The organism is Dactylosporangium sp. NPDC051541 (assembly GCF_044454505.1).
Taxonomy (GTDB): domain Bacteria; phylum Actinomycetota; class Actinomycetes; order Mycobacteriales; family Micromonosporaceae; genus Dactylosporangium.
In genome coordinates, this window is record NZ_JBITDU010000029.1 from 1 (window position 1) to 57,136 (window position 57,136).

At 72.2% G+C, this 57,136-nt stretch carries 51 protein-coding genes and 2 pseudogenes (1 of these 53 cut by a window edge); 17 read left to right on the forward strand and 36 right to left on the reverse strand.

The window, feature by feature from the left end:
• The 5 genes from ACIA8L_RS53735 to ACIA8L_RS53755 form a co-directional block, all read right to left on the reverse strand.
• On the reverse strand, positions 1–184 hold a 184-nt coding region (locus ACIA8L_RS53735), incomplete at its 3' end, for a hypothetical protein (RefSeq protein WP_395917637.1).
• Positions 181–792: a DUF4865 family protein gene (locus ACIA8L_RS53740; RefSeq protein WP_395917638.1), complete on the reverse strand. Its 612-nt coding sequence runs from the start codon at positions 790–792 to the stop codon at positions 181–183. The genes ACIA8L_RS53740 and ACIA8L_RS53735, both read right to left, overlap by 4 nt.
• 10 nt (positions 793–802) lie before the next feature.
• Complete coding sequence (locus tag ACIA8L_RS53745; RefSeq protein WP_395917639.1) at positions 803–1,195, reverse strand: cupin domain-containing protein; 393 nt, start codon at positions 1,193–1,195, stop codon at positions 803–805.
• Positions 1,192–1,794 (reverse strand): TetR family transcriptional regulator C-terminal domain-containing protein, encoded by a 603-nt coding sequence (locus tag ACIA8L_RS53750; protein WP_395917640.1) that lies wholly within the window; start codon positions 1,792–1,794, stop codon positions 1,192–1,194. The genes ACIA8L_RS53745 and ACIA8L_RS53750 overlap by 4 nt, the downstream gene beginning before the upstream one ends.
• Entirely contained in the window at positions 1,791–2,858 is a 1,068-nt protein-coding gene (locus tag ACIA8L_RS53755) for an NAD(P)-dependent alcohol dehydrogenase (protein WP_395917641.1), read from the reverse strand. Before ACIA8L_RS53755 ends, ACIA8L_RS53750 begins: the two co-directional genes overlap by 4 nt.
• A gap of 23 nt (positions 2,859–2,881) precedes the next feature.
• On the opposite strand from ACIA8L_RS53755, the gene ACIA8L_RS53760 reads away from it, so the two are divergent.
• Entirely contained in the window at positions 2,882–3,898 is a 1,017-nt protein-coding gene (locus tag ACIA8L_RS53760; protein ID WP_395917643.1) for a zinc-binding alcohol dehydrogenase family protein, read from the forward strand.
• A gap of 4 nt (positions 3,899–3,902) precedes the next feature.
• Positions 3,903–5,063, forward strand: coding sequence for an N-acetylglucosamine-6-phosphate deacetylase (gene nagA, locus ACIA8L_RS53765; protein WP_395917645.1), 1,161 nt, complete (start codon positions 3,903–3,905; stop codon positions 5,061–5,063).
• 39 nt (positions 5,064–5,102) lie between these two features.
• On the opposite strand, the gene ACIA8L_RS53770 is transcribed toward nagA, so the two are convergent.
• Together ACIA8L_RS53770 and ACIA8L_RS53775 are read right to left on the reverse strand one after the other, a co-directional pair.
• Positions 5,103–6,098: a lipid II:glycine glycyltransferase FemX gene (locus ACIA8L_RS53770; RefSeq protein ID WP_395917647.1), complete on the reverse strand. Its 996-nt coding sequence runs from the start codon at positions 6,096–6,098 to the stop codon at positions 5,103–5,105.
• Between the two features lie 182 nt (positions 6,099–6,280).
• Positions 6,281–7,213: a hypothetical protein gene (locus tag ACIA8L_RS53775; RefSeq protein WP_395917649.1), complete on the reverse strand. Its 933-nt coding sequence runs from the start codon at positions 7,211–7,213 to the stop codon at positions 6,281–6,283.
• A 212-nt stretch (positions 7,214–7,425) separates the two neighbouring features.
• Between ACIA8L_RS53775 and ACIA8L_RS53780 the strand changes: the two genes are divergently transcribed.
• From ACIA8L_RS53780 to ACIA8L_RS53790, 3 genes are read left to right on the forward strand one after another with little or no spacing between them, the layout of a single operon-like run.
• Positions 7,426–7,785: a VOC family protein gene (locus ACIA8L_RS53780; RefSeq protein ID WP_395917651.1), complete on the forward strand. Its 360-nt coding sequence runs from the start codon at positions 7,426–7,428 to the stop codon at positions 7,783–7,785.
• Positions 7,782–8,234 carry a pyridoxamine 5'-phosphate oxidase family protein gene (locus ACIA8L_RS53785; RefSeq protein WP_395917653.1) on the forward strand — a complete coding sequence of 151 codons (453 nt, stop codon included), beginning with the start codon at positions 7,782–7,784 and terminating at the stop codon, positions 8,232–8,234. The genes ACIA8L_RS53780 and ACIA8L_RS53785 overlap by 4 nt, the downstream gene beginning before the upstream one ends.
• Before the next feature lie 40 nt (positions 8,235–8,274).
• A complete protein-coding gene (locus ACIA8L_RS53790) occupies positions 8,275–10,647 on the forward strand; it encodes an ATP-binding cassette domain-containing protein (protein WP_395917655.1) in 2,373 nt (790 codons plus the stop codon).
• Here ACIA8L_RS53790 and ACIA8L_RS53795 read toward each other — a convergent pair.
• Positions 10,598–10,930, reverse strand: coding sequence for an ArsR/SmtB family transcription factor (locus ACIA8L_RS53795; protein WP_395917657.1), 333 nt, complete (start codon positions 10,928–10,930; stop codon positions 10,598–10,600). The two genes, ACIA8L_RS53790 and ACIA8L_RS53795, sit on opposite strands and share 50 nt — an antisense overlap.
• A 154-nt stretch (positions 10,931–11,084) precedes the next feature.
• Between ACIA8L_RS53795 and ACIA8L_RS53800 the strand changes: the two genes are divergently transcribed.
• Entirely contained in the window at positions 11,085–11,456 is a 372-nt protein-coding gene (locus ACIA8L_RS53800) for a hypothetical protein (protein WP_395917658.1), read from the forward strand.
• A 94-nt stretch (positions 11,457–11,550) separates the two neighbouring features.
• Positions 11,551–14,136 carry an AAA family ATPase gene (locus tag ACIA8L_RS53805; protein ID WP_395917660.1) on the forward strand — a complete coding sequence of 862 codons (2,586 nt, stop codon included), beginning with the start codon at positions 11,551–11,553 and terminating at the stop codon, positions 14,134–14,136.
• Positions 14,137–14,171: 35 nt separating this feature from the next.
• On the opposite strand, the gene ACIA8L_RS53810 is transcribed toward ACIA8L_RS53805, so the two are convergent.
• The 4 genes from ACIA8L_RS53810 to ACIA8L_RS53825 form a co-directional block, all read right to left on the reverse strand.
• Positions 14,172–14,825, reverse strand: coding sequence for an FKBP-type peptidyl-prolyl cis-trans isomerase (locus ACIA8L_RS53810; RefSeq protein WP_395917662.1), 654 nt, complete (start codon positions 14,823–14,825; stop codon positions 14,172–14,174).
• 55 nt (positions 14,826–14,880) lie between these two features.
• The gene (locus ACIA8L_RS53815; RefSeq protein WP_395917663.1) at positions 14,881–15,594 is read right to left on the reverse strand and encodes a class I SAM-dependent methyltransferase; all 714 of its coding nucleotides are present in this window, start codon (positions 15,592–15,594) and stop codon (positions 14,881–14,883) included.
• Positions 15,595–15,607: 13 nt separating this feature from the next.
• Positions 15,608–16,423, reverse strand: coding sequence for an NAD(P)-dependent oxidoreductase (locus ACIA8L_RS53820; protein ID WP_395917665.1), 816 nt, complete (start codon positions 16,421–16,423; stop codon positions 15,608–15,610).
• A gap of 77 nt (positions 16,424–16,500) precedes the next feature.
• A complete protein-coding gene (locus tag ACIA8L_RS53825) occupies positions 16,501–17,070 on the reverse strand; it encodes a TetR/AcrR family transcriptional regulator (protein WP_395917666.1) in 570 nt (189 codons plus the stop codon).
• Positions 17,071–17,149: 79 nt separating this feature from the next.
• Here ACIA8L_RS53825 and ACIA8L_RS53830 point away from each other — a divergent pair, with 79 nt between their 5' ends.
• Entirely contained in the window at positions 17,150–18,061 is a 912-nt protein-coding gene (locus ACIA8L_RS53830; protein ID WP_395917668.1) for an SDR family NAD(P)-dependent oxidoreductase, read from the forward strand.
• On the opposite strand, the gene ACIA8L_RS53835 is transcribed toward ACIA8L_RS53830, so the two are convergent.
• A complete protein-coding gene (locus ACIA8L_RS53835) occupies positions 17,963–18,850 on the reverse strand; it encodes a LysR family transcriptional regulator (RefSeq protein ID WP_395917670.1) in 888 nt (295 codons plus the stop codon). The two genes, ACIA8L_RS53830 and ACIA8L_RS53835, sit on opposite strands and share 99 nt — an antisense overlap.
• A 91-nt stretch (positions 18,851–18,941) precedes the next feature.
• Between ACIA8L_RS53835 and ACIA8L_RS53840 the strand changes: the two genes are divergently transcribed.
• Positions 18,942–19,643, forward strand: coding sequence for an SDR family NAD(P)-dependent oxidoreductase (locus ACIA8L_RS53840; RefSeq protein WP_395917672.1), 702 nt, complete (start codon positions 18,942–18,944; stop codon positions 19,641–19,643).
• Positions 19,630–19,977 carry a hypothetical protein gene (locus tag ACIA8L_RS53845; RefSeq protein ID WP_395917674.1) on the forward strand — a complete coding sequence of 116 codons (348 nt, stop codon included), beginning with the start codon at positions 19,630–19,632 and terminating at the stop codon, positions 19,975–19,977. Before ACIA8L_RS53840 ends, ACIA8L_RS53845 begins: the two co-directional genes overlap by 14 nt.
• On the opposite strand, the gene ACIA8L_RS53850 is transcribed toward ACIA8L_RS53845, so the two are convergent.
• On the reverse strand, positions 19,970–21,376 hold the full coding sequence (locus ACIA8L_RS53850) for an amidase (RefSeq protein WP_395917676.1): 1,407 nt from the start codon (positions 21,374–21,376) through the stop codon (positions 19,970–19,972). The two genes, ACIA8L_RS53845 and ACIA8L_RS53850, sit on opposite strands and share 8 nt — an antisense overlap.
• A gap of 203 nt (positions 21,377–21,579) precedes the next feature.
• On the opposite strand from ACIA8L_RS53850, the gene ACIA8L_RS53855 reads away from it, so the two are divergent.
• Both ACIA8L_RS53855 and ACIA8L_RS53860 read left to right on the forward strand, forming a co-directional pair.
• A complete protein-coding gene (locus tag ACIA8L_RS53855) occupies positions 21,580–23,793 on the forward strand; it encodes a WD40 repeat domain-containing protein (protein ID WP_395917678.1) in 2,214 nt (737 codons plus the stop codon).
• A complete protein-coding gene (locus tag ACIA8L_RS53860; RefSeq protein WP_395917680.1) occupies positions 23,783–24,274 on the forward strand; it encodes a hypothetical protein in 492 nt (163 codons plus the stop codon). Before ACIA8L_RS53855 ends, ACIA8L_RS53860 begins: the two co-directional genes overlap by 11 nt.
• Positions 24,275–24,320: 46 nt before the next feature.
• Here ACIA8L_RS53860 and ACIA8L_RS53865 read toward each other — a convergent pair whose 3' ends face one another.
• The 17 genes from ACIA8L_RS53865 to ACIA8L_RS53945 all read right to left on the reverse strand — a co-directional run bounded on the left by ACIA8L_RS53865 (position 24,321) and on the right by ACIA8L_RS53945 (position 45,426).
• Positions 24,321–27,221 (reverse strand): M36 family metallopeptidase, encoded by a 2,901-nt coding sequence (locus tag ACIA8L_RS53865; protein ID WP_395917682.1) that lies wholly within the window; start codon positions 27,219–27,221, stop codon positions 24,321–24,323.
• A 24-nt stretch (positions 27,222–27,245) separates the two neighbouring features.
• A complete protein-coding gene (gene eis, locus ACIA8L_RS53870) occupies positions 27,246–28,433 on the reverse strand; it encodes an enhanced intracellular survival protein Eis (RefSeq protein WP_395917683.1) in 1,188 nt (395 codons plus the stop codon).
• A complete protein-coding gene (locus ACIA8L_RS53875) occupies positions 28,426–29,652 on the reverse strand; it encodes an MFS transporter (RefSeq protein WP_395917685.1) in 1,227 nt (408 codons plus the stop codon). Before ACIA8L_RS53875 ends, eis begins: the two co-directional genes overlap by 8 nt.
• 97 nt (positions 29,653–29,749) lie before the next feature.
• On the reverse strand, positions 29,750–30,325 hold the full coding sequence (locus ACIA8L_RS53880) for a hypothetical protein (protein ID WP_395917686.1): 576 nt from the start codon (positions 30,323–30,325) through the stop codon (positions 29,750–29,752).
• Positions 30,326–30,475: 150 nt separating this feature from the next.
• Positions 30,476–31,768: a hypothetical protein gene (locus ACIA8L_RS53885; RefSeq protein ID WP_395917688.1), complete on the reverse strand. Its 1,293-nt coding sequence runs from the start codon at positions 31,766–31,768 to the stop codon at positions 30,476–30,478.
• Between the two features lie 312 nt (positions 31,769–32,080).
• Positions 32,081–32,623 carry a flavin reductase family protein gene (locus tag ACIA8L_RS53890; protein WP_395917690.1) on the reverse strand — a complete coding sequence of 181 codons (543 nt, stop codon included), beginning with the start codon at positions 32,621–32,623 and terminating at the stop codon, positions 32,081–32,083.
• Positions 32,624–32,658: 35 nt separating this feature from the next.
• Positions 32,659–33,996: an FAD-binding oxidoreductase gene (locus ACIA8L_RS53895; protein WP_395917691.1), complete on the reverse strand. Its 1,338-nt coding sequence runs from the start codon at positions 33,994–33,996 to the stop codon at positions 32,659–32,661.
• Entirely contained in the window at positions 33,993–34,319 is a 327-nt protein-coding gene (locus ACIA8L_RS53900) for a hypothetical protein (RefSeq protein WP_395917693.1), read from the reverse strand. Before ACIA8L_RS53900 ends, ACIA8L_RS53895 begins: the two co-directional genes overlap by 4 nt.
• Positions 34,316–35,617: an ATP-grasp domain-containing protein gene (locus ACIA8L_RS53905; protein WP_395917695.1), complete on the reverse strand. Its 1,302-nt coding sequence runs from the start codon at positions 35,615–35,617 to the stop codon at positions 34,316–34,318. The genes ACIA8L_RS53900 and ACIA8L_RS53905 overlap by 4 nt, the downstream gene beginning before the upstream one ends.
• Before the next feature lie 25 nt (positions 35,618–35,642).
• Positions 35,643–36,737, reverse strand: coding sequence for an NAD(P)/FAD-dependent oxidoreductase (locus ACIA8L_RS53910; RefSeq protein ID WP_395917697.1), 1,095 nt, complete (start codon positions 36,735–36,737; stop codon positions 35,643–35,645).
• Positions 36,734–38,272, reverse strand: coding sequence for a class I tRNA ligase family protein (locus tag ACIA8L_RS53915; RefSeq protein WP_395917699.1), 1,539 nt, complete (start codon positions 38,270–38,272; stop codon positions 36,734–36,736). Before ACIA8L_RS53915 ends, ACIA8L_RS53910 begins: the two co-directional genes overlap by 4 nt.
• Complete coding sequence (locus tag ACIA8L_RS53920; RefSeq protein ID WP_395917701.1) at positions 38,269–38,640, reverse strand: cupin domain-containing protein; 372 nt, start codon at positions 38,638–38,640, stop codon at positions 38,269–38,271. The genes ACIA8L_RS53915 and ACIA8L_RS53920 overlap by 4 nt, the downstream gene beginning before the upstream one ends.
• A complete protein-coding gene (locus tag ACIA8L_RS53925) occupies positions 38,637–39,989 on the reverse strand; it encodes a SidA/IucD/PvdA family monooxygenase (protein ID WP_395917703.1) in 1,353 nt (450 codons plus the stop codon). Before ACIA8L_RS53925 ends, ACIA8L_RS53920 begins: the two co-directional genes overlap by 4 nt.
• A 63-nt stretch (positions 39,990–40,052) precedes the next feature.
• Positions 40,053–41,693, reverse strand: coding sequence for an ABC transporter substrate-binding protein (locus tag ACIA8L_RS53930; RefSeq protein ID WP_395917705.1), 1,641 nt, complete (start codon positions 41,691–41,693; stop codon positions 40,053–40,055).
• Positions 41,694–41,733: 40 nt separating this feature from the next.
• Positions 41,734–42,948, reverse strand: a complete 1,215-nt coding sequence (locus ACIA8L_RS53935; RefSeq protein ID WP_395917757.1) for an acyl-CoA dehydrogenase family protein — start codon at positions 42,946–42,948, stop codon at positions 41,734–41,736.
• 350 nt (positions 42,949–43,298) lie between these two features.
• Positions 43,299–44,237, reverse strand: a complete 939-nt coding sequence (locus tag ACIA8L_RS53940; protein WP_395917707.1) for a sigma-70 family RNA polymerase sigma factor — start codon at positions 44,235–44,237, stop codon at positions 43,299–43,301.
• 10 nt (positions 44,238–44,247) lie between these two features.
• Positions 44,248–45,426: an NAD(P)/FAD-dependent oxidoreductase gene (locus ACIA8L_RS53945; RefSeq protein WP_395917709.1), complete on the reverse strand. Its 1,179-nt coding sequence runs from the start codon at positions 45,424–45,426 to the stop codon at positions 44,248–44,250.
• Between the two features lie 260 nt (positions 45,427–45,686).
• Between ACIA8L_RS53945 and ACIA8L_RS53950 the strand changes: the two genes are divergently transcribed.
• From ACIA8L_RS53950 to ACIA8L_RS53965, 4 genes are all read left to right on the forward strand, one after another.
• Positions 45,687–47,321 carry a hypothetical protein gene (locus ACIA8L_RS53950; protein ID WP_395917711.1) on the forward strand — a complete coding sequence of 545 codons (1,635 nt, stop codon included), beginning with the start codon at positions 45,687–45,689 and terminating at the stop codon, positions 47,319–47,321.
• Positions 47,318–49,267 carry a hypothetical protein gene (locus ACIA8L_RS53955; RefSeq protein ID WP_395917713.1) on the forward strand — a complete coding sequence of 650 codons (1,950 nt, stop codon included), beginning with the start codon at positions 47,318–47,320 and terminating at the stop codon, positions 49,265–49,267. The genes ACIA8L_RS53950 and ACIA8L_RS53955 overlap by 4 nt, the downstream gene beginning before the upstream one ends.
• Positions 49,215–50,393 carry a hypothetical protein gene (locus ACIA8L_RS53960; RefSeq protein ID WP_395917714.1) on the forward strand — a complete coding sequence of 393 codons (1,179 nt, stop codon included), beginning with the start codon at positions 49,215–49,217 and terminating at the stop codon, positions 50,391–50,393. The genes ACIA8L_RS53955 and ACIA8L_RS53960 overlap by 53 nt, the downstream gene beginning before the upstream one ends.
• 463 nt (positions 50,394–50,856) lie before the next feature.
• Entirely contained in the window at positions 50,857–51,090 is a 234-nt protein-coding gene (locus ACIA8L_RS53965; protein ID WP_395917715.1) for a GntR family transcriptional regulator, read from the forward strand.
• Here ACIA8L_RS53965 and ACIA8L_RS53970 read toward each other — a convergent pair.
• Positions 51,087–51,341, reverse strand: coding sequence for a hypothetical protein (locus ACIA8L_RS53970; RefSeq protein ID WP_395917717.1), 255 nt, complete (start codon positions 51,339–51,341; stop codon positions 51,087–51,089). The two genes, ACIA8L_RS53965 and ACIA8L_RS53970, sit on opposite strands and share 4 nt — an antisense overlap.
• Positions 51,342–51,414: 73 nt before the next feature.
• Between ACIA8L_RS53970 and ACIA8L_RS53975 the strand changes: the two are divergent.
• A pseudogene (locus ACIA8L_RS53975) lies at positions 51,415–51,507 on the forward strand (hypothetical protein); the annotation flags it as partial.
• Positions 51,508–51,560: 53 nt separating this feature from the next.
• Here ACIA8L_RS53975 and ACIA8L_RS53980 read toward each other — a convergent pair.
• The 4 genes and pseudogenes from ACIA8L_RS53980 to ACIA8L_RS53995 form a co-directional block, all read right to left on the reverse strand.
• Complete coding sequence (locus ACIA8L_RS53980; protein WP_395917759.1) at positions 51,561–51,707, reverse strand: hypothetical protein; 147 nt, start codon at positions 51,705–51,707, stop codon at positions 51,561–51,563.
• Positions 51,708–51,755: 48 nt separating this feature from the next.
• Positions 51,756–53,102, reverse strand: coding sequence for a cellulase family glycosylhydrolase (locus ACIA8L_RS53985; RefSeq protein WP_395917719.1), 1,347 nt, complete (start codon positions 53,100–53,102; stop codon positions 51,756–51,758).
• Positions 53,103–54,080: 978 nt separating this feature from the next.
• Positions 54,081–56,219 (reverse strand): annotated as a pseudogene (locus ACIA8L_RS53990) (Hsp70 family protein).
• Positions 56,164–57,136, reverse strand: the final stretch of a protein-coding gene (locus tag ACIA8L_RS53995) for a hypothetical protein (RefSeq protein WP_395917721.1). It continues 2,231 nt past the right edge of the window; only the last 973 of its 3,204 coding nucleotides appear in the window; its start codon lies beyond the right edge, outside the window; it ends in the stop codon at positions 56,164–56,166. Before ACIA8L_RS53995 ends, ACIA8L_RS53990 begins: the two are co-directional and overlap by 56 nt.

The window sequence follows — 57,136 nt, forward strand, 5'->3', positions numbered from 1 at the left end:
CGCCGGTGACGAACAATCCGACCAGCAGCACCAGGGGATAGGCCGCGAACAGCGCCGTCGTGGAGACGAAACCGAGCCCGAGCATGCGCTGGTACTCCGGGTAGAGCATGGTCGGTGCGCTGCTGGCCCAGAGTGCCACGACGATGCAGGCGGCCGCGACGGCAACGGGCCGGCGGGTCGTCATCGCGCGACCACCAGCCGGTTGCTCACGCGGTCGGGCAGGTGCAGGCGCTCGGGGGCCGCCGTGTGCAGTACCTGGAACAGGTCGCCCGGTTGCGAAACCGGGTCGGGACGCTGCTCGTGCAGGGTGATGGTGACGAGTTCCCAGGTGCGCGGGTCGACGCCGTAGGCGGCCAGCTGCGCCGTGCCGGTCGCAACCGCCTCGGCCGCCCGACGATCCGCCGCCTGGGCGGCCGCGACGATGTCGGCGTCGGCTGGTAGCGCGACTTTCTGCCGCACGGCGTACGCCGGTCCGGCGGCCCAGTGCGGAGCCTGGTGCGCGGTGCCACCGACCCAGGTCTGCACGACCGGCCGGCCGAAGTCGCGGAGGATGGCCGTGAAGCCTGTCCCGGACCAGAGGAACGACGCCGCGCCCCCGGGGTCGGTCCAGAGGTAGAAGGGGGCGTATTGGTTGGTGGTGGAGCCGTCGACACCCCGTTCGCGTATCAGGAACACCTTTACCCCGAGGCCGGGGTACGCGTCGAGCAGGTGCCCGGTCGTGGCGACGCGGTCGCGGATGATCTGCATGTCGTAGTCGGCGGGTAGGGTGATCTCGTACTGCATCGCCAGCATGGGCTGCGACCTATTCCTTCGGATAGTCGTCGTCGGCGACCGTTTCGAGGGCCGTGGCCCCGCCCCGGTCGTCGTGTCGCTGGATGGCAAGATGGGACATCGAGGACGTCGCCGCAGCGCCGTGCCAGTGCTCCTCGCCGGCGTCTATGCGCACGACGTCGCCCGCGCTGAGTCGTTGGGGTGCGCGGCCGCGGCTCTGGACCCAGCCCCCGCCGGCGGTGACGATGAGCAGCTGTCCGGCCGGATGGGTGTGCCAACGCGTACGGCTTCCGGCTGCGAAGTGCACGTGCAGCACTTCGACCTGAGCGGGAGCGGACGGTGCGGCCAAGGCCTCGTAGTGCGCGCTCCCGTCGATCATCCGGGGCGGTGCGGGCAACGACGCGTGCTGCCGGGTGACGATCACGGCGCGACCACCAGGGCCTTGAGCAGTCCGAGCAGGCCGCGGACGGCGGCGGTGAATCGAGCCTCGTCGAGCTCGGCCCGGGCGAGCACGTATCCGCCCTGCAAGGTGGACAAGATCGTCGCGGCGAGGTCGTCGGGGGCGAGACCGGCAGCGAGCTCGCCGCGGGCCTGCCCTTCCTCGATCACCTCGGCGATCGCCGTGCGCACCCAGGCCAGCGCCTCCGCCACCGGCTCGCGCAGCGCTTCCGCGGCGAACACGTCCGGGTCCTGCGTCATCCGGCCGATGCGGCATCCGCGCAACACGTCTCGGTCGCGTAGCAGGAACCGCTCGAGCCGCTCGTAGGCGGTGCCGGGCCCGTCGAGCGCCTCCCGGGCGGCGCGGGTGAGGGTGTCGGCGTTCATGCGGATGCCGGCCACGGCCAGGTCCTGCTTGCCGGCGAAGTGGTGATACAGGCTGCCCTGCCCGACCCCCGTGCGTTGCAGCACGGCCGTCGGGCTGGTGCCGACGTATCCGCGCTCCCACAGCAGGTCCGCCATGCCTTCGACGAGCCGCGTCCGGGTGTCCTTGCCGGAGATGTCACCGAGCTTGGAGGCGGTCATGCCGTCACTACTACCTTTCCGAGATGGGTACCGGCCTCGAGGTGCCGAAGCGCGGTGGCGATGTCTTCCCAGCGGTGCGTCGAGTCGATGACCGGGACGACCCGGTGCGCGTCGATGAAGGCGACGAGTTCCTCGAGCATCTCGCGCGAGCCGGTCTCGATGCCGTGGAGCGTGGCGTTGGTGGTGACGAGTTTGTAGGTGCTGACCTCGGCTTTCAGGCCGGCGAGCAGCCCGATGAAGGCGATGTGTCCACCGATGCGCACCGCGTCGAGCGAGACGTCGAGGTTCGATCCGCCGATGGTCTCGATGACGATGTCGGCACCCACGCCGCCGGTCAGCCGGCGCACTTCGGCGGCGACGTCCAGCCGCCGACGGTCGATGGTGTGCCGCGCCCCGAGCACCCGGGCCCGGTCCAGTTTGTGCGGGCGGCCCGACGTGACGATCACTTCCGCGCCGACCGCAGCGGCGATCTGCAGCGCCATGAGCGCCACCCCGCCGGTGCCGTGGACCAGGACGACCGTTCCCGGTGAGATTCCCGTTCGTCGCAGCGCGTGCCAGGCGGTCACGCCGGCGACCGGCAATGTCGCCGCCTGGACGGCGTCGAGCGTCCGCGGCGCCCGCACCGCCTCCTGCTCGTCCATGGTCACGAACTCGGCCAGCATGCCGCGCCCCCGGGGACCGCCCGTCGGCATCGTGTAGGTCTCGGCTGTGAGCGGACCGGATCGCCATTTCGGCAGGAACGTCGGCAGCACCACGTCGCCCCGTTCGAATCGTGTCACCTTCGATCCGATCGCCTCGACCACACCGGCGGCGTCCGAGATCGGCACGATCGGCCGGTTGGGCTTCCAGGTGCCCTCGCCCCGAATCACCAGGAGGTCGCGGTAGTTGAGCGCGACTGCGACCGTTCGCAGCAGGATCTCCCGCGGTCCGGGGACCGGATCATCGACGACGGCTTGCCGCAGACCCTCGATGCCGTCACCTTCGGTCAACCACACCCGCATGCTGCCTGTCCCTTCGATCATTCGAGCCTTGCCCACCATACATACTAGTATGTATGGTCGCAACCATGCAGATGATGACCATCCAGATGCACGCGCCGGAGCGGGGCCTGGGGGCGCTCGAGCGCAGGACCGCTCCCGTTCCCGTTCCGCAGCCCGGGGAGTTGACCATCGACGTCGAGTACACGGCGCTGAACTTCGCCGACGTGCTCGCTCGCCGGGGCGTCCCCGGCTATGCGCCGGCCTGGCCGTTCACCCCCGGCCTCGAGGTCGCCGGTCGGATCCGGGAAGTAGGCTCCGAGGGGAGTGTCTTCGCACCCGGCGATCGAGTGGTCGCGATGCTTCCGGACGGCGGAGGCTGGGCCGAGGTGGCTCGGGCCGACGCCCGGCTGACCGTCCCGGTGCCCGACGATGTCGCGCTTCACGACGCGGTGGTCGCCCCGCTGACCTGGGCGACGGCGCTGGGCCTGCTCCGCCAGGCGCACGTCAGCCCGCGGGACCGCGTTCTGGTCACCAGTGCGAGCGGCGGCGTAGGGACCGCCATCGCGGCACTCCTGCCCGCGGACGGCTCAGTCGTCGCCTACGGCGCGGTCGGGACCGAGCGGAAACTCGGCGCACTGCACCACCGCTACCGACCGGTACTGCGAGCCGGACGCTTCCCCGAGCAGGATGTCTCCTTCGATGTCGTGCTCGACTCCGTCGGCGGAGCGCGGTTCGCCGCAGTCCTCGACGCCATCCGGCCGGGCGGCCGAATCATCAGCTACGGCGCCGCCCAGGGCGAGCCTCCGGCCGCTCACGCTTCGCCGGCCGTGCTGCGCCCCAGGAACATCAGCCTGAGCGGGTTCAGCATCCGAGCCCGGGCGAAAGCCGATCCGCACTACGTGGCCGGCCTCATACGAGATGTTCTCGCGGCGCCGGCGCGTCAATCACTCGGCGAAGCCGTGCGTTCGATCCCATTCGCCGACATCCCGGGGGCACACGAACAGCAACAGCTCGGATCGGCCACCGGAAAGACGATCGTCGCTGTGCACCGTCCTGAATCGCACTTCCACCGAGATGAGGGCGCGGGACGGCGGCGGATCGGTACCTTCGGCACCCTAGGGTGAAACCGTGCTCACCTTGACCGGATGCCGGATCGTCACACCTGCGGTCGTGCTCGATCCCGGATGGCTGACCATCGCCGGCGGCATCATCAGAGCGGTGGGCCGAGGCCGTCCGTCAGCCGCCGGGCGCGTCGTCGACCTGGCCGGCGGGTGGCTGCTGCCCGGCTTCATCGACCTGCACATGCACGGCGGTGGCGGCGCCCAGATCACCACCGACGACCCCGCCGAGATCCGACGGGCGATCGCCTTCCACCGGCGGCACGGCACCACCCGCACCCTGGCCAGCCTCGTCACCGACCGGCTGGACCGCATGGTCGCCGCCGTCGCCACCCTCGCCGCGATGATCGACGCCGGCGAGCCGGGGATCGCCGGCATCCACCTGGAAGGCCCGTTCCTCAACCCGGCCAAGCGTGGCTCGCACCATCACGAGTTCCTGCTCCCACCCGACCCGGGTGCGTTGCGGCAACTCCTCGCGGCCGGTCGCGGCCACATCCGTGTCGTGACGCTGGCGCCTGAGCTACCCGGCGGAATGGACCTGCTCGATCAGGTGCTCGACGCCGGCGCGATCGCGGCGGTCGGACATACCGAAGCGACATACGTCCAGGCGCGTGACGCGTTTGCCCACGGCGCGCGGCTGGCCACCCACCTGTTCAACGCCATGCGGCAGTTCCACCACCGCGACCCCGGCCCGGCCGGCGCGGCCCTGGCCAACCCGGCCGTCACCTGCGAGATCATCAACGACGGGCACCACGTCCACGACGACGCCGTCCGTATCGCCGTCGACGCCGCCGGTCCGGACCGTATCGCGTTCGTGACCGACGCGACCCCCGCCGCGGGGATGACCAGCGGCCAGTATCAGCTCGGCCCGGTGCCGGTCATCGCCGAAGGCGGCAGCGTGCGCCTCGTGGACGGCACCCTGGCCGGCAGTACCCTCACCATGGACGAAGCCGTGCGGCACGCGATCCGCGTCATCGGCCTGCCCATCACCGCCGCCGCCCGATCCGCGGCCACCACCCCGGCCGCGCTCCTGGGCCTGGCCGACCACACCGGCAGTCTCCTCCCGGGCAAGGCGGCCGACATCGTCATCCTCGACAGCGATCTGCGGGTGCGCGAGGTCTTCGCCGAGGGACGACCCATACACGGGCGGCTCGGACCACCCGAGGACTGATGCGCGCGGTCCACCCCCAGCCGAGGCGGTGCGGCGCCGTCAGCGACGGGTCGCCGAATACGCCCGGTAGACCGAGCGGTAGGCGTAGTACAGCGGGCTCGCCGGGAGTTCCCACGTGCCGAGGTAGTAGCGGTAGTCGCCGCCGAACGACAGCTTGAACGTCGTCACGCCGGCCCACGGGTGGTCCGGCTCGCCGGGCGGCGCCACGCCCAGCGAGTCGAACGTCTTCAGTCCGCGCTCCTGCGCGTCCAGCATCATCGTGGCGCGCATGATGGCGCCCGGGTGGGCGTTGCGGTGGCTGTGGAGGCTGCCGGAGTGGGCGACGTGGCGGGTGGTCGGGCCGTCGAACACGAGCGCCGCGGAGACCGGCTCGCCGTGGTGGCGCGCGATGTACAGCGTGGCCGCGTCACGTGGGAGCAGCACGCTGACCATGGTCCGGAAGTAGTCGTCCGGGGGCTGCACGATGTGGTTGTGCGCGGCCACCTCGTGCACCACCATCAGCAGGTGTTCCACGTCGCTGGGATCATGGCTCGCGTCGACGCGCACGCCGTTCTTGGCGGCATTGCGGTACCGCTGCCGATTGTTCTTGGACATCTCCCGCAGGATCTGCTCGCGCGGTTTGGTGAGGTCCTGCTGGAACACCAGCGACGGGTGGATGTCGCGCAGCGCCGGCGTGTGCATGAGCCGCTCGAGGTCGGCCTTCGTCACCGGCGCCCACGGCTCCACCCGGACGAACATGGCGCCCTCGTCCTTGGCCAGCGCCCGCAACTGCGTGGTCGCGAGCTGGTAGCTCTCCAGGCTGTCGGCGACCGGGCCGTACGGGCAGAAGAGGCGGGTCACCTTGTTGGTCCGCTCCAGGATGGCGAAGCACTGCCAGCCCGGGCCCCGGCCGAAGAACAGTTTCCGGCCGAGCCATTTGTTGAACGTCGCCCAGTGGGTGCTCTGCAGGAAGTGCCCGCCGCGGGCGAACAGCTCGTCGTCCCACGACTGGCCGGGCACTTCGTTGCGCCACGAGACGGAGGAGTGCCGAGACATGTGGAGTGAGGTCGCCTTTCCGGGAGGGGAAGCGAGGTGCTGCGCGGGCCGCTGGCCGTACCGTAGGAAGCCGGTCGTGAGGATCCGATGAAGAAGTCGTCCGGAGGCCGCGAACGACCCGGATCTCATCGAAACCCAACACCGGCTTCACCGGCTCCTCACAATTCGCCCGCGCCGGCGGCTCAGACGGGGCGCCAGTCGGGGACCTCGTCCGTCGTCGCGCCGGCGGTGACCTGGACACGGCCGGTGCCGTCCGGGTTGATCGTGTAGATGTGCCCCCAGGCCTCGTCATCGTCCAGGTCGCAGTAGGCGATCCGGGTCCCGTCGGGCGACCAGGCCGGCATGGTGTGGTGGGTGTCGCTGCCCGGCCGCGGCCTGGTCACCAGCGTCGCCCGCCCGCCGCCGGCCGCCGGGATGCGGTAGATCCCGCCGCCGGTGCCGCTGCCCACGACGAAGCGGCTGAACGCGAGCTGGGTGCCGTCCGGGGACCAGTCCGGGCGGGAGTCGTAGACCCCGGCGACGGGCGGGGTGACGGCCGCCGCCGCGAGGGTGGCCGGGTTGAGCGCGACCAGGTTGCCGCCACCGGCGGGCAGGTCGCTGGAGTAGGCGATCAGCGTGCCGTCCGGCGACCACACCGGAGTGTGCTCACCGATGCCGGCGGTCACGGTCAGGTACATCAGGTTGCTGCCGTCGGCATCGATGACGCAGATGTCGGTGTCGGCGCCGTTCCAGCACTCGTAGACCAGCCGGGTGCCGTCCGGGGACCAGGCCGGGGCGGCGGCGGTACCGCTGTAGGGCAGCACGTGCAGCCCACCGCCGTCGGCGTCCATCACCCACAGTTCGTCCGCGCCGGCCCCGGCGCGGCGCAGCGCGATGTGCGCGCCGTCGGCGGACCAGGCCGGGTCGCGGTCCTCGATCTTCGGCGTGCCGGTGATGTCGGTCGGGCCCTTGCCGGAGGCGGTGACCGTGTAGATGTCGCCCAGCACGTTGGCCGCATCGAAGCGCTGGAATACCAGCCGGCCGTTGGCGCCGGGGAAGGCCGCAGCGGCGGGGGCGGCCGGGAGCGCCGCCACCAGCGCGGCCGCGGCTGCACTCATCGTCAGGAGTCGCTTCATGCGCGGCACCGTAGCCCCCGGAGACCCGCCCAAGAGCGGGCAAGTCGGTCCGGCGCCGAAACCCGACAGCGGACGGTGGGCGTTGAGGCTCGCCCAGACGGTCGCCAGCCAGACCAGCGGCCACCAGGCACGCCGGCGAACCGCTCGACGGCGGTGCCGACCGATCAGGAATCGAGAAGCACGGGGCCGGGCGCGCCCATAGGCTCAAGGGCATGACGAACTCCGAAGTGCTGGGTGTCCAGACGATCCTGCATCCCGTGGCCGACCTCGAGAAGGCCAAGCCCGTCTACACCGCCCTGCTCGGCATCGAGCCGCAGGCCGACTCCCCGTACTACGTCGGCTACCAGGTCGGCGGGCAGCAGATCGGCCTCGTCCCGGAGCGCGGCGGCCACGGCGACACCACGCCCGTCGCGTACTGGCACGTGACCGACATCGCCGCGAAGATCGCCGAGGTCACGGCGGCCGGGGCGACGGTCAGGACGGCGGCGCACGACGTCGGGCAGGGGCGGCTCGTCGCGACCGTCGTCGACGTCGACGGCAACGTGCTCGGCCTGCTGCAAGACCCGCAGTGAACGAGGAGCCCCGCTCCCGCGCGCAGCGCCGCGCCGACACCGAGCAGCGCCTGGCCACCGACGTCGATGTGTGGGTGGCCAGCGCCTCGGCCGACGGGGTGCCGTACCTCGTGCCGCTGTCCTTCGACTGGGACGGCGAGGCGCTGTTGATCGCCACCGGGGCCGAGAGCCCGACCGGCCGTAACCTCGCCGGGAACCGGACGGTCCGGCTCGCGCTCGGGCTGGTCCGCGACGTGGTGATGATCGACGGTGACGTCGAGGTGCTGGAGATGGACGGCGTCTCCCAGGGGACCGGCGACCGGTTCGCGCAGCGCAGCGGGTTCGATCCGCGGACGCTCACGAGCCACTACCGTTGGTTCCGGATCACGCCGCGCACCGTCCAGGCCTGGCGTGAGGAGAACGAGCTGCGTGGGCGAAACCTGATGCGCGAAGGCGAATGGCTGCAATAAGAGGAGAACGATGAACACCCACACCGCTGACCGTCACGACATGATCCGCGTGCAGGGAGCGCGGGAGAACAATCTCAAGGACGTCAGCATCGAGCTGCCCAAGCGGCGGCTGACGGTGTTCACCGGGGTTTCCGGGTCGGGCAAGAGCTCGCTGGTGTTCCGCACGATCGCCGCCGAGTCCCAGCGGATGATCAACGAGACCTACAGCGCGTTCGTGCAGGGGTTCATGCCCACCCTGGCCCGGCCCGAGGTCGACCGCCTCGAGGGGCTGACGACGGCGATCATCGTCGACCAGCAGCGGCTCGGGGCCGACCCGCGCTCGACCGTCGGGACCGCGACCGACGCCAATGCGATGCTGCGGATCCTGTTCAGCCGGCTCGGCCGACCGCACATCGGCGGCCCGAATGCGTTCTCGTTCAACGTGCCGTCGGTGAAGGCGAGCGGCGCGGTCACGGTCGAGCGCGGCAACGCCAAACGCGAGCACGTGACGTTCTCGCGGACCGGCGGCATGTGCCCGCGCTGCGAAGGCCGCGGCGCCGTCACCGACCTCGACCTGACCCAGCTGTACGACGCCGACAAGACCCTCGGCGAAGGCGCCATCCTGGTGCCCGGATACACCATGGACGGCTGGTACGGCCGCATCTTCAAGAGCGTCTTCGACCCCGACAAGCCGATCCGCAGATTCACCAAGAAAGAGCTGCAGGAGTTCTTGTACGGTGAGCCGCGCCGGATCAAGGTCGAAGGCGTCAACCTCACCTACGAGGGCCTGATCACGAAGCTGCGGCACACCACCCTGGCCAAGGACGTCGACACGCTGCAGCCGCACGTGCGCGCGTTCGTTGAGCGCGCGGTCACGTTCATGACCTGTCCCGACTGCGACGGTACGCGCCTGGCGGCACCGGCGCGGTCGGTGAAGATCAAGGGGATCACCATCGCCGACGCGTGCGCGATGCAGATCAGCGACCTCGCCGAGTGGGTGCGCGGGCTCGCCGAGCCGTCGGTCGCGCCGCTGCTGCACGGGCTGCGCGACGCGCTCGACGGCTTCGTCGCGATCGGCCTGGGGTACCTCTCCCTCGACCGCCCGGCCGGCACGCTCTCCGGCGGCGAGGCGCAGCGCGTCAAGCTGGTCCGGCACCTCGGCTCGGCGCTGACCGACGTCACGTACGTGTTCGACGAGCCCACCATCGGCCTGCACCCGCACGACATCGCACGCATGAACGAACTCCTGCTGCAGCTGCGCGACAAGGGCAACACCGTGCTCGTCATCGAGCACAAGCCGGAGACGATCGCGATCGCCGACCACGTCGTCGACCTCGGCCCCGGTGCCGGCTCGGCGGGCGGCATGGTGACCTTCGAGGGCCCGATCGAGGCCCTGCGCACGAGCGACACGGTGACCGGCCGGCATCTGGCCGACCGGGTCGCGCTCAAGACCAAACTGCGCAAGCCTTCGGGGGTACTGTCCATACGCGGCGCGAGCACCCACAACCTGCGCGACGTCGATGTCGACATTCCGTTGGGCGTGCTGACCGTGGTCACCGGTGTCGCCGGCTCGGGCAAGAGCTCACTGCTGCACGGCTCCCTCCCGCCCGACGCCGGTGTGGTCGCGGTCGACCAGGCCGCGATCCGCGGGTCCCGGCGCAGCAACCCCGCCACGTACACCGGCCTGCTCGAGCCGGTGCGCAAGTTGTTCGCGAAGGTCAACGCGGTCAAGCCGGCCCTGTTCAGCCCCAACTCGGAGGGCGCCTGCCCCAACTGCAACGGCGCCGGGGTCATCTACACGGACCTGGCGATGATGGCCGGCGTGTCCTCGGTGTGCGAGGAGTGCGAGGGCAAGCGCTTCGAGGCGTCGGTTCTGCGCTACAAGCTCAACGGCTACGACATCAGCGAAGTCCTGGCCATGTCCGTGAACGAGGCGGCGACGTTCTTCGCCGAAGCCGGCGGCGAGGCCAAGCTCCCCGCCGCGCACACGATCCTGACCCGTCTGGCCGACGTCGGCCTCGGCTACCTCACCATCGGCCAGCCGCTGACAACCCTGTCCGGCGGCGAACGCCAGCGCCTGAAGCTGGCGACCCACATGGCCGACAAGGGCGGCGTCTACGTCCTCGACGAGCCGACGACCGGCCTGCACCTGGCCGACGTGGAGCAGCTCCTGGCGCTCCTGGACCGCCTGGTCGACGCGGGCAAGTCGGTCATCGTCATCGAGCACCACCAGGCCGTCATGGCCCACGCCGACTGGATCATCGACCTCGGCCCCGGCGCCGGCCACGACGGCGGCCGCATCGTCTTCGAAGGCACTCCGGCCGCCCTGGTCGAGGCCCGCTCCACCCTCACCGGCGAGCACCTGGCGGCATACGTCGAGGGATCTACCGCGGGCGGGCGCGCAGCTCCACGAGGAGGCCGTCGCGGTCGGTGAGGACCGCGCCCAGGATCGCCCGGCCCGCGGCGAGCAGGTCGGCGACCGCGGGCGTGCTCAGGGCGTACATCACCAGGGCCCCGTCGCGGTGGGAGGTGACGAGGCCGGCCCGGCGCAGGACGGCAAGCTGCTGCGACAGGTTGGACGCCTCGACCTCGATCTCGGCGAGCAGGTCGCGGACCGGGCGGGGGCCGTCCTGGAGCAGCTCCAGCACCCGGATGCGCACCGGGTGGCCGAGCGTGCGGAACATCTCCGCCTTCGCCTGGTACAGCGGGACCGACATGCGGCTCCACCTCCGTCCGGCCGCCGGAAACCCGAGGTTAGCAGGCGTTGCGTACTTCCAGCGTATCGCGCGTTTTTTCACTTCATGACTTGCAAAAGTCTGCAACTCGGTGTGAGGCTGTCGCGAACCGCACTCACGATCGGGGGACGAAGCCGTGCCAGACTTGGACATTGCGCTCAAGGACGCGATGCAGATCGACGGGGCGGTCGGGGCCGCGCTCGTGGACTACGGCAGCGGGATGGCGCTCGGCATCGTCGGCGGCAGCCGGGACTTCGATCTCGCCATCGCGGCGGCCGGCAACTCCGACGTGGTCCGGGCCAACCTGCGTGCGATGGAGATGCTCGGCATCGAGGGCGGTATCGAGGACATTCTCGTCACGCTCGGCGGGCAGTACCACATCATCCGGCCCGTGACCGGCCACTCCGGCCAGGGCCTGTTCCTCTACCTGGTGCTGAGCAAGCAGCGCGCCAACCTCGCGCTCGCCCGCCACAGCCTGCGCCGGATCGAGGAGAACCTCGAGATCTGAGGCCGCCTTCGATCCCGCGTCATGACCCGGCTGCCCAGTGTCAGGAAATGGATGGCCTTGCACGGGAATCGCGGCGAAGGCGGAGACTGTGCGCATGGTGCTGCTCGAACGTGAATCCGCGCTCGCGTCGCTGGACGAATACGCCCGGCAGGCCCTCGCCGGCGAAGGGCGCCTCGTGCTGGTCGGCGGGGAGGCCGGGGTCGGGAAGTCCAGCCTCGTCGAGGCGTTCGCGGAGCTCGTGCCGGCGGCGCGGGTGGCGTGGGGGATGTGCGACGGGCTCTCCACGCCGCGGCCGCTGGGGCCGCTGTTCGACATCGCCGACGAGCTCGGTGGGGAGCTGCTCGAACGGGCGCGGGACCGGGCCTCCCGCGACGAGCTCTTCGCGGCGTTGCTGCGCCAGGCCAACGTGCCGGGGCAGCTGCACGTGCTCGTGCTGGAGGACCTGCACTGGGCCGACGAGGCGACCGTCGACCTGCTGCGGTTCCTCGCCCGGCGGCTGCGCCAGGCCCACATCCTGCTGATCGTCACCTTCCGCGACGACGACCTGCACTCGCGCGACGTGCTGCGCGGTGCCCTCGGCGACGTGGCCACGCTGCGCACCACCCGGCGGATCGGCCTGGCGCCACTGTCGGTGCGGGCGGTCGGGCGGCTCGCCGGGGACAGCGGCCTCGAGGCGGGGGACCTGCACCGGGTCACCGGCGGCAATCCGTTCTTCGTCACCGAGCTGGTCAGAGCCGGGTCGGCGGGGGTACCGGTCTCAGCGCGGGACGTCATCCTGGCCCGGACCGGCACGCTCAGCCGGGAGGCGCGGGCGGTCCTCGGCACCGCCGCGCTGATCGGCAATCGGATCGACCCGCGGCTGCTGACCGCGGCGTCCGGTTGCCCGGCCGCCGTCCTCGACGAGCTGGTCCGGTCCGGGCTGCTGATCGGCGACGGCGGGCAGCTGACGTTCCGGCACGAGCTGACCCGGCTCGCCGTGCAGGAGGCCGTCCCGCACCACCGGATCGCGCCGATCCACGCCCGGATCCTCGCCGCGCTGCGCGAGCTGGGCCGCGACGACGACGCGCGGATGGCGTTCCACGCGGAGGCGGCCGGGGACGGCGCCGCCGTGCTCGAGTATGCGACCAGGGCGGCCCGCCACGCGTCCGAGCTCGCCTCGCACCGGGAGGCGGCCGCACAGTACGAGCGAGCCCTGCGCTTTGCCGTTGTGCTGCCGCCGGCCGAGCTGGCGGAGCTGTATGACGCGCTCGCGGCCGAACTCTCCCTGGTGGACCGGGGGCCCCGGGTCTGCGAGGTGGCCGAGCGGTCGCGAGACCTCTGGCGCCGGGCGGGCGACCGGCGGCGCGAGGGCGATGCGCTGCGCCGGCTCTCCACGGCGTTGCGCTACGACTGCCGCGGTGCCGATGCGACGCGGGCGGCCGAGGCGGCGCTGGCCACGCTGGAACCGCTGGGCCCGACCACCGAGCTGGCCTGGGCCCACGCCGCGCTGGCGATGCAGCGCATGGTGAACGAGCGCCACCACGAGGCGATCGTCATCGCGGGCCGGGCCCAGTCGCTCGCCGCTGAGCTCGGGCTGCCGGCCGTCCAGGCCGACGGGCTGATCACGGAGGGCTGCTCGCGGGCGATCGTCGGCGGCGACTGGATGGCACCGCTGCGGCGAGGGCTGGACATCGCCCTGGCGCACGGCATCGACGCGCAGGTCGGCCGCGCGTACATCAACCTGCACGGCATGCTCTGCACCAAACGCGACTACGCCGCGGCCGAGGAGTACTACCGGGCCGGGACCGCATACTGCGACGAGCACGACGTGCGCACCTTCGGCACCTGCATCCGGGCCGAGCGGGTCAGCACCCTGGCCAACACCGACCGCTGGGACGAGTCCCTCGAGCTGAGCCGGCACGTGCTGGCCAACGCGATGAGCGCGTCACCGCTCAACCAGATCGGCCCGCTCGCCTGCCTCGGCATCATCCGGGCCCGCCGCGGCGCCGACCAGGTCTGGGGTCCCCTCGACGACGCGGCCCGGTTCGCCGACGGCTGTGAGGGGCCACAGTGGATCCTCTACGCCCGGGCGACGCGGGCCGAGGCGTACTGGCTCGAGGGTCGCCTGGACGAGGCCCGGCGCGAGGCGGAGCTGGCCGCCGACGCCGCCGCCGACGGTGACGAGTGGGCCCGCGGCGAGGCGGGCGCGTGGCTGCGGCGCACCGGCTCCGGCCGGATGACGAGCCCGTCCTACGCGGAGCCCTACCGCCTGGAGATCGACGGCCGATGGGCCGAGGCGGCCGCGGTGTGGGAGCGGATCGGCTCGACGTACGAGGCCGCGCTGGTCCGGTTGTTCTACGGCGACGAGCAGGCCCAGCGCGACGCCGTGAGTGTCCTGGACGAACTCGGCGCGGCGGCCGCCGCCCGGGCCGGACGGCGGCGCATGCGCCAGGACGGCGTCCGCGCCGTCCCGGTCGGCCCGCGCGCCGCGACCCGCGCCCACCCGGCCGGCCTGACCCGCCGCGAGCGGCAGGTCCTCGAGCTGATCTGCGCCGGGCACACCAACGGCGAGATCGCGGAGCGGCTGTTCATCGCCGTGAAGACCGTCGACCACCATGTGTCGGCGGTGCTGGGCAAGCTCGGCGTGCCGAACCGCTCCGGCGCGGCGAAGGAGGCCGTCCGCCTCGGCCTGGCGAGCTGACCGCCAGGCCGGGCGGGGACTACCGGCTTTGCCGGCTATTGGGCGCCGAGGACGTCCACGACGAAGCGCAGCGGACCGGCCGGCGAGCCGCCGCTGGGGTTGTCGCCGTAGGCGAGGTTCGCCGGGATGTCGAGCTGGATGCGGGTGCCGACCTTGACGCCGACGAGCCCGTCGTTCCAGCCCTGGATGACCTGCCCGCCGAGCTGGAAGGTGAACGCCTGCTTGTTCTTCCAGGACGCGTCGAACTCCTTGCCGTCGGCATAGGTGACGCCGACGTAGTTCACCGTGATCGTCTGGCCGGTCTGCGTGACCGGGCCGGTGCCCTCGATGATCGTCGTCTTCGTCAGGGCGCTCACGGTGCCGGTGCCGGCCTTGACCTCCGGCTTGGTCGCCAAAGCCTGATCGGCACCCGCGGGCAGCGGCGGGAACGGCGCATCGGCCGTCGCCGCGGCGGTGGGCGTCGGCGTGCCGTCCGCGGTGCTGGTGGCGTCCGGCGCCTGGCCATCGATGGAGCGCACGAGCAGTACCACCGCGATGGCCAGAACGACCACGACGGCGGCCACACCGCCGACGATATTGAGGATGCGCCGTCGCTTGGCCGCCCGGCGCGCTTTCTCCTTGGCCGCCTTGGCGGCCGCGCGCTTCTCGGTCTTGGACAGCGGTGTAGGTGCAGAGGGGCGAACGGTCACCGGACCACGGTACGTCACGGCTCCCGTACACCCGCGCCGGGCGTAGCTGAGAAATTCATGGAAGTTTGTTGCGAGCCGTGACGGCGATGTTCCACGGCAGGATTCGGCCGTCCGAGCTGGGCGGCGGCCACGGCCGCATGGCGGTGTCGAGTTCCCGCACCGACGTCAGCCGCAGGTCCGGCTGGGCCAGGAACGCACCCAGGAACGTCGTCAAGGTCAGGTTGCGGGCGCCGACCCGGCTGCGGATCGGGAACCGGCCGGTGGGGTCGCGCCGGAGCCGCTCGTCGCCGTACCCGGGCTCGAACCGCACCGCGCCGTGCTCGGGTTCGTCCTGGCGGGCCGCGAACGCGCCGACGAACGCGGGGTGCGGACCCAGGTACACCAGCCGCCCGCCCGGTCGCAGGACGCGCGCCGCCTCGGCCACGACCGCGGCGAAGTCGTCGACGTCGGTGTGGATGAACGTCATGACGATCGCCGGGAAGGACGCGTCCGGCAGCGGTAGATGCGCGGCGTCGGCCCGGATCACGTGCGGGTCGCGGCCGGCGGCGATGCGCAGCTGGTCGGCGGACAGGTCGAGGCCGATGATCCGGTGTCCGCCGGCGGCCACGGCGCTGAAGTGCAGCCCGGTCCCGCAGCCGATGTCGAGGCAGGCCGGGTCGGCGGGGTCGGCCGGCCCGAGCAGCGCGGCCAGCAGCGCGGCCGACTCGTCGCCGAGGTTGCGGAAGCGGGTGTCGTACCAGTCGGCGTGACCGTCGTATCGGGCTGCCACGCCGCCATCGTAGTCAGGGCCGCCCGAGCGGTGCGTCCACGTTCGCCAGCACCGAGATGTCGGCTTCGGCGTGGCCGTCGGCCACCGCGCGCCGGAGCCGCTCGGCGGCGCCGTCGGCGGTGGGCAGCGGTGCGGCGGCGGCTATCCGGGCCAGGTCGAGGTCCTTGGCCGCCATCGCGACGGCGAAGGCGGCGCCCGGGCCGCCGCTCGCCCGGCCGGCGAGGCCCGCGAGAGGGCTCGCGCCGAGCAGTTCGAGGGCGTCGGCCCGGGCGATTCCGACGGCCGCGCCGACGGTGAGGGCATCGGCGAGCGCGGCCAGGCCGGTGATCACGGCCGTGTTGAGGACGAGCTTCGCGGCCGCGCCCCGGCCCAGCGGGCCGCAGTGGTGCACCGAGCCCAGGGCGGCCAGCACCGGCGCGGCCCGATCGAGCTCGGCCGGGTCGCCACCGGCGAGGATGCGCAGGGTTCCCGCGGCGGCGGCGCCGACGCTCCCGGCGACCGGCGCGTCGATCATGTGCACGCCGGCGGGCAGCGCATCGGCGACCTTGCGAATGCCGTCGGGGCCGATCGTGGACATCTCGATCAGCGTGGTCCCGGCGGCCAGGTGCGCCGCGGTGACGACCGCGAGCACCGCGTCGATGTCGGTCAGCATGGTTACGACGAACTCGGCGCCGGCGCACGCCTCCGCGGCCGAACCGGCGGCGGCAGTGCCCGGGACCGGCGGGCGCGGACTGCGGTTCCAGGTCCGCACGGCGTGATCCTGATCCACCAGGCGCCCGGCGATGGCGGCGCCCATCCGGCCGAGGCCGAGCACGGCAATGTTCCCCATGTGCGGCAACGCTAGGTGGCCGCACCCCATGCCACCAACGAATGTCCGGCATCGCTGCCATGCGTGGGGCGCATGGGTTACGGACGCAGGCCGGCCAGAAGGATGTCCAGGTAGCGGTCGGCGGCATCGTCGCCCTGACCGGCGGCGACGGCGTGCTGCACGCCGCAGATCAGCCGGCGGATGTCGTCGGCGGTCACGTCGGGGCGGATGACGCCCTCGGCCCGGGCCCGCTCCAGGATCGTCTGCACGGCCCCGCCGAGCTGGGCGTTGAGGTCCGTGGTGGTGGCCAGGCACGGCGGCTCCGTCGACGACAGGACCGCGGCCAGGGTCGGGTCGTCGCGCAGCAGCCGCAGGCCGTTGCGCAGCAGGGCGGTGAAGCCGACGGCCGGGTCCGGGTCGGCCGCGCCCGCGACGGCGTCGGCGACCAGGGCGGCCAGGCTCTGCACGGCGAGGGCCTCCAGGAGCGCCTGCCGGGTGGGGAAGTGCCGGTAGGCGGTGCCGACGCCCACGCCGGCCGCCTTGGCGATCGCGTTCATCGGCAGGTCCAGATCGCCTTCGCCGATCCGGGCGCGGGCGGCCGCGAGCATCTGGGCGCGGACGCGGGCGGAGTCGGCCCGCAGCGGGCCGGAGTCAGTGAGCGGCGACACGCTGAAAGGATAACTGATCCGCTGGCGTGCTACGGTCGTCCGCAGCGGATAGATAATCCGCTGAGATGGAGGAGGCGTCATGGACATCCCCGACCAGACCGGCCGGACCGTCGTGGTGACCGGAGCCAGCAGCGGCCTCGGCCAGGTCGTGGCCCGGCGGCTGCAAGCGGCCGGTGCACACGTCATCGCCGCCGTCCGCACCCCGGCCAAGGCCCCCGAGTTCGAGGCGCGCCAGGTCGACCTGGGCGACCTCGACTCGGTCCGCGCGTTCGCCGACGGGCTGCACGACGACGGGCGCACCATCGACGTCCTCGTCAACAACGCCGGACTCGGCCACCACACCCGCCAGCTCAGCCCGCAGGGCTTCGAGGCCACCTTCGCCGTGAACTTCCTCGGCCACTTCGCCCTCACCGGCCGGCTGCTCGACCTGATGCGCACCGACAGCCGGGCGCGGATCGTGCACGTGGGCTCCAACCTGTACCGGCGGATGAAGACCGGCCTCCCGCTGGATGATCTGGCCGCCGAGCGCGGCTACTTCAAGGGCCGCGCGTACGTCGCGTCGAAGCTCGCCAACCTCATCTTCGGCACCGAACTCGACCGCCGCCTGCAGGCCGCCGGCCACCGGGTCCGCAGCCTTACCGCCCATCCCGGCCTCGCGAACACCCCGATGAACTCGCAACTGCCGACCCGCACCGCCCGCACGCTGATGGCCGTAGCGCAGGCCGCCATCGGCCGCCCCGCCGAACGCGCCGCGATCCCGCTGCTCTACGCGGCCGTCGACCCCGACGCCCGCCCCGGCGTCTTCCTGGGCCCGCACCTGCGCAAGTCCGACGACCACGTGTACGCCGACGCCCTCGTCCCGCCCGCCGACGACCCCGCCCTCGCCGAGCGCCTATGGACCGTCGCCGAGACCGCCACCGGCGTCCGCTTCGACCTCGGCCAGCGCATCGACGACCGCGAGCACGGCCGGCCGCGTCTCACCGCGCCGTGACACCAGCGACCAGGTCCACATGGGAGCCGGACGCTCCACGGGACGTCGCGCGAGATCTGGCGGTATCGCCGAAAACTGCCCTTTCGCAGCGTTGAGGACCGGTCGCCCCAACCGCCGCACGTGCTCGAAGAACGCCGGCCCGGTGATGCCGCCGTCGTCAATTGCCACAACCTCCGCATCGGTACTGCCGGCGAGCGCGACGGCAAACCGATTCCACGAGGACCAGGTGGCGGCGTCCGCGTCGACCAGGAGCACGACGTCCCGCGCTCGCACCACCGACGTGTCGGCGCCGGCCGAGACCGCGAAGAGCCGGTCGGCGCCGAGCGGCCGTGCGAGCAGACCGAGCGCGTCCAGGTCCTCGTCCGGCACCCAGCAGATGGCCAGGTCGATCCGGCCGTCCGCGACCCGGCCCGCCTGCGTGTGCGACGGCATCACCCACGCGTCGATCAGCAGCTGGGCGACGCCGGAGGTGCGTTCGATCAGATCGGGCGGCCGCCAGTTGACGTAGCCGAGCCGCACCGGCTCCGCGCTCGCCCGGCCGGCGGCCGAGCGGCGCAGCTCGTCGGCCTGGTGCAACAGTGCTCGAGTCGGCGGCAGGAGGGCGGCGCCGGACGGGGTGAGGGTGACCGAGCGGCGATCGCGAACGAACAGCAGTACCCCCAAATCGCGCTCCAGGGTCTTGATCTGTTGCGACAGCGACGGCCCGGCGATGCGCAACCGGTCCGCGGCCTTGCCGAAGTGCAGCTCCTCGGCGACCGCGACGAAGTATCGGAGCTGGCGCAACTCCATCCGTCCAGCGTAGTGGCCTGGTAGGCGGGGGCTACCAGCAGCGAGGAAACCGGTCGTGGCCGCCGCCCGCCGCCCGGCCCAGATTTGGTGCATGACCAACCATCACGTCGCCGTCATCACCGGCGCCTCGCAGGGCATCGGCGCCGCGCTCGTCACCGCGTACCGCAAGCTCGGCTACGCCGTCGTCGCGAATTCGCGAATGATTTCCCCGTCCGACGACCCGCACGTCCTGACCGTCCCCGGCGACATCGCCGACCCGGCTGTCGGCGCCGCCGTCGTCGAGCGGGCCCTGGACACCTTCGGTCGCGTCGACACCCTCGTCAACAACGCGGGCGTCTTCGTCGCGAAACCGTTCACCGAATACATTCATGCCGACTTCGACCTCGTCACGGGGGTGAACCTGCGCGGCTTCTTCACCGTCACACAGCGGGCGATCGTCGCCATGGGCAGCGGCGGTCACGTCGTGAACATCACGACCAGCCTCGTCGACCACGCCAACTCGCAGGTGCCGTCCGCCCTGGCCGCGCTGACCAAGGGCGGCCTGAACGCGGTCACCCGGTCCCTGGCCATCGAATACGCCCAGCGCGGCATCCGGGTCAACGCCGTCTCACCCGGCATCATCCGCACCCCGATGCACCCGCCGGCCACGCACGACTTCCTGGCCGCGCTGCACCCGGTCGGCCGGATGGGCGAGATCTCCGACATCGTCGACGCGGTCGTGTACCTGGAGACCGCACCGTTCGTCACCGGCGAGATCCTGCACGTCGACGGGGGCCAGAGTGCCGGACATTGACCGGCTCGGCCGGGTCCTCGACCGGTGGAAGGCGGCCGTGGACGCACACGACCCGGCCGCCGTCGCCGCGAACTTCACCGAGGACGCCATTTTCCAGGGCCTGCACCCGTACAGCATCGGGCCCCGGGGCGTGGCCGAGTACTACGCGGCCCAGCCCCAAGGCATGACCGCCGAATACGAAATTCGCGAATACCGACGCCTCGGCGACGAACTCATCCTCGGGTACCTCTCGGTCGTCTTCTCCTTCACCGACCGGCCCGCGTTGCCCGTCTTCCTGAGCGTGCTGGTCCGCGGTGAACGCATCGAGCACTATCAGGTGTCGCGGCTCACGTGAGCACCGGGTGCCGGTCGCGGACCGGGCTCAGCGCCTCCAGGAGCGAGGCGAGGTGCAGGATGGTCGACTCCGCGTGCCAGGCGGCGGCGAGCTGCACGCCGATCGGCAATCCACGGCTGCTCGTACCGAACGGCACGGCCAGGGCCGGCAGCCCGGTGAGGTTGAACGGGACGGTTGTCGACGACACGTGGAAGGCCTCGACGGTTTGCCCGTCGAGCGTGAACCGGCCGAGGTGGTGCTGGTGCGCGGGGATCGTCGTCACCGGCAGCAGCAGGGCGTCGAAGCGCTGGAAGTATCCGGCGAACCCGTCCCGCAGCCGCTCGACCCCTTCCTCGGCGGCCACGTAGTCCTGCACGGACGTGTCGGGCGCGGCGAGCAGTATTCGCGAATACCGGAACATCTCGTCCGCACACCCCGCGGTCGCCACCCGAACCGCCGGCTTCAGCTCCATGACGTGCTGGCGGACGAACAGCTCCAAGGGATTGTCCCGTTCGAGCGCCGGAATCTCCACGGCCTCCACGTGCGCGCCGGCCGCCCGCAGCGCGTCGGCGGCGGCGCGCACGGTCGCCGCGACCTCGGCGTCGACCGGTCCGAGCCCCGAGTCGGTCAGCCAGCCGACCCGGACGGCCCGCCCGGGCGCGGCACCGAGCCCGGCGTCGAACTCGCGCGCAACGGTGGCGAACCCGTCCGCGCCGTCCGGCCCGGCCAGCAACGAGTACGCCAGGGCGACGTCGCGGACGGTGCGGGCCATCGGCCCGACGTGCCAGTCCCGCCGCGGCTCCCGCGGCCAGGCTCCCGTCATCGGGATGCGCCCGTGCGTGGGCTTGAGGGCCACGATCCCGTTGTCCGCCGCCGGCCCGCGCACGGAGATGGACAGGTCGCTGCCGATACCGAGCGGCGACATCCCGGCCGCGATCGCCGCCGCCTCCCCGCCACTCGACCCACCGGCACTGAGCTCGAGATCCCACGGGTTGTTCGTCCGCCCGGTCAGCAGGTTGTCGGACTCGATCCAGTACGCGAACTCGGGCAGGTTGGTCTTGGCCAGCAGCACCGCCCCGGCGTCCCGCATCCGCGCGACGGCGGTGGCATCGGTGTCCGGCACGCGCCCCGCGAAAATCGGAGAACCACGCTGCGTGGGTACTCCAGCCGTGTCGAACGAGTCCTTGACCGTGAACGGCACGCCATGCAGCGCCCCGACATCCGCCCCCGAGGCCAGCCGCTCATCCGCCGCCCGCGCGCCCGCCAGCGCGCCATCGGCCACGGTGACCACGGCATTGATTCGCGAATCCACCTGCGCGATCCGGTCGAGGTACGCCCGCACCACCTCGACGGAGGAAACCTCCCCGGTCCGGATCAGCTCGGCGAGTCCGGTGGCGTCGCAAGCGTTGAGGTCAGTCATGACGCGTTCCTGCCCCGCACCGGACACGTGTACCGCCCGCGGACACAGGAATCGGGCGGCGATCGCCACGCCGCCGCCAGGTAGCATCGCTCCGGGCGTCCGGATTGGCGGCAATGCGACAGCGGCGGGCAGTGACGGCCGAGCGGGTCGCGCGGTTAGTCGTCGTGTCTCGTCGCCCAGGATCTCGTGGCCATCGTCCGGCTGTGCCGGCCCAGCCGAACGGTAAGCCTGTTCCCGCACCGTCGCCGGAGCCGCTGATCGCGGCTGACGTACCGGTCGTGGTGCCGGCCCCTGGACCGGTCGCGGTGCCGGCCGGAGAGCGGGCGCGGCGGTTGCCGATCGATGTCGGGCAGGCCACGGGTGTGGGCTCGGTGCTGCTGGCGGTGCTGTTCCTGGTCAAGGTGTTCGCGGTGGCGAAGTACTCGCTGACGACGACGACCGGGTTGATCGCCGCCGCCCCGTTGCAGGTGCTGCTGGGCACGATCGCCATGTACGCCTATCCGGTGATGCCGGCCCTCGCGCTGGGGGTCGCGTGGCTCGGCGTGACCTGGTGGCGTGACCCGGACCGGTCGCGGTTCCCGGCGGCGACGTGGCCGATCGTGGCCGCGATCGTCGTGGTGACGGCGCTGCTGTCACCGACCGAGTTCTTCGTGACCGGTGCGTCGCTGGTCGCCGTCTGCGTCCGGCTGGAGCTGGGCCTGCAGCCGGCGCGCCGCCACGTCAGGACAGTACGACGGCTGCTGCTGGCCCTGGCCGCAGGCGGTGTGGTGTATCTGTTCCGGCCGGTCCCGGCGGATCTACGGTGGCCGTGCCTGACGCTGGTCGCGGCGACGGTGGCGGTCGACGCGGTCCTCAACGCGCGGGTGACGGCGCGGCGGCGGCCCCGCCTCGCCGGCGGTGCCCGGAGGCTGCGCGGGCGGACGTTCCTGGTCCTGGGGACCGTCGCGGCGACGGCGTATCTGGTGCAGACCGTCGAGGTGCCGTGGATGCCGGCGCAGATCTTCGTGGTGTCGGCGCCGACGGAGATCTCGACCCAGGACAAGGCGATCGAGCCGCGGCGGCTGTCGGTGGTGCGGGTCGTGGTGCTGGAGGGCTATCTCCTCGCCAAGGACGAGAACGAACTGACGGTCCTGGAGGCCGACACCCGCCGGATCGTGCGGCTGCCCCACGACAGCGTCATCGCGCAGCCGGCCTGCCACCGCGACCGCGACCAGCTGCCCGGCAAGGCGCCGCTGCTGCTGACCCTGCGTGGCATCGCTTACAACTCCCACAACATCACCTGCGAGACGCTGCGTGAGTCGCTCCTGCCGCCGCGCGGGCTGGCGTACCAACCAGCCGGCGGCATGCTCGTCGCCGCCGGCTGGGACGGCGCCCTCAGTCTGTGGGACCGGGCCGGGCGCCCGCTTGGCACCGTACCCGCACCCCAGGTGACCGAGCGGGTGGAGACCGCCACCGAAACTGGGCAGATCCCGTTCCCGGTGGCGTTCACCCCGGACGGCAGCCGGCTGGCGGTCACCGGCCCGGAGGGCGCCGTCCGGCTGTGGGACACGACGCCGGGCCACGAACGGCTCACCGCACCGGTGCAGACCCTCCCCGCCGCGCGGACCGTGACCGGCCGCCCGGCTGCGGTCAGCGCGCTGGCGTTCAGCCGCGACGGCGCCCTGCTCGCGGTCGCCGCCGTCGACTCGGTGCGGGTCTACCGGCGCACCGCCGGGACCTTCACGGAGTCCGGCACGCTCACCCCGGCCCCGGCCCCGGCCCCGGCCCCGGCCCCGGCCCCGGTCGCCGGACGGCGGGTCAACGCCGTGGCCTTCGCCGAGCAGGACAAGCAGCCACGGCTGGTGGCCGGCACCGCCGACGGCTCGGTCACCGTCTGGGACCCGGCCGGACCGAACCCCCGGCGGCTGGCGATATGGCAGGCCGGCAACGATGAGATCTACGCGCTCGCGGTCGCACCGGACGGCACCACCGTCGCCGCCGCGGGCGGCCGCCGCGACGTGGCCCGCGAGCGGTACAGCGAGCCGTACCAGCCCGACGCGCGCATCTGGCTGGGCGACATCAACGGCAACCGGACGCGGTGGCTGCCGGCATCGCGGCACGGCAACCGCAAGGGGCACGGCGGCGCGGTCAACGCCCTCACCTTCAGCCCCGACGGCCGATGGCTGGTCAGCGGCAGCAGCGACGCCACGGTGCGGCTGTGGAGCAGAACCGACCCGGACGAGAGCACAGTCCTGGAGGGCCACACCGGTGCGGTCGACGCCCTCGCCTTCACCCGCGACGGCGCGACCCTCGCCAGCACCGGCACGGATCAGACCGTCCGGCTGTGGCGCATGGACGGGCCCGACGGCACACCGGCGACGACCGACGTCCTGAGCGCACCCGGTCCGCCGGTGCCGCCAGGGTCCCGTGTCCGCTGACAGGCCGCAGTACGGCACCGACGTCGCCTTCCGGGCGGCCGAGGTGGCCCGAGCCGTGCGCCGCGCGGCCGCACCGGTCACCGGCGATCGCCGGCTCGTCGCCGCGGTCCTCGACGCCGGCGGCATCCTCGCCGACTACGAGACGCTCATGCGCTCGTGGCGGCACGTCTACGGTGGGCAGGACATCGACGTCATCTTCGCCGACGTCACCGCGGTCCACCGCCAGGGCGGCCGGCTGTGGGTCAAGGACCGGCGCATCGACGTGGCCCTGCGCTTCTTCACCGACGACGAGCCCGTCGTCGACCCGGAAACCGGCGCTCTGGAACGCTGGTCGGCGACCTGGGGCCTGTGCTTCACCGACGCCGGCTATGCGGGCGCGTGCATGCGCGCCCTGCCGTCCGACAGCGCCGCCGTGATCGGCGCCGGCTCGGGCGCCCCGGTTCGCTTCACCGGCCTGCTCACCGCCCTCGCCCCGGCCTGACCCGCCGGTCCACCCGTTCAAGGGTGGATCGGCGGGCCCGGGAGGATCACTGTTCGACGCTCAGCCGCCCGCCGGAGCCGAACGCCTGCACCTCGGCGATGCGGACCTGGTCGCGGAACGGGCTGTTCGCCGTGCAGTCGGTGCCGGCCCGCGGGTCGTTGTCCTGTTCGCCGGCGTAGAGGGGGTTGCCGGTGCACTGGCTCGACAGGACCACGACGCGCAGGTGGGTGGCGCGGGTCGGGCGGATGTCGAAGCTGCGCAGGTTGAGTTGCGGGGCCATGGGGCGCACGAGGCCGGCCGGGAAGGCGTCCGGGCGGCTGCGGTACACCTCGTGGTATCCGGCGTCCGTGGAGCAGTCGGCGCGCGCGGCGTCGCAGGTCAGGATCGCGAACGACCGCAGTGCGCTGAACCGGTTCTGCGGGCCGCTGTCGGGGTCGCCGGCGATCGCGGGCCGCAGCAGGGCGCTGACGTTGACCGACGTGACGTCGACGGGCCGGTCGCCGGCGAGGTCGATGGTGATCTGCCGGCCGGCCACGCCGTCGAGGTTGGCCCAGTCGGTGCCTTCGGTGTCGTCGTTGATCCGGTTGACGTTGACGCCGGGGCCGGAGGCGACCGCGCCCAGTGTCGCCGAGGCCAGGTTCGGGGGCGGGGCAAGCCGCAGGTCCTGCGCCCGGCCCGGTTTGAAGGAGGCGGTGAACCGCTGGGTGCCGAAGCCTTTGCCGTTGACGACGAAGTGGAACTCGGTGCCGGGCACGATCTGGAAGGTGGCCGGGATCGCGGTGGCCGGGTCGGTGTCGGCCACGGGGGTCACCCGGGCCTCGTAGTCGCCGACGTAGAGGCTGAGCACCGCGCCGTTGCTCGGGCGCAGCGTCACGGTGGCGTTCCTGGCGTAGGGGGAGTGGAAGCTCGGGGTCGGGTCGACGTCGGACGGGGAGCCGGTCGCGCCCTCGCCGAGGCCGGACTCGGCGAAGGCCTGCCAGATGATGTCCCGATCGGCGCCGCCGAAGCGGACCAGGTCGGCGGCGAGGAGGTTGTCCCGCATATTGATCATAGTGGCCTCGCCGGCCGCCTGGAGCAGGAACGAGTCGAAGATCAGCTGCATCCAGCGCCGGTTGCCGGGGCACTTCGCGACGTCGACGCGCCCGTCGGCGCAGGCCTGCTGCAGCGCGGGGTTGCCCAGCCCGTAGCGGTCGACGAACTGCTTGCGGACCCGCAGCATCGTGGCGACCCAGATCTCGCCGTCGGCGTGGACCTCGGGGCCGATCAGGTCGAAGCCGAAGTCGGAGTAGTTCAGCGGGCTGCGGCTGCCGTCGTAATTGCGGATGCCCGCGTGCGGGTTGCCGGAGACGTAGGCGCCGGTGACGAACGGGGTGTCGCCCGGTGCGCGGATGTTGTTCTCGAACAGGTACTCGGCGGCGGTCAGGTCGCCCCAGGCCTCGCCCATCGAGCCGCCCTGCACGCCGGTGAGGCCGGTGTCCGGGCCGGCGATCATGCGGTTGGTGATCGCGTGGGTGTACTCGTGGCCGATGATCGTCATGTCGAAGTCCCCGTCGGCGCACGACGGGTGGCCGACGCCGGCGACCGGCTGCCACAGGTACATGTCGGTGACCGGGGCCTCGCCGTCGGGGCCGGTGGCCTGGTAGGCGTTGTTGCGGCTGCCGCTGAGCGCGCCCGACTGCGCGTGGCCCTGCTCGGCGTCGTTGCCCAGGCCGCCCGGCCGGAGGTTGACGACCTGCATGTTCCACGCGGATTCGGTGAAGCCGAGGTGGTAGCTGAAGTCGTGCATCCGGTTGTGCATGGCGAACAGGTTCGCGACGGCCGCGTCGGTGTCGTTGCGGTTGGCCGAGGTGAACGCGTCCGGGCTGCACCGGCTCTGTCGCCACTGGTCGGTGAACGGGTAGGCGTAGGCGCGGCTCGGCCGTGCGGCCGCGGGGAAGGCGGGCGCGTCGGCGCCCCAGAGCACGACGTCGTTGGCCGCGTTGCCGGCCGACGTGAACGTCGGGCGGCCGGTCGCCTGGTCGACGTCCCAGGCGCGGCCCGACGCGGCGTCGCGCACGGTCCGGACGCAGCCGCGCTGGGGGGAGTAGCACCAGGTCGTCCGGGGCGCGCGGCCGTTCGGCGCGGCCGGGAACACCGCCCAGGACGGGTTGTCGGCGTCGAAGTCGACCTGGTCGTCGCGGACCAGCACGGCGCCGGTGCGGGCGTCGACGTAGGTGGTGTACGCGGCCGGGTTGGCGGTGTCGGTGGAGACCAGGGTGACCTGGTAGGCGGTGCGGGGCCCGTCCTGCGGGGTGGGCACGGCGACGGTGGCCGTGTCGGGGCGGTACACGTGGTCGGCGTGCAGGCCGGCGTCGCGCAGGGCGGCGGTGACGGCGTCGGCGGCGGAGAGGGTCGCCGGCTCGGGGGCCTGGGTGTCGCGGGTGAGCGAGGACGACACCCAGACCACGGTGCCGTTGTGCAGCAGGATCGACACGAGTCCGTCGCGTCCGGCCGGCAGGCCGCCGAAGCGCTGCCGCAGCAGTACGACCGTCCCGGTGCCGATGGCCCGGACCAGCAGCTGGTCCATGGCCGCGACGGCGGTGGCGTCGAGGCCGTACAGGTCCTGGTTGTCGATCAGGTACCGGCGGGCGGCGCCGCCCGGGTCCGCGGTCAGGCCGGCCGGGACGGGCGCGTTGGGCGCCAGGGCCTCCGGCTCGCCGAACGCGTTCCAGCGGATCTGGCCCGCGTGGACGCGGCCGGCGGCGTCGCGCTGCCGGTCGGTCGGCGCTCTGGTGCCGCGGCGGTTGTCGGCGTCGCGGGGCGCCCGCGCGTCGAGGTCGTGTGGGGTTGCCGGGCCGGGCCGGGGATCGGCGGCCGCGGGTGTGGTGTTCAGCGTGCTCGAGGCGGCGACGGCGAGGACGGCCGAGGCCGCCAGGGCCCAGCGCCGCCAGTGCGCGGTGCGCTCCATCAACACTCCCTTACGTTGCGACGATCAGCCTTTGCCGAACACGTGCGGTGTGAGCCGGGGCAGTAGCGTGCGGAGCTCCTCGGCGGCGTCATCGGGGATCTCGCCGAGGCCGCGGGTGACGACCTCGCCGGGGTCGAGCACGCCGTAGGCGAGCCCGGCCAGTCCGGCGGCGGTGAGGGTGGCCGTCTTCGCGGTGCCGGCCGCGGTGTCGAGGTGGAGGGTCCCGCCGGTGCCGTCCAGGCGGTACCGCCCGGCCAGCAGCCGGTCGTCGACGACCTCGATCTCCACCTGTCCGGGGCCGCAGCGGGCGCCGCGCAGCGCCTCCATCGACAGCAGCCGCGCCATCAGCGGCGGCGAGGTCGGGAACGCGGTCTCGGCCTCGGTCCGCACGGTGAGGCCGGTCGCCCAGGCCTCGGGGTACTCGTCCGGCGGGACGGTGATGACCACAGTGGACACCTGGTGGGTGTGCGCGGCGAGGAAGCGCAGCAGCAGGGCGCGGCCGAGGGCGGTGGTGTAGAGCAGTTCGTCGGCGCGCAGGGTGCCGCCGTAGCCGTCGATGCGGTACGGCAGCACACCGACGACGGTGCCGTCGACGACGGCGGTGGCCAGCCAGCGGTCGGCGGGGTCGAGGGCGCGGGCGGCCCGGTAGTCGGCGGTGTAGGTGGCGCCGTGCCGGTTGGTGAGGAGGTGGTGCTGGAACGCCCGGTAGGTCGCGAAGCCGTCCGCGATGCCCTGCTGGGTCACCTGGCCGGGCAGTTCGACGGCCAGCAGCGGGGCGAGGGCGGCCGGCGGGAACGTCGCCGTCCGGTTGAGCGGCAGCCCGACGTAGCCGAACCGCTCGTAGAACGCCGGGTGGAACGGGTAGAGGGTGGCCAGCCGGTGGTTGCTGTCGAGCAGTTCGGCGTGCAGGCGGTGCATGAGCCGGCTGCCGTGGCCCTGCCGGCGGGCGTCGGGGTGGGTCGCGACCCAGCCGATGCCGGCCATGGGCAGCACGTTGCCGCGCAGGTTCTGCTGTGCGGGGAAGGCCGACGCGGTGGCGACCGTCCGGCCGTCCCGCTCGGCGATGAGCGTGTGGTTGTCGCGGTGGTACGGCAGCAGCGCCCGCAGTTCCGCGTCGGTGCCCGGGGACGGGGTGGCGTCGAAGGCGTACGGGTAGAGGGTGAACGCGGTGCCGAGCCGTTCGTCGCCGTGGACCCGGCGGATGTCACTCATGGGGATTCGCCTTTCGAGGAGGGAGCATGCCGAGCAGGGCGCAGACGGCCGCGACCTGGGCCAGCCCGCCGCACAGCCACCAGATCCCGTCGCCGAGGGTGGTCCACGCGGCGACGCCGAACAGCGGGCCGATCGCCATGCCCAGGCCGAATGTGGTCTGGTGGGCGCTGATGTAGCGGGCCTTGACGGGGCCGGGGAACGTCGCCGGGTAGGCGAACATCGTCGGCCCGTTGATCATGATTCCGAAGACCAGCAGGACCGTGGACGCGACGAGGGCCACGGCGGACGTGCCGGCGAGGCCGTAGCTGGCGGCGGCGACGCCCATCAGGGCCGTCCCGGCGGTCGCCGCGACGTAGCCGGGCCAGCGGGAGACGTAGGCGGTGACCTTCAGCTCGCACAGGATGAGCACGATCGCCGAGGTGACCAGGACGGCGCTGTAGAGGTCGGTGGAGTGCCCGGCGGCGCTGATCTTCAGCGGCAGGGCGATGGTGTACTGCACATAGATGACGGTGCCGATGGCGACCGAGGCCAGGAAGAGCAGGTATCGGCGGTCCCGCAGCAGGACGGCGTAGGTGGCGCGGGCGCCGGCGCGGGCCGGGTCGGGGGACTGCCGGTCGATCCGCACGTCGGGCAGCAGGGAGCGGGCCAGGACCGCATAGGTCAGTGCGGTGGCGGCGTCGAACCAGAACAGCAGGTTCCAGTCGAGCTGGATCAGGGCCGCGGCGATCAGTGGGCTGAGTGCGCCGCCGAGGTTGAGCGCGATGCGCATCATCGAGAAGCCCATGATCCGGATGTCGGGCGGCATGAGGTCGCTCAGCAGCAGGGCCGCGGCCGGTCGGTAGCTCTGGGTGGCCAGGCCGGCCAGCAGGAGCGCCGGCAGCAGCGGTACGAACAGCGCGGAGCGGCCGAGCAGGGGTATGACGGTCAGGACGGTGGCGGAGCCGAGCATCGCGGCGGTGATGGTGGCGCGCGGGCCGATGCGGTGGATGAGCTCCGCGCCGGCGAGGCCGCCCAGCACCGATCCGACGCTGTACGCGGTGATCGCGAGGCCGGCCTGCGCGGCGGAGAAGCCGCGGAAGACCAGGTACAGCACCATGAACGTCTGCACGAACGCGCCGAGCTGGTTGACCAGCACGCCGCCGAGCAGGTAGCGCACCGGGGCCGGGGTCCGGCGCAGGGTGGCCAGCACGCCGGCGGGTCGGTCGATGGTCGCGGTCACAAGGCTGCCTCCAGCGGTGTCAGGTGCGTTTACATTGCAGGTCGTCGATTGATTGGCCGGTAGTTCGATCCCGCCGCGGCAGCGATCCGGGCGCCGGTCACCGGCTCGCGTGCAGGAAGCCGATGAGGATGGCGCCCCACCAGCACAGCTGCGAGATCGCCGAGGTCGCCGCGCCCCACAGCAGCAGCCGCACCGGCGGCGCCCCGGCGAAGGCGCCCATCCGCCCGCTCAGCGCCATCGCCTGCACGCCGTTGACGGTCAGCGCGGCCACCAGCACGAGCTTCAGGACCGTGGCGCCCGAGGTGAGGTCCGGCCGCAGCAGCATGCCGCTGGCGACCAGGCCGCACAGCCCGGACCAGATCAGCGGATGGAGCTTGGACGTGCCGGCCACGGCCTCGGCGAACGTCGCCCGGCCCAGCGCCCACAGGGCGAAGGAGTAGTCCGCGACCAGGACCGCGCCGAAGCCCAGGGTCATGAAGCCGAGGTGGGTGAACAGCGCGACGCGGTGCCCCACGGGGCCGGGGTCCACCAGTGTCGATACCCAGATCGCGATGCCGAGCGCGATGAGTGCACCGATTGCGGCAATCGCATAGCCGTGCACCCGGTGGGATCGGTGGCCGTCGGGATGCTTCGTGACGATTTCGTGGTGTGCCTGCCGGCTGTCGTTGAGCATGCTGATGTCTTTCTGTCATCCGGGCACGGTGAAATGGCGACGAGGTCCTGCAAGCAGTACAATTGCCGCAAGAATTGTTCGAAAGCTTTTGATGCCGAAAAATCAAAAAGCTTCAATCGATTTGGCGGGTACTGCCGGTGCGTCGGCCGGCTAGGAACCCGCGACGAGCGGCAGGTCGCGGGCCATGGACCCGGCCATCTCCAGCGCGAACGCCCGCACGAGCGGTGAGAGCCGTTGCGCGGCCGGCTCGGGCTGGGCGTGGATGAGCAGTCCCGCGTCGATGAGCTCGTCGGCCAGCTCGTCCTCGTCGGAGCGCAGCGGGCCGGCGTCGTTCCCGGTGATCCGGGCCAGCCAGTGCAGCAGGATCCGGGCCGGCTGGCTGAGGGTCAGGTAGGCCGAGCGCAGGGTTTCCCGCATGGACAGATCGCCGATGCATAACCAGCTCAGGGCGCTGCCGTGCTGTTCCCAGCCGTCGAGCAGCGGCCGCAGCACCAGCTGGGGGCGCAGGGCGATCCGGCGTAAGGCGATGTCCAGCGCGAGCGGCAGGTCGCCGCACACGTCGGCGAGCCGGTCGACGTCGGCGGGGCCGGCCGCCACGCTGGACGGCAGCGTCGAATTGATCATGGTGATGGAGTCGGTCCTGGTCAGCGGCTGCACGTGCAGCCGGCGCACGTCGCGCAGGCCCAGTAGCCGCTTGCGGCTGATCAGGAGGGTCTTGCTGGCCTCGGTCTCCACCAACAGCGGCCGGACCTGCCGCTCGTCCGAGACGTTGTCGAGCATCACGAGCAGCCGGCGCTCGGCGAGCAGGGTGCGGTAGAGCCCGACCCGGTGGCTCGGGGTCCCGGCGAGCTGGTCGCCGGGAACCCCGAGGGCGCGCAGGAACCCGTCGAGAATGTCGTAGGGGCTGGGTGGCTCTTCGTCGGGCGGGGCGCCGAGGTCGGCGTAGAGCTGCCCGTCGGTCATCTCGGCCGTCTGGGCGTAGGCGTGGTACAGGGCCAGGTCGGTCTTGCCGGCGCCGGTCGGGCCGCTGATGATGACGGGGGTGTCGCCGGGTGCCTGCAGCCAGGCGAGTTCGTTCTGCCGCCCGATGAAGCCCCGTGGTCGCTGGGGGAGCTGGGCCGGATACTGCTGCCCCTCGTTGCGCCGGCTCGGTGTGCGGTCCCGGGCCGGGAGCCTGGTGTAGCCCCCGGTGACGGTCAGCCAGCGCTGCCGCCACTCCTCCTTGTCGCCCCGGCAGGCGCCGACGAAGGCCAGCGTCACCGGCAGCGACGGGAGCCGGTTGCCGCTCGCCGCGCTGGACAGCACCGACGACGAGAACCGCGCCGAGCGGGCCATCTCGCGATAGGTCGGGTTGCCCGCCCGCACGCGAAGTTGCCGCAGGTTGGCGGCGAACTGCGCGGCGAGACCGCCGGCGTTGTTGACGGGTTTCTCTGGACGGCCCATCGTAATCCTTCCCGCAGTCGTCAACCTGGCTTTAGAGCGACGAGGGGGGCTTTACCAATATCGTTGCGCTGCGTATTATTGACGGTCGGAAGACATGCAGTTACGTAAATGTCTGATTCGTGAGTATCGGCGCGCGGATTCGCACACCGATGCTCGGTTTGCACGGGTATGTAAGATCCATATCGATCAATGCGAATGTTACTCACGCACGGGTGGATTCGGAGGTGGTGAATAGGTGACATTGATCAACGTGGCACTTTGCGTCACCGATGCGCTACACTGCGCCACCATCGGTGTAGTGCGTTGCCGGGCTCAGAGCGCCTCGCCCCAGTGGTCGGGGCCGGACAGCTCGACCGTCGTCGTGCGCTGATCCATGACCGCGTGATAGCCGCCGTGGACGAAGACCAGGGTCGGCCGCCGCCCGTCGTGCCCGGCGGCCAGGACCTCGCCGACGACCAGCGTGTGGTCGCCGAGGTCGAAGCGTTCCCGCACCCCGCACTCCAGCCAGCTGGTGCCGGCCAGGATCAGCGCGCCGGTCCGCTCGCCGGTGCGGGCGGCCAGGTCGGCGACGTACGGCGAGCGGGCGGCCGCCGGCCGGGCCAGCCGGCGCGCGATCTCCTGCGCGCCGGCCGGCAGGATCGAGACCGCCCAGCGGCGGGTGACCAGCAGGTCGGCCAGGAACGCCGACCCCCGGTTGAAGCACAGCGACACCAGCGGCGGGTCGAGCGAGATCGACCCGAGCGAGTTGACGGTGACCGCGTCGTGGCGGCGCCCGTCGGGTGTGTCGCGGTAGGTGCTGGCGATGCACACCCCGGTGGCGAAGGTGCGCATGGTGCCGCGCAGATCGGGACGCATGCCGTCCGCTCCTCGGTGGTGAGCCGCCCAGCCGGTCATACGGCTTGCGGGAAGGTGAAGAACCGGTCCGGGTCGTAGCGGCGTTTGACCGCGGCGAGCCGCTCGGCGTTGGGCCCGTAGTAGGCCCGGCGCCAGTCCTCGAGGTCGGGGTCGGTGAAGTTGACGTACGCCCCGTCCGGCGCGAACTCGCCCGCCGCCGCATACAGGGCGTGCAGCCACTCCAGGTTGGCCCGCACGACCGCCTCCGGGTCGGCCGCCGCCCAGGACGTGTCCAGGCTGAGCAGGAACCGGGCGGCGCGGTGCGGGAACGCGGTGTCGGCGACCGGGACGCGGTTGATCGCGCCGCCCCAGGCGAATAGCGCCGCGCCGGCCCCGTCCGGGTTGCCGCTGCCGGGCCACTGCTCCACGGCCCGGACCAGCGTGGCCAGTCCGGCGTCGTCGATCGCGTCCGGCGTGCAGCGGGTCCGGACCGCGAACGCGCCGCCGACGCTGCTGTGGTGCAGATACGTCGCCGCGTCCCAGAAGCTCCGGTCGGCCACGTCGGCCCGGTCCGGCCGGGCCACGGCGAAGGCCGGTGCCAGCAGCTCGCGCAGCTCCGTCGCGGGCCCGAGGTGATGGCCCACCACCGACACCACGCCCTCCTCGGCGCCGGAGCGGGCGATGCCGATGCGGGCCGAGAAACCGTCCGGCGCCGTGCGCATGATCTCCTGCATCGTGGCGAGCACCTCGACCGCGTGCGGCCAGGACCAGAGCACCAGACAGGTCGAGCCGTCCGGGGCGGCCCGGGTCCGGAACGTGAAGCTCGTGTTGACGCCGAAGTTGCCGCCGCCCCCGCCCCGGCAGGCCCAGAACAGGTCCGGATGCTCCCGGGCCGAAGCCGTGACCGTCGTGCCGTCGGCCAGCACGACCTCGGTCGAGACCAGCGCATCGCAGGTGAGGCCGTGCGCCCGGGAGATCGTCGTCACGCCGCCGCCGAGCGTCAGGCCGCCGATGCCGACGGTGTCGGAGTTGCCGAGCGGGAACGTGACACCGTGCGGGCGCAGCGCCGTGTAGAGCGCCTGCATCGAGGTACCGCCGCCCACGCTCACCAGCCCGGTGGCCCGATCGAACCGGACGCCGGCGAGGCCGCCCAGATCGAGCACCAGCCCGCTGGAGGACCCGTAGCCCGCGTAGCTGTGCCCGCCGCCGCGCACGGTCAGCGGCACCGCCGCCGAGCGCGCCCACGCGACGGCCCGGGCGACGTCCGCGGCGCCGGCGACGGCCAGGACGGCGGCCGGACGGGTGCCGGCGTAGCGCTGGTTGAGCGCCATGCCGGTCTCGGCCGGGCGCAGGTCGCCGTCGACGAGGTCGGCCAGGGCCGGCCAGTCCGTCATCGCGGCACCTCCTCGAGGTAGGACACGCCGGTCGCGGCGTGCTCGCCGAAGCGTTCCCAGACCTCGCGCAGCACCAGCGTCCCGCCGAGGCGCTGCGGCGAGTTCGTGCTGCGCCCGGCGATCACCTCACCGGACTGCAGCACCATCGTGTACGCGAAGCGCAGCACGCCGTCGGCGTCGCACCGCCCGATGATCGTGCCCCGCCGGACGTGCCCGCCCTCGAACTCCGCCCAGACGAGGTCGCCGCGCTGGTTGTACTGCGCGCAGACGCCGTCACCGCCATCCAGCGCGCGGAAGCGGCGGCCGTCGTAGTTGATCGTCATTCGTCCACGTCCAGCAGGCCGGCCGGCATCGTCAGCACCGTGCCCGGCGGCGGCGGGTCGACCGGCGTCGCGTCGAGCGTGACCAGCGCCGCCGCGCCGGCCAGCCGCTCAGCACAGGTGTGCGGGTCCGGCGCCGAGCAGATGACGAACGAGTGCCGGGCGATGTAGCCGCCGGGCGGCAGGCGCAGGGTGGTCCCCGGCTCGACCATCGGCGAGGCCAGAACCAGACCAGGAGCCTGCGGGGGTACTGTCACCGCGTGCACGACGCAGTCGTGCTCGGGGTAGCCGAAGCGGATGCCGGCGACTCCGGCGCGGGTGTGGGTGACGTCGGGCCGCTGCCCGGTCGCCACGTCGTAGAGTGCGCTGCCCGGCTCGATGCCGGTGGCGACCTGGCCGAGGAACGGGATCAGGTCACCGCCGAGGCGGCCGTTGACCTCGATGATCACCGGCCCGGCGGCGGTGAGGCGGACCTCGGTGTGGGTGATGCCGTTCTCGATGCCGAGCACCTGGTGGGCGGTGACCAGCGCGTCGAGCAGCGCGGTGTCGCGCAGCAGCGGGTCGCCGGCGTCGACGACGTGGCCCACCTCCTCGAAGAAGGGCGGCAGGCCGGTCGACTTGCGGGCCACGAACATCGGCTCGTACTCGCCCTTGTGGACAGTACCGTCGATGCTGATCTCCGGTCCGTCGGCGAAGCCTTCGATCAACGCACCACCGCGGTAGGGCTCGTCGCCGACGAGGCTGGCCTCGTGCGCCACTCGGAAGGCGAAGTCGAGCTCCCGCTCGTCGGCCGCGAGCGAGACGCCCATGCTCGCGCCGAGCGCCCGCGGCTTGACGATCACCGGATAGCCGAGCCGCCCGGCGATCTGCCGCGCCTGCTCGCCGTCGGCGGCCAGGCCGAAGCCGGGCTGCGGCAGGCCGGCCGCGCTCAGCCGGGTCCGGCAGTCGAACTTGTCGCGGCAGCCGTGCACCCCCGGGACGCTCAGGCCGGGCACCCGGAACTCGGCGGCCAGCTCGGCCGCGGGCATGACCAGCGGCTCGTCCCAGCACATCAGCCCGGTGAAGGTGTAGCGGCCGGCCAGCTCGCGGGCGGTGGCGGCGAGCAGCCGGTGGTCGAAGACGTTGGTCACGGTGATGTCGTCGAAGTACGCCTGCTGCCAGGTCGGCCGCAGATTGTTGATCAGCACCAGCCGCAGCCCGTCCGCACGGGCGCGCTGGCTGATGGCCCGGACGATGTACTCCCGGTAGAGCTTGAGGCCGCTGCCGATGACGAGGATCGCGGCCGGAGATCTGGTGGTCATGCTCGATGTCCTTCAGGTCGGGGGGTCAGGAGATGGCGGCGGGGGAGAGCTGGCTCGCGACCGCGTCGACGGCCAGCGGTGCGGTGCGGAAGCCGTCGCCGCCGCTGGCGGGGCGGGCCCAGACCGCCGGACCGACCCGGACGAAGCCGGTGCCGCCGTCGGCCTGCGTGGCGTAGTGGCACTGCCGGGCCCGCACGACGTCGTACCGTTCGATGTCGCGGATCGCGCCGGAGGACAGCACCCGGGCGGTCCAGCGGGCCTGGTTGCTCGGGTCGGCCAGGTCGCTCACCTCGTGCCGGACGGCGTCGGTGCTGACCTTGAGCAGGGTCCCGGCGACCGACGGCAGCAGCCACGCCCGCCCGTCGGTGCCGATCCCACCGGCGACCGGGGTCGCCGCCCAGCGGTTGACCAGTCCGGCCGGCGGCCGCAGGTACACCATGGACTGCCGGTGCAGGACGACCGGCAGGCCGAGCAGGCGGGCCGTCCACGGGCCGGCCGCGACGAGCACGGCGTCGCCCGACTCGGCCGTGCCGTCGGCGAGGCGGACCCGGCCGCCGTCCGGGCGCACGTCGACGACCGTCCGGCCGGGCCGCAGCTCCGCGAGGGGCTGGCGCCGCAGCCACCGCCCGGCCGCGTGCAGGAACCGGTCGGCCAGCAGCACACCGGCCTGCGGTTCGAAGACGGCGGCGGCGGTACCCTCCGGAAATCCGATGTGGGGAAAGTCGGCCGGGTCGGCGATGCGGATCGCCAGCCGGACGGCCTCGGCCGTGTCCAGCGCGCCGGCCTCCGCGGCCGGGCCGAGCAGGGCGGTCAGGACGCCGACCCGCCGGTAGAGGGCCCCCGACAGGCGATCGGACAGCAGCGCGTCCAGCTCCCGCCAGCGGCGGTGCAGCCGCATCGCCGCGCCGGTGCCGGCCGGATCGCCGACGGTGAGCGCGCGCAGGGCCCGGTGCTGGTCGAACGACGTCGAGCCCGGGTGCGGGATCGCGCCGCGGTCCACCAGCACCACGCGGTGCCCGGCCTGGGTGCACCGGACCGCGGCGAGCAGCCCGGTGATGCCGGCACCGACGACGACCACCCGTAGCCGGTCGCCGTGCGCCTGTCGGAGGCCCCCGGTCATTGCCCGGCCCGCACCGCGGCCAGGCGCGGCAGCGCTACCGGCGTGATCTCGTCCGCCTCAGGGCCGGTGTCGTCGGCGAGCACCGCCGCGGCCAGGTCGATCAGGATCGGCGCGGCCGAGCGGACGAGCTCGCGGACCTCGTAGCAGAAGCCGCCGGCGTCCTCGTCGCTCACCGCCCACCGGTCGAGCCGGCCCAGGTGGTCGGCGATCGCCTCAGCTGCCCGGTTGAGGCTGAACCCGGCCAGCTCGTACGACGCGGCGAACCGCTGCGCCATCAGGGCCGCGGCCTGCCGCGACCGTTCCGGCACCGGCCGCGGGCCGCGCCCGGCCCACCGCTCGACCCGCTCGGCGATCCGGTTCCACGGGCCCACCAGGCGCAGCTCGGTGACCCGGGCCAGCGCGTCGGCGCTGAAACTGGTCCGCTGGTGCTCGGGGCTGGTCGCGGCCAGGTGGAAGCGGATCAGGTCGCGTGGCACCCGCGCGGCCAGGTCCCGGCCCCACACCACATGGCCCCGGCTGGTGGAGAACTTCTGGTGGTCCAGCTCGTAGAACTCGTTGGTGAGGTACCAGGCCGGCAGCTCGTAGCGGCCGTCGAAGGCCATCAGCATGGCCGGGCCGGCGACCGCGAACGGGAAGATGTTGTCGAAGCCGAGGAAGTACCCGATCCGCGTGCCCTGCCCGGACAGCCAGAGCGCGTCCTCGCCGGCCGTGGCCGCGCCCCGGTGCTCGGCCGCCAGCGCCGAGCAGTGCATGCTCCACGCCATCGGCTCGGCGTTGGGGTTGACGACCTGGCCGGCGACCTCCGCGAACGGCACGGCGATGCCCCACGGGATCGGATAGGTGACCGGGAAGTCCGGCAGCGGCCGGGACAGGATGCCGGCCATCGCCTGGGCCATGTGCGGCCGCATGCCGTCCGCGTGGGCCGCGAAGTGGGCGCGCAGCCGGCCCCGGTAGCGCTCGAGCGGCAGGACGAGCACGTCGGCCGCCCGCAGGGTCACCGGGTCGGCCGGGTCCAGGGTGGACCGCACGCCGATCAGCTCACCCGCGGCGACCAACTGCCCGCAGCTCTCGCACAGCCCGGCGCAGCCCTCGGCCAGGCAGTGCGGGCAGCCGCCGGAGGCGAAGCCGTCGACCAGGAACCGGCCCTCCCGCTCGGAGTACGGGAACGTCATCGTGCGCAGCTCCAGCCGGCCCGCGGCGTAGAGCCGGCCGATGAAGTCGACGACCCATTTGGTGAACCGGTCGTCGTCGCCGGTGTAGCCGTCCACGCCGATCCCCATCGCCTCCAGGGTCTGCGCGATCTGCTCCGCCGAGGTGGCCACCAGCTCGGCCGGGGCGACGCCGCGGCGGTGCGCGGTGGTCACCACGAACGTCGAGGTGTCCTGGAACCCGGTGCCCAGCAGAACCTCGCGGCCCTGGGCGCGGGCGTAGCGGGTGTGCACGTCGGCGGCCAGGAACGGACCGGCGAGGTGCCCCAGGTGCAGGTCACCGTTCGCGGTCGGCGCCGGCGTGATGATGACCGTCCGTCCGCTCATGTCGCGGCCGCCTCGTGCCGGGCGACGAACCGCGCCGCCATGTCGCTGTCCCACCAGACGCCGTAGTACTCGAAGTCGGCCGGCCCGGTGTTCACCACGTGGTGCTCGGAGCCGGGCGGCAGCCGGACGATGTCGCCGGCGACGAACGGCCGGCGCTCCTCGCCGATGACGATCTCGGCCCGGCCGCTCAGGGCGATGAAGATCTCGTACTCGTGATGCGCGTGCGGCGTGGATTCGGTCCCGGCGCGCAGGACGCACCACGCCCCCTCGAACGGCGCGTTGAGCGAGGGCCACGGCAGCAGCCGCTGCCCGGCGAGGCCGTAGGCGGGCTCCAGCTGGTCCCGGTCGAGCCGGCGAATGTCGATCATGCCGGCACCGCCAGCCGCGCCCGGGCCGCGGCCGCCTCGACGCCCGCACCGGCGGTCTCGCTGTCGGCCCGCCGCTGCAGCACGTCACCGACGATGTCGGCCGAGCGGTGCGCCAGCACGCTGATCAGCGAGTCGGAGATGCCGTGCGTGGCCTCGTTGACCCCCTGCAGGTACAGCCCGCCCCGCGCGCCGGCGCCGAGGTCGACGCGGTAGTTGCGGTTGACCGTCACCTCCGGCAGCCGCATCGCCTCGGTCAGCCGGCGCACCATCGCGGGCATCCGCAGGTCGTAGCCGGTGCCCAGGAACACCGCGTCGCAGCGCACCTCCTCGACGCGCTCGCAGCGCAGGTCGAGGACCTCGAGCACGACCTCCTCGCCGCCGCCGGGCGCGGCCTCCAGCCGGGCGCCGACGACGTCGGTGAGCCCGCGGATGGCCGAGACGGGCTGGCCGAGCATCTTCTGGCGATAGACCATCGTGTACAGCTCGTCGAGGAACGGCGCGGCCAGGCCGGCATAGTTCGTCAGGCGCATCTCCTCCAGCACCCGGGCCCGCGTCGGCTCCGACATCGCGAAGAACTCGTCCACGAACGACGGGAAGAACAGCGCGTTGACGAACTTGCTGGTCTGATAGTCCTTCAGGCCGATCGAGCGCATGAACATCGCCGGCGACGAGCCGGGGGCGTCCTGGTGCAGCGCCATGAACATCTCGGCCGCGCTCTGCGCACCGCCGACGACCACCGGGCGCAGCGGCCGGCCGGGCTGGGCGAGCCGGTTGACCGCGGCGACCCGGCCGCCGTACTGCGAGCTGTGCACGACGCGCTCGGCCGGCAGCCCGGCGAAGACGTCGGGCACCGAGGCGTCCCGGCCCGCGCCGATGACCAGGTCGCGGCCGATGACCGTGTCGCCGTTGGCCAGCGAGACCGCGAAGCCGAGCACCGTCGCGTCCTCGGCGAAGATCGGCAGGATGTCACCGGCCCGGGCGCCGTAGCGCACCTGGACGTGCTCCAGGGAGTCGGCGACCCACTGCTGATAGGCCGAGAGCTGCCAGCGGTACGGGTTGAAGGTGCTGAGGTTGACGAACTCGTCGAGCTCACCGCGTTCGTGCAGGAAGTTGAGGAACGAGAACCGGCTGCGCGGGTTGCGCAGCGTCACCAGGTCCTTCACGTACGACACCTGGCTGCGGGCCCAGGGCAGCAGCAGGTTGCGCTGCCACTTCACGTCGTCGTACTGCTCGATGACGAGGGCGCCGGCGGCGAGCTCGGGCGAGCCGCACTCCTCCAGGGCGACGGCCAGTGCGAGGTTCGAAGGCCCCGCGCCGATCATCACGATTTCCACGTCGTGGACAGACACGTGTTTCCTTTCTCGCGTGCCGGCGCACCGCGACCGGTGCGCCGCACGGCTGAGGAGGGCGAGCTACTGGCCGAGGGTCACGGTGGTGAACTCGAGCTCGCGGAATTGGGTCGGCTGGGCGTTGTGCACCCGCGTGGACCAGGCCGCGGTGGCCGACTGGTACCAGATCGGGACGGTCTGCATGTCCTCCAGGGCCTGCCGCTCGGCCTCCTGGTAGAGCGAGAAGGCCTGGCCCTGCGACGGTGCCGCGTCGGCCTTGGTCAGCAGGGCGTCGACGCGCGGGTTGGAGTACTGCCCGACGTTGCCCGATCCGTTGGTGCGAAACAGCGGGTTGAGGAAGTTCTCGATCGACGGATAGCCGGCGACCCAGGCGGTGCGGTAGATGTCGTGGATGGACTTGTTCGTCAGGGCGGTGCGGAACGCGCCCAGGGTGGTCTGCGGCTTGAACTCACACGGCCGGCCCAGCGCCTGCTGGATGGAGCGGCAGACGACCGTCACCCACTCCTGGTTGCCGGAGTCCACATTGGACGTCAGGCTGATCGGGCCCTGGAAGCCGCTGGCGTCGAACAGCTCCTTGGCCTTCTGCGGGCTGTAGGTGCACAGTTCACCGCACTGGTTGGGCACGTAGCCCTGCGCGTTCGGCGGCACAATGCCGTCGGCGGGCGTGCGCTTGCCGTTGAACACCTCCTTGATGAGCGCGACCCGGTCGATGGCCATGGAGATCGCCTGGCGCACCCGCTTGTCGGCGTAGCGCTGGTCGAACAGCGGGAACGCGATCGCCTGGTGCCCGACGTAGGCGTAGGCGGCCCGGCGCGACGCCGGCAGATCCGTCTCGATCTTGTTGCCCTGCGACGCCGTCCAGGGCGTGAACGACAGGTAGTCCAGCTTGTCGGCCAGCACGTCGGCGTAGGCCTGGTCCAGGTCGGTGTAGAAGCGGAAGTCGATCCCGCTGACCTTCGCCTGCTGCGCCCCGGCGTAGCCGTCGAACCGCTTGACGAGCAGGTCCTTGCCCTTGGTGTAGGACACGAACTGGAACGGCCCGTTGCCGACGGGCTTCGCCTCGTACGCCTTGCGGTCGGCGAAGAAACTGGCCGGCATCGGGAAGAACGCGGCGAAGCCCAGCTGCAGGCCGAAACCGGAGAACGGCGCGCTCAGGGTCGCGGTGAACGTCAGGTCGTCGACGACCTTCAGCCCCGACAGCTCCTTCGCCGGGGGCGGGGTGGCCGGCTGCTTGCCATCCTTCCCCAGGTTGTTGACCTGGTCGAAGCCCTGGATGTGGGCCATGTAGCTGGCGTTCTTCATGAGGTTGGGGGAGTAGGCGGTGTAGTTCCACGCGTCGACGAAGCTCTTCGCGGTCACCTTGGTGCCGTCCTGGAACGTCCAGTCCGGCTTGAGCTTGATGGTCCAGGTCTTCGAGTCGGGGCTGGTGATCGAGTCGGCGACCGCGTTGCGCGGGGCGGCGGTCTTCGCGTCGTACTCGATCAGGCCGGTGAACAGCGCGCCCAGGATGCCGATACCGCCGACCTCGGCGGTGTCGCCGGGCACGAGCGGGCTCGCCGGCTCGGTCTCGTTGTAGCTCAGGACCGCGTCGTTGTCGGCCACCGCGCTGGGCTTGGCTGCCGTGTCGCTGCCACCGGTGCAGGCGGCGAGCAGCAGTCCCAGCGCGGCGGTCGTCGCACACGCGGCGACCGTGAACGTTCGCATGGTGCTCCTCCTTCAGAAGAACGGGCAGGCGGGGGAGGGCTCAGCGCTGGGGCCCGGTGATGCCGAGCGCCAGCGGGAACGCGGGCCGGCCGCCGAGCAGGTGGGCGCCGGCGGTCTGCAGGATGCGGTCCTGGGCCACGACGTGCTGGCACATCGTCGTGGTGTCGCGCAGCCACCGGTCCAGCGGCGACGGCCGGTAGATCGCGGAGGTCTGGGACAGGTCGTACAGGCGGGTCAGGATCGACCGGGCGGTCCGGAACGCGTGCCGCCGCGACAACGGCAGCGCCGCGCGCTCCAGCGCGGTCAGATCGTCGAGCGTCCCGCCGCCGGCCAGGACGTCATGCTGGCGGCGCAGCGCCCCGTAGACCGCGTGCCGGGTGGCGGCGAAGTCGGCCTCGCAGTCGGCCAGGACGATCTGGCTGCGGTAGTCCTCGGACCGCCCGCTGGCCACGACCGCCTCCCGGGCGTGGTCGAGGGCGGCCCGGGCGACGCCGAGCGGGACGCCCGGCATGTTGCGCATGTGGACCTCGGGCTGGGCCAGCGGCCCCGGCCGCCCGCGGACGTCGGAGAAGTACAGCGTGTGCTCGACGGGCACGAACACGTCGGTGATCGTGTAGTCGCAGCTGCCGCTGCCGGCCAGCCCGGTGGTGTGCCACGTGTCGAGCACCTCGACCTGCTCGCGCGGCACCATGAGCAGCACCGACCCGGGCCCGATCCCGCCCGGCCCGGGCTCGGCGATCCCGTCGCGGTAGCGGAACGCGCCGGAGATCACCCAGTCGGCGTGGGTGATCCCGCTGCCGAACTGCCAGCGCCCGGTGAGCCGGAACCCGCCCTCGACCCGATCCGCACGGCCACCCGGGAACAGCATCCCGGCGGTCACCAGGTCCAGCGAGGTGAACATCCGCTCGACGACGCCGCGGTCCAGGAACGCCGCGTACAGCCCGCTGTCCGAGCCGATCATCGCGCACCACCCCGCCGACGGATCACCGTAGGACAGGGCCTCGATGACCTCGGTCTGCTCGATGGAGCTCAGCTCCGGCCCACCCAACTCGCGGGTGAACCCCATCCGGAAGACCCCGGTCGCCCGCAGCGCCGCGACCACGTCCGCGGGCAGCCGCCGCCCCCGCTCGATCTCCTCGGCCCGGTCGCGGAGCACGGGGGCCAGCGCTCGCACGCGGCGGAGCACTTCGGCGGCGTCCGCGGGCGGGGCGGCCGTCTCGCCGTCGCCACCTTCGCGTAGCCCGGCAACTCTCATCACGCACCACTTCCTCACGACTCCGGACCGCCGGGAACCGATCTGTTCCGGCCGGCCGAGAGCAATTCAAAGTGATGAATGAGTTTGGCGGGAACCATTGACCGCGAGAAACAATCAAATCTCGCGCGATCGCGCCTTTGTGTCGGTGACGGTACGGAGTGGCGCCAGGTAGGCGGCGGGCGGAGCGCGGGGCGGAGGCGCCTCGGCGCGACGTTGCGCAGACATTTGCGCGCCCAAATAAATCAATGACCGACAATGTTAAGAAGCGAATAAATCCCGCCGACAAAGCTACTTTCGCAGGGCGCATTGCGGTATCGGAGCGAGGCTCGACCCCGGCCGTCCGCCGCGCGTCAGCCGGGCCGGGCCGCCTCGTCGCCGGTCCGGTGGCGCCGCTGCCACTGCCGGCTCAGGCGGCCGAGGCGCTGCGGGTCGGAGATGCCGCGCAGCACCGCGATCCGGCCGTCGCGCGGCTCCATCACCACGACGCCGACCACCCGGTCACCGAGGACGGCGACGAGCGCGGGGCCGCCGTTGACCAGAGCGGCGCGCAGCTGCGGTGACCCGCCGACCAGTCGCTGTATGGCCGCCGTCGGCCGCAGCGCGGCCCGCAGCGCGGCGGCGATCCGCTCCGGCTTCGACAGCCGCGCCCATCGGCGCACCGGACCCGCACCGTCGGAGATCGCGGTCGCATCCTCGGTCAGCAGCGCGACGAGCCGGTCGACCCGGCCGGAGGCGGCGGCGGCGAGGAACGCCTCGACCACCCGGCCGGCGGCGGCGTCGTCGAGGCCGGTCACGACGCGCGCGGCCGCGACCCGGCGCCGCGACCGGTGGGCATGCTGCTGGCTCGCCGACTCGGTGATGTCGAGCATCGCGGCGATCTCGGCGTGGCTGTAGGCGAACGCCTCGCGCAGCACGTACACCGCCCGCTCGACCGGCTGGAGCCGCTCCATGAGCGTCAGCACCGCCATCGTCACCGACTCGCGCTGTTCGACGGTGTCCGCCGGGCCGAGCATCGGGTCGCCGTCGAGCAGCGGCTCCGGCAGCCAGTCGCCGGCCGCACGCTCGCGCCGAAGCTGCGCCGAGCGGAGCCGGTCGAGCGACACGTTGGTGAGCACTCTGGTCAGCCATGCCTCCGGCACCTCGATGTGCTGCCGTTCGGCGGCGTGCCAGCGCAGGTAGGTGTCCTGGACCGCGTCCTCGGCGTCGGCGGCCGAGCCGAGCAGCCGGTAGGCCAGCGAGGCCAACCGGCGCCGGTTGGCCTCGAACCGCTCCACGGTGGCGGCGTCCATCCGGGTCACACTAACCGGCGACCGCCGCCGGGGCGGGCCGCTCGTCCGTCGCCAGGCGGCGCCGGCGGGCCGGTAGCCCGTAGGTGGGATGGCTCATGTTCCAGGCCGAGCCGCGCAGGACGAACGCCTTGAACCGGGCCGCCGGGCGCCCGCGCAGCGACCACGGCCGGGCCCGGGCCGCGTCGTCGACCGCCTGGAAGATCGCGTCGCCGCGGCCGAGGCTGACGCAGTTGCCCAGGTAGCCGAGCGCGGTCGTCGCAACTGTGCGCCCGGTGAGCCCGCCGATGATCGCCGCGGAGGCCTGCATGCGGGTGAACCCGGCCGACGCGCACGACATCGGCAGCGGGCGGCCGTTGTCGCCGATGGCGTACGCGCTGTCCCCGGCCGCGTAGACGTCCGGGTGCGAGACGGACCGCATCATGCGGTCGACGACGATCCGGCCGCCGGCCTCGACGGCCAGGCCCGCGGCGGCGGCGATGGGGGACACGGCGAAGCCGGCCGCCCAGACCGTCACGTCGGCGGCGAGCACCCGGCCGTCGGCGGCGACTGCACCGCCCGGCCCGACCCGGCCGATGGTGGTGTGCTCGTGCACCGCGATGCCGAGCCGGTCGAACGCGCGCAGCAGATGCCGGCGGCACTTCGCACTCAGCCCGCCGCCCAGCACGTCACCGGTGGCCAGGGCGACCCGCAGCCCGGGCCGGCCCTCGGCGAGCTCGGTAGCGGTCTCGATCGCCGTGTGGCCGCCGCCGACGACCAGCACGGCGCCCGCCCCCGCGAGCTCGTCCAGCCGCCGGCTCAGCCGCCGCGCCGCCGGCCGCCCCGCGACGTGGAACGCATGCTCGGCCACGCCCGCGACCCTCCGGTCGTCGATACCGCTGCCAAGTGCGAACAGCAGCGTGTCGTACTCCAGCTCGCCATCGGCCACGCTGACGACCCGCCGCCGCGGGTCGACGGCGTGGACGCGGGCGATCCGCAGCCGCACGCCCGTGCCCGCCAGCATGGTCGCGAGCTCCCGGACCGCGACGGCCCGACCGGCCGCGACCTGGTGCAGGCGCATCCGCTCGACGAAGTGCGGCTCGGCGTTCACGAGGGTGATCTCGACGTCGTCCGGGTGCAGGCGGCGGGCGAGGGTTCCAGCTGCGGCGAGGCCGGCGTATCCGGCTCCGAGGACGGTGATGCGATGCCGCATGTCGGTGCTCCTGTCTGTTCGCGTGCCCTCCGAACGAAACAGCGGCGCGATTCCTGACAGATCCGGCTGTGACCTGCGCCACCCGCAATCCGGTCGCTCGCAGCGACGACCCGCGTCGGGCGATCTCCCGGCCGACCTCGCCGAGGAGTTGGTCTGACCGCAAGAACTCGCGAATCGCCTGAGTCGCCGCGAAACGGGTCGAAGCCCCGCTTTCGGGCGCCTGTCGATGATTCATTTCATTCACAATGTCGGATGTGTCGATGGGAGTTGCAGTCCGGCTCGGCGTGGCGTTCTCGACCGACCGCGTGTCCGCCATGATCGGCTGGTCGGACGGCACCGCGATGGTGCTGCCACTCGACGATGTGCCACTCGTCGACACGGACAGCGCTGGTGAGGACTGGGCGGCCGACGCGCTGGCCCGGGTGATCGAGGATGCCGACGCGGCGGCGGGTGCGCTGGTCGGGGCGGTGAACGTGGTCGTGCCGCCCGGGTGGTCGCTGCGGCGGCGGGAACAGGTGCGCACCGCGGCCGGGCTGGTCGGCCTGCAATCGGTCCAGGTGGTGCCGGCTCCGGTCGCGGTGTGCTGGCACGTCCTCGCCGGCGGCGTCGATCTGGCGCCGGGAGCGCGGGTGCTGATCTGCGACGCCGGGCCGGGCGGCTCGGCGTCGGTCGTGCGGCGTGACCGCGACGGTGGCTTTACGACCATGTCCAGTGTGGACGCGGCGACCGTGACCGCCGGGACACCGGACGACGGCACCTCGTTGTGGGTGGTGGCGGAGATGGCCCGCCGGGCGATGGCGGGAGCCGACCTGCCGGCCGGCGCGCCGGACCTGGTGTGTGTCCTCGGGCCGGGCGCCGAGCGGCTGGAACTCGGCCGGGCCCTGCAGGCCGCGACCGGGGTGCAGCCGATGCTGGTGGTGGAGGCCGAGCTCGCGGCGGTGCTCGGCGCCGTGCAGGGCCCCGGCCCGGCCGGCGAGGCGCCGCCACCACCGTTGGAGGGCTGGCGGGACATCGTGGCCACAGCGCTGCCCGGGGTGTTCTCGGTGCTGCTGTTCTGGCAGTTCATGACCGGGTCGGAGCGGTACGGGCCGCGCGAGAAGGTGTATGCGCCGGGGATGTTGCTGGCCTCGTGGGGCGGCCTGGCGGTCGCGTCGGTGTTCGCGCTCCTGGCCGTGGCCGGCGGTGCGCTGCTGTGGACCGCGCTGCGGCACGACCCGTCCGGCGCGCCCGAGGGCGGGGGAGTGGCGGCGCCGGCACGGCACCGGCTCACGGCCCTCGCGATCGTCGGCGGAGCCGGTGGCGGGATGATCGCGGCGGCGGTGTACGCGCTGATCGCGGCCGGGTACTTCGACCTTGACATGTGGCCGCTGCTGCGCTGGTCGGTGCTGCCGATCCTGCCCGCCGCGCTGGGCGCGTCAGTGGTGGCCGTCGCGGTGTGGCGGCGACCGGAACCGCCGCACGGGTCGTGGCCGGTATGGCTGCGCTTCCCGCCCTCCGCGGTCGCGCTGGCCGGGACCGGCATGCTGCTCATCGCGTTCGACGAGACCCACAGCCCGTCGCAGCTGATGCCGCTGATGCAGCTGGTGCACCTGTGGATTCCGGCCCACGAGACGACGATCATCGGCCCGGTCGGGCGGATCGGCGGCCTGTGCATCGGCGCCGCCGTCGCGTGGCTGCTGTCCGCCAGCGTCTGGCGGCGGCTCCTGTTCGGGGCGGCCCTGGCCGCGCTCGTCGCCGCGGTCCTGTCGTGGCGCAGCAGTGGCGCCGTCGCAGTCGGCTTCTGCCTCGTGGTGGCCGCCTGGTGGGCGATGCGGGCGGCTCAGCTCATCCTGCGGCCGCTGCTCTTCACCCCGCCGCCACCCGCAGCCGCGCAGCCGACCGGAAGGCCACAGTGATCCGCCGGCGCCCGCGCCGCCGACGCCTCGGCGTGCTGCGCCGCACGGCCCGCGCCGGGCTGGCCGTGCTCGGGCTCGCCGTGGTGCTCGCGGTGCTGCCGGCCGGGCTGCTCGCGATCCAGCAGCGCATGATCTGGGACTGGCCGGCCCTCGCCGTCCAGATGCTGTCGCCACAGGGCGCGGTCCTCGCCGCGCTCGCCGTCGGCTGGCTCGTGTGGCTGCTGCTCATCCGGGCCATCGTCCTCGACCTGGTCGACGCGGTCCGGCACCGCCGCCACACGCCGCGGCTGCCGATGCCGCTGCACACCGCCATCGCCGCCGCCGCCGGCGGCATCCTGCTGGCCATCGAGACCGCCCGCAGCGGCACCACGGCAACCGCTGTACCGCCGGCGCACACCGCACCGATCGTCGCCGCCGACACGGCGGCCGTCCGGCCCGGCCTCGACCTGCCCGGCGGCTGGCTCCCGATACCCGTCGCCGCCGCCACCGGCGCGGCCCTCACCCTGTGGTGGACCCGACACCGCGACAGCTACACGCCCGGCCCCACCCACGGCGCCCACCGCGGCGACGCCGACCTCGCCGTCCCAACTACCGTCGTGGACCGGCTGCCACCGGCCGACACCGGCAATGGCTGGTCAATCGCCTGTGTTGTTCCGGACGGTACCCAGGTCGGGCTCGTCGGCCCGGGCGCCGCCGACGCCGCCCGCGGCCTGCTCATCGCCGCCGTCACCGACACCACCGGCGGCACACCGACCGTGCAGCTGACCATGGCGGGCGCCGCCGCACTGCTCGGCACACAGGTACGGGCCCGCGACACCACCCGGCTGCAGATCACCGCCACAGGCGACGTGCCCCGATTCAGTACCGGCGGCCGGTCGGTAGTTCTGGGACCGACTGACGGCGCCACGGCCTGGTACGTCGCCGCCGACGGGACCCTCAGCGCCATCAGCGGCACCCCGCCCATCGCCGACCGGCTGCCGATCCTCGACCAACCCACCACGAACGGACTGCTGACGGCGTTCGGCCTGCTCACCGCCGCCCGCCCCGAGCCCCCGCCACGAGCGGCACCCACCAGGCCGGCTGAACCGCGGCCGCCGCTACGCCTGGATGTGTTCGGTCCGCCGGTCCTCGTCCGGTACGACCAGGGCGGCGAGCGCCCGGTCCCGATCCGGCGCACCGCCGCGTGGCAGATCCTCGTCCTGCTCACCGTCCACCGCGACGGCCTGACCGTCGCCGACCTCAAACACGCCGTCTGGTCCGACGTCTCGCAAGCCGCCGCCGACCGCCGCTTCTATACCACCATCTCCGAACTGCGCACCACCCTCCGCGACGCCGCCGGCCAACCGGTCCTGCACCACGCCGACCAGCCCGCGACCCGCCGCCGCGACGAACGCCGATACCACCTCGACCCGGCCGCGGTCACCACCGACCTGTGGCACTTCCACGACCTGCTCGACACCGCCGCAACCACAACCGACCCCGAGCAACGCCGAAAGCACCTGCACACCGCCGCCCAGATACCGCCCGGCCCGATCGCCGAACGCTGGCAGCAGCCCTGGGTCGTCGCCGCCCGCGAACGTCAGGCCCGGCACCTCCTGGATATCCTCACCGAACTCGCCGACACCGAGCCCCACCCCGCCACCGCCATCACGCTCCTGCATGAGGCGCTGCGCCTCGCCCCGGCGAACCAGGCCGTCCACCGCCGGCTGCTGACCCGCCACGCCGCCTCCGGCGACCACGAGGGCCTGCGCCGCGCCGCCACCGCACTGCACAAGCAACTGACCGCGACCCGGACGGAGCTCGACCCGGACACCGTCGCGCTGCTCACCGACCTCGGCATCGCCCACCACGACGCACCGCGACCAGCGACCGCTGACACGAACGGACGACGGCATGACCAGCGAACGGACCAGCGTCGGCGCATCGAGCCCCGCGCCGGACGATGACGACCGGCCACCGGTCGTCGTGCCCTACGGCACGACGACAACGCGCCTCGCCACCGCCGGGCACCGCATCCGGCTGCCGCACCTGCCCCCGGCCGCGGTCCCGCCGCTCACACGCGCCGCGGACCGGCACGAATCGGTACCCCGCCCCGGACGGCGCCGGACCGTCCAGGCCGTCGCCGCGGTCGTGACCCTGGCCGTCGCTGTCGGCGGCTGGCTGGTCGTGCGCGCCTCGACCGGCCCAGGCCCCGTCGAGGTCGTCCGAGAGCTGTACGACAGCCTCGCCGCGCACGACATCAGCCGCTGGTCGACCTTCGACCGCTGCAACAACAACCCGATCTGCGGGACAGGCGCGCTCAGTCACGGCTACCAGGCACCACAACAGGTCACTTTCAAACAGGACCGCGCCGACGGCGGCAAAGGCGCCGTCGTCACCGCCACCTATGACCTCGGCGGACAGCACATCACCGACCGGGTGGTCCTCGAATACAGCCGCACCGGCCTGTTCGGCGGGTCCTGGTGGATCAGGACCGTGCCGACCACGACGCTCACCATTGCCGGTCCGTCCCCGGCGCCGGTCAACATCGCCGGCATCACACTCCAGCCCAAGCAGCTGACCGCAACACTCACGTTCACCGCGCCGCCCGGCCTGTACACCATCAGCCGTGCCGCGACCCCGCTGATCGCACCCGCCGAAACCACAGCCGTCGCCGGCCCCGGTCAGGCTGCCGCCGTCACGCTCCCCGCCGAACCGGTGACGACGATCGCCGAGGACACCGACCGGCTCATCCGCGACCGAATCGACGAATGTGTGGCCCAACACCGTTTCCAGCCCGACGTCGACCCTCGCTCGCCGTTACACAGCTGCCCGTTCGACTACTACCCCAAGCAGATCATCACGGACACGCCAACCTGGACCGTCCAGCAGTACCCGCGGGTGACCCTGACCCCCACCGGCGACGGCAACATCAAGGTCACCACCACCACACCCGGCACGATCACCCTGCACTACCGGTGGACGATGTTCTACCAGGACCCCCGCGACTGGACCGACGTCGACGTAACCCAACCCCTCAAGGCCAACGGCCAGATCGCCAGCATCGACGGCGTGCTGCAGTGGTATCTGTGATGACCGGACGATCTGGTCGCCGGCCTACGCCGACCTTCGCATCGCGTTCGCGGACGACCTACGACGTGCAGTCGGCTTGAAATGTCCAGGCGATGCATCGCTCGTGCAGTTCATCTCGGGTCCCCAGGTCGTCCTGCTTCGCTCGCTCGAGCCAAGTGCCGAGCATCAGTCGTAAGAATGGAAGCCTGCCGATGTGATCGGCGATCAATCTTCGGCGTCGGTCCGTGCACGGCCACGGTTCGCCGCAGGCCTGACACTCCCACGATGGGCGCTTCCAGACGTGCCGGACTCCCATGCTGTCGGTCATGGCGAAACCCTCCCCGTTCAGTGAGGGTGGCGCCCACGGCTCGCAGCACACGTGAACGCCACCCCCGATGCGACGACCATATCCCAACCGGTACACGGTGGTCCATGGCAGGGCATGGTGGTATATCACTCGCCGAGGTCGCCTAATGTACGAAGGGTGATTGATCTCGAAGGGCCCGACCCGCTGTACCTTCAGCTGGCGGCCGTTCTTCGTGAGCGAATTGCCTCAGGTGCGTATCAGCCCAACCGGCCGATCGCGAGCGTGGCGGAGCTCCAGGAAGAGTTCGGTCTGGCGCGAGGCACGATCCTGAAGTCGATCGACGTACTGAAGTCCGAAAAGCTGGTTCGGGCTGTGCCTGGGCGGGGAACGTTCGTGACGCCGTCGGCCTAGGGAGCCGCATTGGGTGACGTCACGAGCTGTGATCGCGCCATACCACCGGAATTGGTATCGACCTGCAGGTGTTCGTCTACGACTGCGCGGACGCGGACGACATCCGGCAGGTGGGGCACGTCGTCAATCCGGTGTTGCAGACCGCGTCCGCGCTCGGCGGCGCGTCCGACGGTGACGAAGGCCGCCTGTCGGTGCCCGGGCCGCGCGTCGCTGCGCCGGCCGGCGATCGCGACGGTCACCGGCGCCGACATGCACGGCAGCCCGGTCACGGTGACCGGGACAGGCCAGATCGCGGCCCGCGCCCATCTGGAGGCGTTGCGGCCGATGGTCGAGCACGCCCTGCACCGCGCCGGTGCCGGCTTCGGTGACATCGGCGCGGTGGCCGCCACGGCGGGGCCGGTCCTGGCCACCGCGGTGCAGATCGGCTTCGCCGCCGCCAAGGCCGACGCGCTCGCCCTCGGCGTACCGCTCTACGGGTCCACCACCTGGCCGGCCACACCGCCGTCGACATCCTGGAACACGGCCCGCTGCCCGAGCGGTGTGTCGCCCTGGTCGTCTCCGGCGGGCACACATCCCTGCTGCTGCTCGGCGACCTGGCCCGGGATCCGACCCGCCATCGCCGGGCGTTTTCCGAGGTCGCCCGGCGACGGCGAGTGCTGGCAGGGTCAAGCCGCGGTGCAGCTCACCGAGGGAGTTGAACCGGAACTTCCTGAGCCGACGAACCCGAAGGTGGTGCTCGCCCCGGCAGCGAGGGAGCCGTTGTAGGAAACGTTCTTCGCGGTGACCGAGGCGCCGCTGCTCGTGATGGCGGCGTTCCACGATGAGCTGATCGTCTGGCCTGCGCCGAACGTCCAGGACGCCGTCCAGCCCGAGATGGCCGAAGCGCCGGCCGTGATCTTCACCTCGGATTGGAAGCCGCCCTGCCATGACCCCGTAAGGGTGTATGTCGCCGAGCATCCACGCGTGCCGCCGCCCGAGGGGGTGGAGGGACTCGCCGAAGACGGCCGCGGCGAGGTGGTGGTCGGCCGGCTGCCGAAGATCGACGCCTCGCGCGCCGTCTGCTTGATTCCGTTGGACCCGTTGAACAGGCGGGTGCCCCAACTGGTCAAGCTGTTGACGTTGAACCCATTGGACTGGTCGAGATAGGCGACGTCGCTGCCGTTGCCGCTCCACGACCATCCGAGGTAGCCGACGCCCTGGGCCTGCGCGGTCGACATGATGGTGTCTTCGTCGATGTCGCCATAGTTGTCCTTCCAGCCGAACTCGCCGATGACGAGTGGAAGGCCGGCGCTCTTGAAGGCACTCACGTAGGACGTGATGGCGGAGGCCTGAGCGTACTGGGAGTACATGTGCACCGAGAAAATGGTGTTGCGCTGGCTGTCGGCGTTCTCCACCGTGGCGGCATTGCTGCGCATCACCCCTTGGTTGTCCTGGCCCCAGTTCGGTGCGTCGACCATGAGTGCGTGCTGGAAGCCGGCGTTGCGCATGGCCTGCACCGCACTGACCGTGGCGGCGGTCCAGTTCGAGGGGTTGGTGTTGCCGTAGGGTTCGTTGCCGATGTTGATGATGACGTAGCTTTCCTGCCCCTGCAGGACGCTCTTGATGCTGGTCCAGTAACTGACCGCCTGCGAGAGGCTGTAGGCCGCGCCGTCTTCACCGTAACCGGTGGTGTCATGGTCCTCGAGGACACAGATCAGTCGGTTTTGCTTGCAGAGGGAGATGACGTTGGCGACATCGCTCGCGCTGTTCGCCGACCACCGGCCGCCGCTGAGCACCACGCGGACGGTGTTGGCTCCCAACGACTTGATGTTGCTGAAAGCCCCGGTGTGGCTGGCGTACCAGGCGTGGGCGTGGCTTGTGCCACGCATGACGAAGGTGCTGCCGTTGGCCTCGACGATGTTCGTGCCGCTCACCCGGATACCGGCAGCGGCCATGGCCGGTTGCACGTTCACGAAGGTCGCCACTCCGAGTGCCAGCACAAGCGCACCGGCGAGGTACAGACGTCGTTTCACGGTTTCACCTCACGAGATGGTGGATGGGAGTGTTGCCGGTCCGCTTGGATGAACTTCGCCGCGCACGGATCTTCTGGGCAGCGGATTTGTACAACCAGCGGTCCTTTGTACAGCCGTTTCGGCCCTCGGCCGCGTGGCGCCGTCTTCCGGCGAGTCAGCCGTTCAGCCAGCAAGTGCGAATGGGGAATCCGCCCGGCTGAAATGCGTCCAACCTTCGGCCCTCGGCGTCGGCCGTTGGTGAAAGCCGCATGTCCGCGCGCAGCGATGCGGCGCTGGAGTCATTGCTGACATACAGGTTCAGTCGCGCCGATGGCGGAGGCGGCGCGGTTTGCATGTCTGATGACCCGGACACCTCTCATAGTAACTTAACCGCATCAGTCGAAACGCTACGTCGACTAGCTGGACATGTCAATGAACTTCGATGGCTCAACGGGGCCGGGTGCTTAACCCGTTAAGTAGTGGGCGACTTTTCGTCGGCCGGCCGGCGGTACCGATTCGCGAAACCGGCTGGTTTACGGCAGGTCCGCCGGTGGCGGCGTCTGGTGAGTTGCGCCGGCGGCAAGTGTCGGATCGATGCTTACCTCTAGCGCAAGATCGACTTCGCTGGATGTACTGCGCGGCTGGTCGGCTCGGGATGAGGAAAGTTCCACCGCTGCGGCAGGTCCAGAGCGCGGCGGCGCCGCTGCCGATTGCGGTGTTGCTCCAGCCGACGGCCAGGCCGTGGTCGTTGACGGCGTTGGCCGGACTCCGCCCGGTCACGCTGGTGCCCCGAGCCGGTGGCGGATGCGGCGCACTTCGCCGACATGACGGACGGCGGTGCGGTCGTCGTGTACGACCTCGGTGGTGGCACCTGCGACGTCAGCGTCGTGCAGCACAGATCACCAGGCCGGCGCGACCACCAGCCCCACCGTGCTCGTCAAGCAGTGCTCCGGCCATCAGGTCCAAGTTCAAGACGGACCCGGCAGGTCGAAGCTGTCATCACCCGGACGATGCCGCCGCCGGCGGCGTTACCCGGGTCCAGCTGGCGCTGTAGAAGCTCGCGCTGGTGGTGAGCGTGTCACCGGCGCACAGGTACTGGTCGGGCTCGACGCTGAGGGCGAGCGGGCCGGAGTTGTTACGACGGCCGTTTCGATTGATCGTCCAGGTCCCCTGGGCGGATGTCGCGGAGTATAGGATCTTGCCGTTGCCGGCTTGGTAACTGGCCGTGGCAGTTCCCTTGGTGATGTCCTCCCACCGGTCGCCGTCGACCATCGCGCTGAGCGGCGCCTGGTTGTTGAAGTCCTCGGCGAAGCGGCCATCTTCGTCGAACGTCGCCAGCGCGCCGGAACCCCCGAAGAAGTCGTGCTGCACGCCGCTGATGGGAATCTGCCGCTGAAGGCTGGTCTGGCGCCAGGTACCGATCAGGCACGGGTCGACGCCGGGCCTCGGGCTCGGGCTCGGGCTATGGCTCGGGGAGGCCGGGACCGCCGATTGTGCCTGCGTGGTGCCCGACAATGCCGGCTGGGCGTCGCCACCGCGGGGCCAGGAGGCGAGCACAGCGCCGCCGCCCGCCGCCAGCAGCGCCGCCACAGTGCCGAGCAGGATGGCGCGTCGCGGCAGGGAACGCGGAGGCAGAGGCGGAACCAGGTCGGCCGTGGTCGGCTCACTGGGCCACGTGATGCGCTCATCGAGCCGGGCAGCGTCAGCGATCGGCGGCCGGTCGATCCGGACGCTGCCCTCAGCCACTGCCAGCTCCGGCTGCTCGATGCTGGTGGGGACGATTCCGAGTGCCCGGTGCACCGCCGTGCCGGCCGTCGGCATCCGGCTCGACCCGCCGGTCAGGAAGACCGCCGCCAGGTCGTCCGGTTCCACGGCGGCGGTCCGCAGCGCCGCCCGGCAAGCCTCGGCGGTCCGGCTGATCACCGGCTCGGCGAGCCGCTCCAGCTGCTCGCGGCCGAGCGGAGTCTCGGCGTCGAACAATGGGATGTAGATCAGGGCGGTGGTGTTCTCCGAGAGCATCTCCTTGGCCTCGCGCACGCCGTCCCACAGCTGCCGGGCGGCGCGCCGGTCCACCGTGGAGGCCGGTTCGACGAGGCGATGCCACTGCGCCTCGTCTTGCGGGGCGAAGATGGTCCCGAGGTACGTCACGATCGCGGCGTCGATGTCAAGGCCACCGCAGTCGGACAGGCCCTCGCTCGCCAGCACCTCGAAGCCGCCGGCGCCCTGGCGCACCACGGACGTGTCGAAGGTGCCGGCCCCGAAGTCGTACACCAGCACGGGCCAATCCGGGGTGACCGCGCTGTCGGCGACCTGTACATATTACGTGGCCGCCGCGACCGGCTCGCTGACCAGCCGGACGTCGGGCAGCCCGGCGGCACCGGCGGCGGTGAGCAGTGTTTGCCGGCGCTCCGGACCCCAGGCGGCCGGGTAGGTCAGTACCGTCTCGGCCGGCGTCTCGCCGGCCATTCGGGCGGCCTCGGTCGCGATCCACCGCAGTACCGCCGCGATGAGCTCGGTGACCGGCAGCTCGATGTCGCCGAGCAGGACAACGTCGTCGTCGATGCAGCGCTTCGGGTTGGGCTCGAAGGCGCCCGGCGTGTCGACGGCCATGTGCTTAGCGTCGCGCCCCACGAGCAGACGGCCGGAGTGGTCGGCCTGGACGGCGGAGGGTAGCAGCGGCGTACCGTTGAACAACAGCGGCCGGGGCTCACGGCCAGGAACGGCGAGTACCCCCACTGTGTGGCCGGTGCCGAAATCAATGCCGAGCCGGATCTTCACTGCCACGCCGTCTAGCGTATCGACCGGGTTGAAACCGCGGACCCTGCAACCTCCCCATCCGGTCGGGTAGCCGTTGGCGGTCTGGGGATACTGGAATGCGCGCCGGCGACTGGAGGGGCAGCATGGACGGCCGAAGCCCGGTCGAGGGTCTCCCCATTTGGTCCGATGCGGATGAATCGCGGTTCGATCGTGCCCAGCAGACGCTGCGAGCGCTGATCGGCGCGTACGCCGAACGACCCGGCATGGCCGAGGGGGCCGACGCTGAGCATGGCGAGCCGTGCCATGCCGATCTGCAAACCAAGCACTATCCGTGTGCGGCCGCGTGGGCGGCAGCGGCGTCGTGGTGCGCGGCTGCGTCATGATGAGCCGCCGCGTTGTGATGGCCGGCGGCGTCGTGATGCGCCGGCTGGTGCTGCGCCGCGGCCTCGGCGTCCTGGCTCGCCGCGGCACCGGCGAAAGATGCGCCACCGTCGTGCGCGGCGGCCGCCTCGTGTCCGGCGAAGGATGCGCCACCGTCGTGCGCGGCGGCCGCCTCGTGTCCGGCGAAGGATGCGCCACCGTCGTGCGCGGCGGCCGCCGGGGGTCCCGCGAATGACGCTCCGCCGTCGTGGGCCGCGGCGGCCGGATGTCCCGCGAACGACGCGCCATCGTAGGAAGCGGCCGCCTCGTGCCCGGCGAACGACGCGCCGCCGTCGTAGGAAGCGGCCGCCTCGTGCCCGGCGAACGATGCGCCGCCGTCGAATGCCGCCGGATCGGCCGCGAATGCGGCACCGCCGTCAGGCGTGACCGCCGCCTCGGTGCCCGCGAACGGGACGCCGTCGTAGTGGCTGGCGGACGCCGCATCATCGGCGAACGACGCGCCGCCGTCGGCCGGTGCCGCCGCCGCGCCCGCGGTTGCGAAGGACACACCGCCGTCGGCCGGCACCGCGGCGAACGACGCGCCGCCGGCATGACCGGCTGGATCGGATGTGACGGCAGCACTGCCGTCGTGGAGGCCGAACGACATCCCGGCGTCCGGCGGTACCTGGGTGTCGTGCGGGGTCAGCGCGTCCCACATGTTCCCGCCCAGCGGGCCGGACGCCCCACCGAGGTGGTGCGGGTCGCTCGACGTACCGCCGCCGCCCGATCCACCGCCGCCACCCGGCAGCCCGGCGCTGTCGGCCGGCGGCGGGCCGGGGACCCCGGCGTCCGGAGAGCTGAACGATGCCCCGCCGCCAGATGTGCCGAACGATGCTCCGCCGTCCGAGATTCCGGACGGTGGTGGGGTGTAGACGGTG

Coding starts and splice junctions, on each gene's coding strand:
- ACIA8L_RS53880 (WP_395917686.1), bottom strand. CDS start 30,325: ATGCTCAACGACAGCCGGCAGGCACACCACGAAATCGTCACGAAGCAT.
- ACIA8L_RS53885 (WP_395917688.1), bottom strand. CDS start 31,768: ATGGGCCGTCCAGAGAAACCCGTCAACAACGCCGGCGGTCTCGCCGCG.
- ACIA8L_RS53970 (WP_395917717.1), bottom strand. CDS start 51,341: ATGTCGGCGCCGGTGACCGTCGCGATCGCCGGCCGGCGCAGCGACGCG.
- ACIA8L_RS53950 (WP_395917711.1), top strand. CDS start 45,687: ATGGGAGTTGCAGTCCGGCTCGGCGTGGCGTTCTCGACCGACCGCGTG.
- ACIA8L_RS53780 (WP_395917651.1), top strand. CDS start 7,426: ATGACGAACTCCGAAGTGCTGGGTGTCCAGACGATCCTGCATCCCGTG.
- ACIA8L_RS53850 (WP_395917676.1), bottom strand. CDS start 21,376: ATGACTGACCTCAACGCTTGCGACGCCACCGGACTCGCCGAGCTGATC.
- ACIA8L_RS53915 (WP_395917699.1), bottom strand. CDS start 38,272: ATGAGCGGACGGACGGTCATCATCACGCCGGCGCCGACCGCGAACGGT.
- ACIA8L_RS53805 (WP_395917660.1), top strand. CDS start 11,551: ATGGTGCTGCTCGAACGTGAATCCGCGCTCGCGTCGCTGGACGAATAC.
- eis (WP_395917683.1), bottom strand. CDS start 28,433: ATGAGTGACATCCGCCGGGTCCACGGCGACGAACGGCTCGGCACCGCG.
- ACIA8L_RS53775 (WP_395917649.1), bottom strand. CDS start 7,213: ATGAAGCGACTCCTGACGATGAGTGCAGCCGCGGCCGCGCTGGTGGCG.
- ACIA8L_RS53795 (WP_395917657.1), bottom strand. CDS start 10,930: ATGTCGGTCCCGCTGTACCAGGCGAAGGCGGAGATGTTCCGCACGCTC.
- ACIA8L_RS53900 (WP_395917693.1), bottom strand. CDS start 34,319: ATGACGATCAACTACGACGGCCGCCGCTTCCGCGCGCTGGATGGCGGT.
- ACIA8L_RS53865 (WP_395917682.1), bottom strand. CDS start 27,221: ATGGAGCGCACCGCGCACTGGCGGCGCTGGGCCCTGGCGGCCTCGGCC.
- ACIA8L_RS53760 (WP_395917643.1), top strand. CDS start 2,882: ATGCACGCGCCGGAGCGGGGCCTGGGGGCGCTCGAGCGCAGGACCGCT.
- ACIA8L_RS53930 (WP_395917705.1), bottom strand. CDS start 41,693: ATGCGAACGTTCACGGTCGCCGCGTGTGCGACGACCGCCGCGCTGGGA.
- ACIA8L_RS53895 (WP_395917691.1), bottom strand. CDS start 33,996: ATGACGGACTGGCCGGCCCTGGCCGACCTCGTCGACGGCGACCTGCGC.
- ACIA8L_RS53890 (WP_395917690.1), bottom strand. CDS start 32,623: ATGCGTCCCGATCTGCGCGGCACCATGCGCACCTTCGCCACCGGGGTG.
- ACIA8L_RS53840 (WP_395917672.1), top strand. CDS start 18,942: ATGACCAACCATCACGTCGCCGTCATCACCGGCGCCTCGCAGGGCATC.
- ACIA8L_RS53830 (WP_395917668.1), top strand. CDS start 17,150: ATGGACATCCCCGACCAGACCGGCCGGACCGTCGTGGTGACCGGAGCC.
- ACIA8L_RS53750 (WP_395917640.1), bottom strand. CDS start 1,794: ATGACCGCCTCCAAGCTCGGTGACATCTCCGGCAAGGACACCCGGACG.
- ACIA8L_RS53790 (WP_395917655.1), top strand. CDS start 8,275: ATGATCCGCGTGCAGGGAGCGCGGGAGAACAATCTCAAGGACGTCAGC.
- ACIA8L_RS53835 (WP_395917670.1), bottom strand. CDS start 18,850: ATGGAGTTGCGCCAGCTCCGATACTTCGTCGCGGTCGCCGAGGAGCTG.
- ACIA8L_RS53940 (WP_395917707.1), bottom strand. CDS start 44,237: ATGGACGCCGCCACCGTGGAGCGGTTCGAGGCCAACCGGCGCCGGTTG.
- ACIA8L_RS53960 (WP_395917714.1), top strand. CDS start 49,215: ATGACCAGCGAACGGACCAGCGTCGGCGCATCGAGCCCCGCGCCGGAC.
- ACIA8L_RS53935 (WP_395917757.1), bottom strand. CDS start 42,948: ATGAGAGTTGCCGGGCTACGCGAAGGTGGCGACGGCGAGACGGCCGCC.
- ACIA8L_RS53905 (WP_395917695.1), bottom strand. CDS start 35,617: ATGACCACCAGATCTCCGGCCGCGATCCTCGTCATCGGCAGCGGCCTC.
- ACIA8L_RS53770 (WP_395917647.1), bottom strand. CDS start 6,098: ATGTCTCGGCACTCCTCCGTCTCGTGGCGCAACGAAGTGCCCGGCCAG.
- ACIA8L_RS53945 (WP_395917709.1), bottom strand. CDS start 45,426: ATGCGGCATCGCATCACCGTCCTCGGAGCCGGATACGCCGGCCTCGCC.
- ACIA8L_RS53910 (WP_395917697.1), bottom strand. CDS start 36,737: ATGACCGGGGGCCTCCGACAGGCGCACGGCGACCGGCTACGGGTGGTC.
- ACIA8L_RS53820 (WP_395917665.1), bottom strand. CDS start 16,423: ATGGGGAACATTGCCGTGCTCGGCCTCGGCCGGATGGGCGCCGCCATC.
- ACIA8L_RS53980 (WP_395917759.1), bottom strand. CDS start 51,707: ATGGCGGGTCGGATCCCGGGCCAGGTCGCCGAGCAGCAGCAGGGATGT.
- ACIA8L_RS53740 (WP_395917638.1), bottom strand. CDS start 792: ATGCTGGCGATGCAGTACGAGATCACCCTACCCGCCGACTACGACATG.
- ACIA8L_RS53920 (WP_395917701.1), bottom strand. CDS start 38,640: ATGATCGACATTCGCCGGCTCGACCGGGACCAGCTGGAGCCCGCCTAC.